Source organism: Myceligenerans cantabricum (assembly GCF_054777735.1).
Map to the genome: position 1 here is coordinate 1 of NZ_BAAHAJ010000002.1, position 57,671 is coordinate 57,671.

Below are 57,671 nucleotides of genomic sequence, written 5' to 3' on the forward strand. Positions count from 1 at the left end.
GAACCAGCACCATCCGACTCCGCGCCGCTACCACACGCCGCCAACATCAGACCCAGCACAGCGACCGAAGCCACCACGCCTGTCGACTTCCGATTCACTCGCATCATCGAGCCCTGAGCCTTCCTTGGGTCGTACAAGGGTGTGACGCCGGACGGCTGTGAGGCAAAGGTGCTTTCCGTCAGATGTCGCCCGGCGACCGGTCGGATCCCTGTGGACCCGTGACCTGCCTTACATGCAACGGCCCGGCAGGCAGGGTGTCAATCGGAGAACCTCTTTGACGCCGGACTGTGATCGGAAGGCGATTTCCTGCTCGCGTGCTCGCACCGCGGCTTCTTCTGCGAACCCTCGGGTGGGGCCGGTAGGTGGTTTCCACACCATCCACAGGCCGCTGTTCAGCGGGGATGACGCCGTCGCTAACATCGCCGGTGGCCCTCATGAGATGCGTGCAAAGGCGTGCGTATCGATGGTGCGCGGGCACCCCGACGTCGTCGTGTCCCCGTTCACCACAACCCCCACACCCATGGCCGTCCGCGGCCTCAGAACGAGGGAGCAGCAGATGCCCACATCGTCGAGCAGATCCGGTCGCAAGCTGATGACAGCGGTGACGTCGATCGCCCTGGCCGCGGGAACCGTGGTGGCCGGCGTCGCCTTCGTCGGAGTCCCGGCCACCGGTGCCGAGTCGCCCACACCCGAGCCGTCGGTGGCCGACGCGCTCGGCCTCCCGCCCGAGCAGGTCGAGGCGTTCGAGCGCGACCTCGACCTCGCACCCGAGGAGATCCCCGAGCGCCTCGCGCTCGACGCCCGGACCGCGGGCATGGAGGAGCAGTTCACCGCGGCTCTCGGCGACGACTACGCGGGAACGTGGGTGCCGGACAGCGCCGACGACGTCCGTGTGGCCGTCACGACGAAGGCCGCGGCCAAGCAGGTGCGCAAGGCTGGGGCGGACGCCGTCGTCGTCGAGCACGACCTCGACGAGCTCACGGCGTGGAAGGACGCGCTCGACGACGCCGTCGCTCCGGACTCGGTGCACGCCTGGTACGCCGACCCCGTGACGAACGCCGTGGTGATCGAGGCCGCGGACACCGCCGCGGCGAGGGAGCTCGCCTCCGAGGCGGGCGTGCCGGCCGACGTCCTGCGGGTGGAGAAGTCCGACGTCGCGCCCGAGCCCGCGCGTGACATCGTGGGCGGCAACGAGTTCCACCGCCCCACCGGTGACGGCTACGTCACGCTGTGCTCCGTGGGCTTCGCCGTCACGGGTGGGTTCGTGACGGCCGGGCACTGCGGCAGCACCGGGAACGCGGTCAACGCGCCGGACGGTGCGGCACTCGGCAGCTACGCGGGCTCGCAGTTCCCGGGGCACGACTGGGCCTGGGTCCGGACCAACGGCAACTGGACGCCGACCGCCGCCGTGAACAACTACTCGGGCGGCAGGGCTGCGGTCGCGGGGTCGAACGAGATGCCGATCGGCGCCGCGGTGTGCCGCTCGGGGCGGACGACGGGATGGCGCTGCGGCGTGATCCAGGAGAAGAACGTCACCATCAACTACGGGAACGGTGACATCCCCGGCATGGCCACGGGCTCGGCCTGTGCCGAGGGCGGCGACTCCGGCGGTTCCGTGATCTCCGGTGACCAGGCGCAGGGCGTGACGTCCGGGCGGATCGGCGACTGCTCGAGCAACGGCCGGTTCATCTACCAGCCGATCAACCCGATCCTGAACAACTACAACCTGAGCCTCACCACGACCGGCGGCGGGGGCGGCAGCGGGCGACCGATCGTCGGCTACCAGAACAAGTGCATCGACGTCCCGAACTCGAACTTCTCGGACGGCGTCCCGCTGCAGCTCTGGACCTGCAACGGCACCGCCGCGCAGCGCTGGACCTTCCACGGCGACGGCACCGTCCGTGCCGGCGGCCTGTGCATGGACCTCGCCTGGGGCGACCCGGCGAACGGCACACCGGTGCAGATCGTGAACTGCAGCGGCAACATCGCCCAGCAGTTCGTGCTCTCCGGGGCGGGCGACCTCGTGTCGGTGGCCGCGAACAAGTGCGTCGACGTCCAGGGCTGGAACGGCAACGACGGAACGCGGCTCGTGATCCACGAGTGCCACGGTGGCGCGAACCAGAAGTGGTGGCTCGGCTGACCACCTGTCCGGTTGCGCGGCACGGCCTCAGCCGGACCCGCCGGCCCGCATGACGGGCTTGGACCGGTTCGGCTGAGCCGGCCCCACGACCTGGCAGAGCACCGTCTCGGTCCGGCCGCACCACGCGGCACGCCCGGGGACGCCGCCGGATCCCGCGAGGGGTGCTGGGGCGCCCAGGGCGATGTCGTCGGCGCGGTCGCGGCTCAGCATGACGAGCCGTGGCCCGACGCCGCAGGCGTGCACGGCCGCCGGGTTGCGGGTGGCGACGGCGACCGGGACGCCGGGCGGAGGTTCCCAGCCGGGGCGGGCCGCGCGGACCGCGTCGAGGTCGTCGATCAGCAGGAGGTCCGGGCCGGCCGCCGGTGCGGGAGGTCGCGTACCGACGTCGGTCAGGACCAGGCCGCGGTCCTTCACGAGGGCGGTCAGCGGGCCGTCCTCGGAGCCGGTGGAGAGGGCTGCCTGGACGGTCATGCCGCGGGCCAGCGCGGCCTCGCCGAGAGCGGCGAGCGCGGTGGACCGGCCCGATCGCGCGCGGCCGACCACGGCCAGGTTTCCCTCCGCCGGATCCCAGTGGACCGCCGTGCGACGCTGCCGTTCGGGGAGGTCGCCGAGGGCGAGGGGGAGGCCCGGCTCGCCGGTGCCGGCGTGGCCGGCCACGCCGGCGTGCGACACGTGGTCCGGGAGCGGCGGCAGCCAGAGCGGGGCGTGCCGAGGCGGATCGGCCCAGGTACTCCGGACCGCCGCGACCAGGTCGGCCGCCGGCTCCGGGCCGGCCGTCGGCAGGGGGGTGCCCGCCGCCGGTTCAGGCGCGGGTACCGGCTCGGGTGCTGATACCGGGTGGACGGACCGGTCGGGTCGTGCCCGTCGGCCGAACGGGACGGCGCGGCGTACCGGTGTCGTCGCTCCGGACCTGCCGGTGTGGGCGCACTGGAGCACCACGGGCGCGTCCGAGCCGATGCGCAGCACCGCCCGGCCAGGCCGATCCACCGGCAGGGTCGCCGCATCAGCGCAGCCGACGACGTCGCGGGACTCCAGCGGGTCGGTGACCCGGAGCGCGAGCCGCGCGGTGACGTTCGCCCGGACGTCGGTGCTGACGGCACCGGCGGGCCGCTGGGTCGCGAGGACGAGATGCACACCCAGGGACCTGCCCTGGGCGGCGATCCGGACCAGTCCGGGCAGGAAGTCGGGCAGCTCGTCGGCGAGCGCGCGGAACTCGTCGACCACCACGACCAGCCGTGGCAGCACGCCGGGCGCGAGTGGTGCGATGTCCGCGACCCCGTGCTCGCCAAGGAGCACCTTGCGGCGCCGCAGCTCGGCCTGCAGGCCGGTCAGCGCCCGCGCGGCGAGCGCCGCGTCCAGGTCGGTGACCTGGCCGACGACGTGCGGGAGGCCCGTGAGCCTACCGAGGCCGGCACCGCCCTTGAAGTCGACGAGGCCGAGCGCCAGGCGGTCCGGCGGATGCTGGAGGGCGAGCCCGAGCACCAGGGCACGTAGTACCTCGGACTTGCCCGAGCCGGTGGTGCCGGCGACGAGCAGGTGCGGTCCGTCGGCAACGAGGTCCCAGGTGACGGTGCCGGTCGCGGTGCGGCCGAGCGGGACCGCCCAGCCGCCGGTGCGGGGCTCCGGACCACCGGTGAGCCGACCTCCGGCGTGTGGCGCACCTCCGGTGAGCGACGGACCACCCGTGTGCGGCTCGCGGAGGCCGTGCAGGGAGCCGAGCGGCACGTCGTCGGGCAGGTGCGCGCCGGTGGTCGCGCCCTCGCCGGTGGTGAGCGCGGGCACCGTGCGGCCGAGGTGCCGGGCGCCGGCCAGGCGCCGCGCGAACCGTTCGGCCCACTCGGTGGTGACGCCCACCAGCGGCCGGGTGTGGTCCCGTACCTCGGGGCCGGTGACGTGGAGCTGCCCGTCCCGGACGGCGACCACGGTGCGACAGCCGTCGGTGCTGCCGACGACGACGGCGGTCGCCCCCTGGGCGACGGCACGGCGCGCGGCGACGTGATCGGCGGGGGAGCCGTGGTCGACGACGAGGACCGCGGCGCCGCCGACGGCCGCATCGGCCCCGGGTGCGCTCGCCTCCTCTGCCGCGAGCCAGCGGCACCAGGTCCAGCTCCCGGTCGCGCCAAGGACCCGGACGGGCCGGCCGCCGGTGGCGAGGTCGGCCACGATCGCCCGGGCCACGGCCCGAGCAGGTTCGTCCGGGCCGACGACGGCGACCGACCCGTCGCCGAGCAGCCCGTCCCACAGCCCGCCCGGCCACCCGGTGGGAACGGTGCCGGTCTTCGCCCAGGCGGCGCGTGCCCCGCGCCAGGTCCCGGGCGCAGCCTGCTGTGCCGCGGTCGCGAAGGCGAGCAGCGCCGCGGGCCCGGCCCGGTGCGGTCGGGCGCGGCCCGGCGCCGCAGGGGTGGCGCGCCGGCGCAGCGCCTGGGGGAGCAGTGCGGCGATGCCCACCAGCGCGAACAGGGCGAGGGCGGGCTGCCGCAGCACGACGGCCAGGCTCACCGCGACGAGTGCGGGCAGCAGGCCGAGGGCCCAGGCCGGGTCGGCCGCCGTCCGTGGTGGAGCCAGGGTCCGCGCCACCCCTCCCCGCCGCAGACGCAGGCCGGTCCCGCGTCTCGAGGTTCCGGCGGTCAGCGACCGCACGCCGCGCAGGACGCCGCGCGGTCCGTCCACGGTGACGAGGTCACCCGCGCGCGGTCCTGTGGCCCGGGTGAGGACCCAGGGACCGCGGAGCACGGCCGCGTCGTCGTCCCCCGGGTCGGTGCGCCGGCGCGAGAGCGTCAGGGTGGCGCCCGGGAGCAGCGGTCGTTCTCCGGCGCGGCAGTCGTCGGGGACCGGCGCGCCGTCGGCGAGGAGGGCGCCACGGCGGAGCTCGGGGCGGCGCACGAGCGCGGCGAGCGGTTCTCGGAAGGCGGTGGGCGGGACGCCGTCGGACAGCTCGACGTCCTCCCCGGGGTGCACGGTCACGCGGACGGACATGCTGCCCACGCTGCCGCACGGTCGTGCGGGCCGCGCCGTGGAGCGCAGGGTCCTGTGCGCAACCCGGGACCTCCACAGGCGCGCGTCGGCGTCCGTGCCGCACGACGCGGTCGTCCCGGTAGCGCAAGGCTGTTCTCGGGGGGACCACTCAGGGCCAGGGGCCCACGAGATCAGGGTGGTGTACGACCCAGGTATGACAGAGCCGGCGCACAGGACCATCCCGTCGCCTGACGCGGCCTGACCTGCTGATCCGTAGATTCTTTGGTGTACCTGAATCATCCGTTCCTCCCAAGGAGATCCACTGTGGACACCACCGTGTACGTTCCCGTCGACGGCACCCGTGCCGTGCGGGCGCGCGACCTCACCAAGACCTATGGCTCGGGCGAGGCCGCCGTGCACGCGCTCGCCGGGGTGGACGTGGACTTCGCCGCCGGCGAGTTCACCGCGATCATGGGCCCGTCAGGCTCCGGCAAGTCGACCCTGATGCACCTACTCGCCGGGCTGGACACCGCGACGGAGGGACAGGCGTTCGTCGGGACCACCGATGTCACCGCACTGAACGACGCCGCCCTGACCACGCTGCGCCGCGAACGTGTCGGCTTCGTCTTCCAGCAGTTCAACCTGCTGCCGATGTTCACCGCCGAGCAGAACATCACGCTCCCCGTCGAGCTCGCCGGCGGGACCGTGGACCGGCAGTGGTTCGGGACGCTGGTCGAGACGCTCGGCCTGTCCGAGCGCCTGACGCACCGTCCGGCCGAGATGTCCGGCGGTCAGCAGCAGCGCGTCGCCATCGCCCGCGCGCTCATCGCGCAGCCCGACGTCGTCTTCGCCGACGAGCCCACCGGTAACCTCGACTCCCGCTCCGGTGCCGAGGTGCTGAGCTTCCTGCGCCGCTCCGTCCGCGAGCTGGGGCGCACCATCATCATGGTCACGCACGACCCGGCCGCCGCGGCCTACGCCGACCGCGTCGTCCTGCTCGCCGACGGCCGCATCGCCGGAGACATCACCGACCCGACGCCGGAGTCGGCGCTGGCCGGCCTGGACGCGCTGCGCACGCTGGAGCCGAACGTCTCGACGGGCACCATGCCGGTCGTCCCCGGGGCTGGTGCACGATGACCACCACCACGACAGCACGGTCCACCGGAGCGGCGGGCACCTCGTCCGCCGGCCCCGTGGTGGGGCCGCAGAAGCGCAACCACCTGCCCACGGCCCGCTACACGATGGCTCAGATGCGCCGCAACACCGGGCGCCTGACCGCCGCCGGCATAGCGATCGCGATCGGCACGGCGTTCGTCGCCGTGACGTTGCTGGCCGGCAACCTTGTCACCCGCATCAACCAGGACACCGTCGCCGCGAGGTACGCCGACGCGGACGTCGTCGTCACGACGAGCGGGGATGCGACGCGCCAGGACCTCGAAGCCGTGCGTGCCGCCGACGGCGTCGCCGCTGCCGACGCCGTCCAGAGCGCCTACGTCGACCTCGACAGCGGCGACGGGTTCGCCTTCAGCGAGGCGATCGCCCGGTCGCAGGACGACCGGCTCGTGCCGCTCGAGCTGGCCGAGGGCAAGTGGCCCTCGGAGAGCGGCGAGATCGCGGTGCCCGGCGAGCTGGCGGAACGCCTGGAGGTGAACGTCGGAGACGAGCTCGACGTCCAGTACTGGGTGACCACCGATCTTGAGACGGGTGAGGCCGAGGAGGCCGCCGACGCCGTCCGGGTCTCCGGCATCACCGACGATCCGTACAGCGCGTACGCGATGAGCGGCGGCGCGATCGTCGCCATGCCGCAGGACATCGAGGAGTGGACCGAGGAGTACCTGGCCGACGGCGAGCCGGTGGAGATCGCCGCGATCCTCGATCCGTCCGTCCTCTCCGGCGGGGAGCCGACGCAGGAGACGCGTGACGCGCTGGCGTCCGCCGTCGTGAGCGAGGGAGACACCGAGGTCCAGACCGTCGCGGAGCGCGCCGAGGAGATCTCGGCCGCCCAGATGGGCGGCACCAACCTCGTCAACCTGATCTTCGTCCTGGCCTTCGCGGTCGTGGCGCTCGTGGTGGCCGGGCTCGTCATCTCGAACACCTTCCAGGTGCTCGTCGCCCAGCGCACCCGGACGCTGGCTCTGCTGCGTGCCATCGGGGCACGCAAGGGCCAGCTCTACCGGTCCGTGCTGCTCGAGGCGGCAGTGCTCGGTGTGCTCGCCTCGCTGACCGGCCTCCTCTTCGGCCTGCTGCTGGTACAGGCAGCACTGTCCCTGCTGCCGCAGTTCGACGTCATCGACATCCCGCTGCCGACCACCGTGCCGGTCTCGCTCCCGGTGGTCCTCGTCCCGATCGCCGCGGGCACCCTCGTCACCCTCGTGGCGGCCCTCGCGCCCGCCCGCAACGCGACCCGTGTCGCACCGCTCGCGGCGCTGCGGCCCGCCGTCTCCGTGAGCCTGCGCAAGGGTGCCGGACGGGTTCGTGCGGTGTTCGCGGCGCTGTTCATGCTCGGCGGGTTCGGCGCCCTCGGTCTCGGCACCTGGCTCGGCATGAACGACCAGGTCGAGGCTGGGCTGCTGCTCGCGGTCGCGGGTGGTTCGCTGTCGCTGATCGGCGTGATCATGAGCGCCGTCTTCTGGCTGCCCAGGGTGGCGGCCTTCTTCGGCCGGCTCGTCGGCAGCACCGGGGCCTCGTCCCGCCTGGCCGCTGCGAACACGCTGCGCAACCCGCGCCGCACGTCCGCCACCGCCACGGCGCTGCTCATCGGCGTCACGCTGATCATGACGATGACGACCGGCGCGGCCGCGGCACGGAACACCGCCAACCAGTCGCTGGACGAGCAGTTCCCGATGGACATCCTGGTGATGGCCGGCGGCGCGGAGCTGTCGCAGGACACTCCCGCCCGGCTGGGTGAGATCGACGTCGTGGACGGCGTGGCGCCGATCAGCGCTGCCGACGTGACCCTGGAGGGGGCCCCTGGCGGCGACCTGCCCTGGTGGCTGAAGGGCGCCGAACCTGCGGAGCTGCGCGACGCGCTGCGTGACGAGAGCGTGGCCGACACGATCGCACCCGGAACGATCCTGCTCTCCGAGGGCACCATCGACGAGCTCGGCATCTCGGCGGGCGACACGATCGACGTCGCCGGGCAGGGCGAGACCGTGCAGCTCACGGTGGCCGTCGCGACCACCGGGTTCGACGGGTTCGTCTCCCTGGACGACCTGACCCGGATCGCTCCCGAGGCGCAGCTCGGCGAGGTGTGGGCGACGCTGGACCCGGAGGTCGACGGTACGACCGGCCTCGCCGACGTCCAGGACTCCCTGAACGACGAGAGCCTGTACGTCCAGGGCCCGGTGGCCCAGCGCGCGACGTTCGAGCAGGTCATCAACATCATGCTCGGCGTCATCGTGGGCCTTCTCGCGGTCGCCGTGGTCATCGCCGTCATCGGTGTCGCGAACACGTTGTCGCTGTCCGTGATCGAGCGGCGTCGCGAGTCCGCGACGCTGCGGGCCATCGGCCTGAGCAAGCCCCAGCTGCGGGGCATGCTCGCCGTCGAGGGCATGCTGATCGCCCTGGTCGGAGCGGCCGTCGGCATCGTGCTCGGCATGCTGTACGGCTGGGCCGGCGCCGCCAGCGCGCTCTCCATGATGGGCGAGGTCCAGTACACGGTCCCGTGGTTCGAGCTGACCGTGGTGCTGGTCGTCGCGCTCGTCGCGGGACTGGTCGCGTCGGTCGCCCCCGCCCGCACGGCTCTGAAGGCCTCTCCGGTCGAGGCTCTCGCCTCGGAGTAGCTGGTCCGGCGAGATCGGTCCGGCGAGATCGGCCGCCGGGGCACGGGTACCGACCCGCTGCCTCGGCGGTCTCGTCGGCTCAGGAGCGGTGCGCACCGGACGTCGTCCGGAGGCGGACCCGGTCGGCCCGATCCGTGCAGACCGGTGCGTGCGTTCGGGCCGGTGTGCTCAGGCCGGTGCGTTCAGGCTCGGCCCCAGCGGCGGCGCTTGCCGTTCTCCTGCGACGACACCGTCGACCCGACCGGGAGCACTGCCTGCGGGTCGTAGGTGCGTGGCACCCCTGCCAGGAACACGGAGAACACGGGCGGAGTGCGCTGGCTGAGCTCGAGCCGGCCGCCGTCGGCGGTGACGAGGTCGCGGGCGAGCGCGAGGCCGAGCCCCGTCCCGTTGCCGGACGTCACGCCGCGCTCGAAGATCTGGCCCACCATGTCCTCCGGGACGCCGTCGCCCTCGTCGGTGACCTCGACGGCGACCATCCCGCGCGTCCCGGACGGCCGGGCGCGCAGCGTCGTGGTGCCGGCCCCGTGCCGCAGCGAGTTCTCGAGCAGGGTGGACAGGGTCTGCGCGAGGGCGCCGGGGGTGGCGAGCACGCGTTCGTCCGGCGCCATCTCGACGACGAGGGTGCGGCCCTCGGCGTCGAACGTGTCGCGCCACTCCTCGTGCTGCTGCCGGAAGACGACGGCCAGGTCGACGGACTCCGTGGTGCCGCCCTGCGCCTTGCGGGACCGGGCGAGCAGGTCGTCGACGACGCCGACCAGCCGCTCCACCTGCTCCAGCGAGATCCGCGCCTCCTCCTGCACCTCCGGCTCCCCGGAGGTGATGGTGATCTCCTCCAGCCGCATCGTCAGTGCGGTCAGCGGCGTGCGGAGCTGGTGGGAGGCGTCGGAGGTGAACTGCCGCTCGACGGCGAGCCGGGCGGCCAGCCGGTCCGAGCTGCGTGCCAGCTCGGCGGCGACCAGGTCGATCTCCTCCACGCCGGACGGTTCGAGACGGGGCCGGACCTGCCCGGCGCCGAGCTGCTCGGCGGCTCCCGAGAGGTATACGAACGGTCGCGAGAGACGTTCCGCTTGCCAGGCCGCGGTCACCGACCCGGCGGTGAACGCCGCGGCGCTGCCGATCAGCATGAGGAAGACCAGCTGACCGGCCTTGATGTAGGCGGGCCAGGCCGGTACCTCGATGGTGACCGCCGTGAACGGCGAGGTCTGGGTGCTCCACGAGGCGTCGATCGTCGGACCGGTGGGCTGCTCGCCCTCTGCGAGGAGCGTGCCGTTGGGCAGGCTGACCGTCACATAGGCGGGGGTCTCGGTCTCCGCGGGCTGGACGCCCTCGGCGAGCAGCTTGTCGGAGAGCTCGCCCTGGAAACCCACGACGGACGCCTCACGGGCGACGTCCTCCGCGAAGGTGACGGCCCGCTGCTCGATGCGCTTCACCTCGGTGTCATAGACGAACCGGGCGCCGAAGATGGCGAAGGGCACACCGAGCAGCAGGACGGCGACCGCGACCGCGACCATCGTCGCTTGGACGATGCGGTGTCGCATGTGGCTAGCTCGCTCCGATCTCGAAGCGGAAACCGAGGCCGCGCACGGTGGAGACGTAGCGCGGGGCGTTCGCGTCGTCGCCGAGCTTGCGGCGCAGCCACGACACGTGCATGTCGAGCGTCTTGGTCGAGCCGACCGGGTCCGAGCCCCAGACGTCCCGCATCAACGTGTCGCGGACGACGACGGAGCCGGCGTTCTGCACGAGCACCCGGAGCAGGTCGAACTCCTTGGTGGTCAGGTGCAGCTCACGGTCCCCCTGGAACGCGCGGTGCGCGGAGACGTCCACCCGGACGTCCTGCGCGTGCAGCTCTTCCTCCTCGCCCGTCTCGCCGTGCGTCCTGCGCAGCAGGGCCCGGACACGGGCGAGCAGCTCGGCGAGCCGGAAGGGCTTGGTGACGTAGTCGTCGGCGCCGGCGTCCAGGCCGACGACGAGGTCGACCTCGTCGGCGCGAGCGGTGAGCACGAGGACCGGGACCGTCAGGCCGCTACCGCGAATCTCTCGCGCGACATCCAAACCGTCCATGTCCGGCAAACCCAGGTCCAGGACGACGATGTCCGCACCGCTCGCGTGCTCGATCGCACCTTTGCCGGTTCCTTGCGCGACGACGTCGTAACCTTCACGGGTGAGCGCACGCGCCAACGGCTCGGCAATGGCCGGGTCGTCCTCGGCTAGGAGTACGTGAGTCATTACGCCATGGTAGGGCATAACGCGCGTCCTGGCTGCAACGAACGAGGTACGGCGCGCGGTTTGACGAATCGGTTCGGTAACCCTTCACGAACCGCGCAAAATCTCCGCTGCCCAGGGCAAGTGCTACCACGGTATGACGCGCCGGTCAACGGCTACGCCTACGCTGGCGACCGTGGAGAGCCCAAGCCTGTACGAGCGCCTGTCGGGGTGGTTCGAGCGCCACCGGTTCGCGACCGACGCGGCCGTGGCGGTGGTTCTCGGTGGCTTCGTGCTCGTCACCGTGGTCAGCGCCGCCGAGGCGATGGTCTGGGCGTCCGGTCTACCGGGATGGTTCCCGGCCGTGTGGTCCGCACTCATGATGGTGCCGATGGCCTGGGTCCGGACCCGGCCGGTGGCCTCGACAGGGGCGATGCTGGTCCTCGCACTGACCCACATGGGGCTGGGGGTGCCGGTCATGATGCCGGTTGACCTGATCCTGCCCTACTCGCTCCACGGCTTGACCGCCTACGGCCCGCGCTGGGCGCCGCGGGCGGGAATCATCGCGGCGGCGAGCGGCTGCCTCCTGCTGTTCGTCCAGGTCAGGTTCTGGTTCGGCGCGGGCGACTCGGGCGCCGCCGAGGTGATCGCGATCGGTGCGTTCCTGATCTTCGTCGCTGCGTGGGCGCTGGGTCTGTTTCGTCGGTCGCGGCGGGCGATGCTGGATGCGTTGCGTGACCGTGCTGATCGGCTGCAGCTCGAGCGTGATCAGCAGGCGGAGATCGCTGCTGGTGCGGAGCGTGCTCGGATCGCTCGGGAGATGCATGACGTGGTGGCGCACTCCTTGTCGATCGTCATCGCGCAGGCCGACGGCGGCCGCTACGCCGCCCGGTCCGACGTGGACGCGGCCGGCCGCGCGCTGCACACCATCGCCGAGACGGGCCGCGCGGCCCTCGCCGACATGCGCAAGATCCTCGGGGTGCTGCGCGCCCCCGGGGAGACGGCCCCCGCGCGCGGGGTGTCCGGCGCGCGCCCCGGGGGTACCGCGGTGGACTCCGCCCCCTCGCCGATCGCGCCCCAGCCCGACGTCACGCAGATCGAGGCCCTGGTCGAGCAGACACGTTCCGACGGGCTGCGCGTCTCCTACGCCCGCGTCGGCGCGGAGCGCCAGCTTCCGCCCGGCATCGGGCTCAACGTCTTCCGGGTCGCCCAGGAGGCGCTCACGAACGTGCGCAAGCACGCCGGGCCCGACCCCCGCGTGACCGTCCTGGTCCGCTGGGGTGAGCGCGAGGTCGAGCTGGCGGTGTCCGACGACGGCCGCGGGCTCGCTTCGGGGACTGTTCCCAGCGCGCCCGGGTCCGGGTACGGTCTGGTCGGGATGCGGGAGCGGGCCGAGCTGTTCGGTGGCGAGCTCACCGCCGGCCCGAAGCCGGGTGGCGGGTTTCGCGTACGGCTCGTCGTCCCGGTCCCTGCCGCGCAGCCCGACACCGATGCCCTTCCCTCGCCCCTCACGTCCACGGACCAGGAGTCATGACCGAGACCGCAGCGGGTGGCATCGCCTCCGTCGAGTCCACTGGCGCGTCCGCCGCCCGCACCCCCGCCGGGCCGGTCGGCGGAGCGCTCGACGACATGACCCGGAGCACGCCGGCCCCCCGCGGGGAGGCGCGTGCGGAACGTCGCAGCCTGTACGAACGTGTCACCGGGTGGTTCGACCGGCACCGGTTCGGCACCGACGCGACCCTGGCGGCCTGCGCCGCGTTCTTCACGATCAGCGGCGGCGCCGCGAGCTCCGCGATGGTCCCCTACGGCCAGCAGGGCCTGCCCGCGTGGTTCCTCGCGGCGTGGGCAGGGCTCATGACGGTGCCGTTCGTCTGGCTCCGGACCAGGCCCGTGGCCTCTGCCGGCGCCCTGTTCGTGCTCACCCTCGTCCACGTCGCGATCGGCCATCCGCTGGTCCTGCCCATCGACCTCCTGCTGCCCTGCTCGCTCTACGCGCTGACGGCGTACGGGCCCCGCTGGGCGCCCGGTGCGGGCATCGCCGCGGCGGCGGCCGGGTGCACCGCGTTCTACGCGGGGATGCACCGGATCTACCCCGACGACCCCTACGGGAGCGCCGTGGCGGCAGCGGTCGCCGCGTTCCTGATCTTCGTCTCCGGGTGGGCGCTGGGTCTGTTTCGTCGGTCGCGGCGGGCGATGCTGGATGCGTTGCGTGACCGTGCTGATCGGCTGCAGCTCGAGCGTGATCAGCAGGCGGAGATCGCTGCTGGTGCGGAGCGTGCTCGGATCGCTCGGGAGATGCATGACGTGGTGGCGCACTCCTTGTCGATCGTCATCGCGCAGGCCGACGGCGGCCGCTACGCCGCCCGGTCCGACCCGCGGGCCGCCGAGCGCAGCCTCTCGACCATCGCCGAGACGGGTCGTGCGGCCCTCGCCGACATGCGCACGATCCTCGGCGTGCTGCGCACGAGCCCCGCACCGGGCGCACCCGGTGCCGGGACAGGGCGGCACCGTCCCGGAGAACCCGCCGCCGGGGCGCCGCCGGCGGGACGTCGCCAGATCCCCGGCTCGTCCGTGCCCGGCCCGGACGCCGCCGCACCGCCGCTCCTCGCGCCGCAGCCCGACGTCGCGCAGATCGAAGCACTCGCGGAGCAGTGCCGGGCCGAGGGGATGCACGTCTCCTACGCGCGGGTCGGCGAGGAGCGTCGTCTGCCGTCCGGTCTCGGGCTCAACGTCTTCCGGGTCGCCCAGGAGGCGCTCACGAACGTGCGCAAGCACGGCGGGCCGGACGCGCACGTGGCCGTCCAGGTCCGCTGGGGTGGGCGCGAGGTCGAGCTGACGGTGTCCGACGACGGCCGTGGCCTCGCCGGCGAGAGTGCTCCCAGTGCGCCCGGGTCCGGGTACGGTCTGGTCGGGATGCGGGAGCGGGCCGAGCTGTTCGGCGGCGAGCTCACCGCGGGGGCGAGGCCGGGTGGCGGGTTCCGCGTGCGGCTCGTCGTCCCGATCCCGCTCACGGACGCCGTCGGGCACTCCTGGCTCGCACCCGGCGACGTACCGGCACACGCACCGGCCGGAACGCCGGCCGGCACACCGAACGACGAGGATCCATGACCGAGACCGCCTCCACCCGCGTCGTCCTGGTCGACGACCAGCAGCTCGTCCGAGCCGGCCTGCGCATGGTGATCGACTCGCAGCCGGACCTGACCGTCGTCGGCGAGGCGGGCGACGGCGTCCAGGCGCTGCGCCTGCTCGCCGGCACGCCCGCCGACGTCGTCCTCATGGACGTGCGCATGCCCCACCTCGACGGCCTCCAAGCCACGGAACGCCTGCTCGGACCCGACGGCGGGAACGGTGCGGACGGCGCGCCGCGCGTCGTCGTGCTGACCACGTTCGACCTCGACGAGTATGTGCTCGAGGCGATCCGGGTCGGCGCGAGCGGGTTCCTGCTCAAGGACGCCCCGCCGGAGGAGCTGCTCGCCGCGGTACGCACGGTGCACCGGGGCGACGCGGTGATCGCGCCGTCGTCGACCCGGCGGCTGCTGGAGCACCTGGTGACCGCGCTGCCCGTGAACGACCCGCAGGGCGCGGAGGCGCACGCCGCGCTGGGTGCGCTCACCGAGCGGGAGCGCGAGGTGCTCGTGCTGATGGCGCGCGGACGGTCGAACCAGGAGATCGCGGCGGAGCTGTTCGTGGCCGAGGCGACGGTGAAGACGCACGTGGGAAGGGTCCTGGCGAAGCTGGGGGCGCGTGACCGGGTGCAGGCGGTGGTGACGGCGTACGAGACGGGACTGGTGCGGCCGGGGGTGTGAGGCGACCCTCGCCCGGGGAGAACCCGCGGCGTCGCAGGCCCCGTCCGAGGCCGGAGCCTGGATGTCGATGTTGACACTGTTTGCCCGTATGAGGGTAGGTTGTTGACCGGTCCGACGGCTCCGTGCCGTGTCACCCAGTTTGGGGTGGATGAGAGGGCGTCAGGCCATGTGCCTCTCTCGTTGGTTCGGCGCGAAGGGCGATCTGGCCGCAGAGCGTCCGTGCGTCCATGAGCTGGACCGCCTCTGTCTTTCGTGGCCTGCCATCGACTCTCCTGGAGGACCAGAAGTGCAACCACGTGTTTTCCGTCGTGGCGCGGGCAGTGACGACATGGGACGTGCGGCGTCGGTCGTGCTGGTCTCGCTCGCCCTGGTCGCCGGGCTGGCGTCGGCGCCGGCCGCTGCCGCCGAACTGCCCGCTCCACCGACGATCAGCAGCCCGACATGGCCAGAATCCGATCCGGCGGACCCCGAGGACCCCTGGCTGGACGGTGTGGGCGTCGAGGGCAGGTTCACCTTCTCCTCGACCGACCCCGACGTGGTCTCGTATCACTACGGCGTCAACGGGCCGCCGTCGGCGGAGAACGAGGCGGTGTCGGGTTTCTGGTTCGTTCCGCAAGAGCCCGGTGTCCACACGATCAGTGCTCGGGCCCTCAACGACTCGGGTGACAAGTCCAGCACGGCTACCTATCAGATCAGGATCGGATCTGGCCGTGCAGCCGTCAGCGACTGGACGTTCGGTGAGGACTCGACGCCCTACCAGCTTGAGGGGGATGCTCAGGCGGTCAGCCTGCCCGCCGGCGAAGGCCCGTCCGGCGCGGCGCTTGCCCTCGACGGTTACGGCGACGGTGCGACCTCGCAGGCGAGCGTGGACACGGAGGCCAGTTTCGCGGTGGAGGCGTGGGCCAGGTTGGATTCGCTTCCCGAGGGGCAAGGGGTGGTCGTCTCCCAGGGCTCATCGGACAGGCTCGCCTTCAAGCTCTACTACGAGCGGACTGCCGACGGTGGGCAGTGGGCGTTCGCTCGGTACGACGAAGAGTCCGACGGTGACGGGTACCGCGCCGTCGTCCATCCGAGCGCGGAGCCTGAGGTGGGCCGGTGGACACATCTCGTCGGGGTGTATGACCAGCTCGAATCGAGTCTTCGGATCTACGTCGACGGGATTCCCGGTGGTGAGGTCGCAATGCAGGATCCGGTGGGCGCCGAAGGTACCGTTTACCTCGGGCATGACCCGAGTGGTCACTGTCCGTCGGCGTTCGTGCACGGCCAGATCGACGGCGTGCGGCTCTACGACCGCCAGCTGACCAGCTCCGAGGTGGACCAGCACGTCTCGGACAGCCCAGAGCTGCGTCAGGCCGTCGCTTCGCGCTGGAGCTTCGAGGGCACCGCTCCAGGTGCGGCGTCAGTGACCAATGAGGTGTCCGGGGCACCGGACCTTGTCCTCGGCGGCGACGCGGTACCGGCGGAGGAGTGGTGGATCGGCATGCAGGCGCTCGACCTCGGGACGGCGGGCGGCTACGGCTCGTCGTCTCCGGCGCCGATTGACATGTCCGAGAACTTCACGGTCGCGACGTTCGCGAGGGCCGCGGGAGACGTCAACGTGCCGGCCACGTTGCTCAGTCTCACGGGCGCCGATGCCAGCGCTCTCGCGCTCCGGTACGTACCAGATCCGATGACACCGGAAGGTCAGGCAGCCGGCGCCTGGGAACTGCGCCTCCGGACTCCGGATGGATCGGTGCGGACGGCTTCCGCTGACGCCGGGTTCGTGGGCGCGTGGACACACCTTGCGATCAGCTACGACTACCGCACTCGTACGGCACGTCTCTACGTCGACGGCGTCAACGACGCGGGGACGGGCGTGGTCGAGGACGTGCGCTTGGCGGCCGACGTGCAGACGTTCGACCTCGGCCGCGGGAAGTTCGCCGGGGCGTGGGCGGAACCGTGGCACGGTCTGGCCGACGATGTCTGGTTGTTCGAAGGGACTCTGTCCGGCTCGCAGGTTGCTTCGCTGGCAAGCGGGTCCGATCTGCCCACGCAGGTGCCGGGCAGCCCGTGAGGGTGACGTCCGGGGGGCACCGGGAAGGACGTTCGCGGTGAGGCGCGGGGGCGGGCGCCTGACTCGCCACCGCGCCCGGTACCCTTGATCCACGTGACATCCCCCGTGATCGCCGTCGTCGGCGGCGGACAGCTCGCCCGGATGATGGCCCCCGCAGCCGCGGAACTCGGAGTGCATCTCCGCGTCCTCGTCGAGAGCCCCGGCACCTCCGCCGCTCAGGTCGTGACCGACGCGCCTGTCGGCGCCGCGTCGGACGAGGCCACGATCCGTGCCCTCATCGCCCCGCCCGGCGGCCAGGACCCGGCCGACGTCCTCACCTTCGAGCACGAGCACGTGCCGAACGCCCTGCTCACCGATCTGATCGAGCACGGGACGCCGGTGCGTCCCGGCCCGCACGCCCTCGTCGCCGCGCAGGACAAGATCGTCATGCGCACGCGCCTCGGTGAGCTCGGTGTGCCGTGCCCGCGCTGGCGCACGCTGCCGCCGTCGGTCGACGAGGGCAGGGCCGCACTCATGGAGTTCCTGGCCGACGTCGGCGGCGAGGCGGTCGTCAAGCTCGCCCGCGGTGGGTACGACGGCAAGGGCGTGCGTGTGGTCTCTGCCGCCGGCGAGGCGGACGACTGGCTCGTCGCCGCCACGGAGGGCGGGCCTCCGGTGCTCGTCGAGGAGAAGGTCCCGTTCCGGCGGGAGCTGTCGGCGCTCGTCGCGCGCCGTCCGTCCGGCGAGGTCCGCACGTGGCCCGTCGTCGAGTCGATCCAGCGCGACGGCGTGTGTTCGGAGGTGATCGCCCCCGCGCCGGGCCTGTCCGACGACGTCGCCGCCCAGGCCCGCGAGATCGCCGTCGCGGTCGCCGAGGGCCTCGATGTCACCGGCGTGCTCGCGGTGGAGCTGTTCGAGGTGCCGGTCGACCCGGCCGCCCCGGACGGCCCGACGACGGTCCTGGTGAACGAACTCGCGATGCGCCCGCACAACTCGGGCCACTGGACCATCGACGGGTCGGTGACGAGCCAGTTCGAGCAGCACCTGCGCGCGGTCCTGGACCTGCCGCTCGGTGCGACGGGCCCGGTCGCGCCGTGGACCGTCATGGTGAACGTGCTCGGTTCCGCCCGTGCGGAGTTGACCGACGTGCTTCCGGACCTGCTCGCGCGCTTCGACACCGCCCGGGTCAACCTGTACGGCAAGGGCATCCGCCCCGGCCGCAAGCTCGGCCACGTGAACGTGAGCGGCGCCGACCTGGACGAGGTGCGCGCCGCGGCCAGGGGAGCGGCGGCCCTGCTGATGGGGGACGACGACGGTGGCCGGGCGGACAGCACAGGTTCGAGGGCGGAGTCCCCCGCTCCTGTGGCCGGTCCCGTCGAGACGAAGGAGAACGCACTGTGAGCACCAACCCGCAGGTCGGAATCGTCATGGGGTCCGACTCGGACTGGCCCGTGATGCGGGCGGCGGCGGACGCCCTGGCCGAGTTCGACGTTCCGGTCGAGGTCGACGTCGTCTCCGCGCACCGCATGCCGACCGAGATGATCGACTACGGGCGTACCGCCGCCGGCCGTGGCCTGCGGACGATCATCGCGGGCGCGGGTGGCGCCGCGCACCTGCCCGGCATGCTCGCGGCCGTGACGCCGCTGCCCGTGATCGGCGTACCGGTCCCGCTCAAGCACCTGGACGGCATGGACTCGCTGCTGTCGATCGTGCAGATGCCGGCGGGGGTGCCGGTGGCGACCGTGTCGATCGGCGGGGCCCGCAACGCGGGCCTGCTGGCGGCGCGCATCCTCGCCGCCGGCGCGGACGAGGCCTCCGCGGCGCTCCGTGAGCGGATGCTGGTCTTCCAGGCGGACCTGCGTGACCTGGCGTACGGCAAGGGGGAGAAGCTCCGCGCCGAGGTCGCCGAAGGATAGCGCCGAACCGAAGCCTTAGCGATCGCGCGGGTAAGGGACCACGGCGAGGTAGGGGCGAGTGCTCACGTAGGGGCGTGGGGAGCGCCCCCTGGCGCCTACCTGAGCACTCGCCCCTACCTCGCGGTCGTCCCCCACCCGCGCGATCGCTTAGTCGGCCACCACGTCCCGGACGGTGACCGTGTTCTCCGTGGCCGCGGTCCGTGGCGGCGTGAGCGTCGCGATCAGGGCGTCGTCGGCCAGGCGGAGGGCCCAGGCCGTGGCGGCGTCGCCGGTGGCGGTCAGGCGGATCGCGGCCACGTTCCTGCCCAGGGGCTCCAGGTCGTCGCCGGACAGGTCGATGTCCTCCCCGGCCGGGATCTCGACGTCCAGGGTGCCCGTCTCGGTGGCGTCGGCCGCGTAGCCGGTGATCGTCACGTCGGCGGATCCTGTGAGGTCGTCGTCCTCGCCCCGTTCGGTCGGGATCGCGGCAGCGTTCAACGACCACGACAGCCCGTCGGGGACGGCGAGCAGGCCGGCGGAAGCCGACCGCGCGTCCTGACCCGTGTCGTCGCCGGTACCGCCACGGCCGCTGTCGTCCACCACCTGCCCGGCGATCCACGCCGTGTCGTACGGATCCTCGTCGACCTCCGCGTCCCGGTCGGCCCGGCCGCGCCGGTGCACCAGCCCGCTGCCGACCACCGGCACGGTCGCGTCCACCACCACGGTGTACCGTCCCGCGGGCAGCCCGCCGAGCGGGACGTCGGTCACCGTGCCCGCAGCGAGCTCCACGTCGTCGAGGCCGCGCAGCCACTCGCGACCGTCCTCCCCGTAGACGCTGACGCGCGCGGAGCCGTCGCGCTCGCCGGGGGCGAGCAGCCGCAGCGCCGGCGCGTACGGGTCCTCCACGGACTCGCCGCGGCTCACCATGCCGGCGACCGCCACGGCCGGCGCCGGCGCCGCCCCTCCCGTCACGAGGTCCGCGCCCTGGGGCACGAGCCCGTCGAGCCGGTGGTGCTGGACGGAGGCGTGCACGCGCGCACCCTGGCTCACCGCGTGCACCACGAGCCGCCGCTGTCCCGGCGCGATCGCCTCCAGCGTCGTGGACACCTGCTCGCCCGGCGGTACGACCACCACCGCCTGCCCGCCGAGGGTGACCGGTCCCGACGGCCCCCACGCCGCCAGCGACACCGACGCCGCGGTGCGGCCTGGGTTCTGCAGCACGAGGCGTGAGCTCGACCCCACGTCGGTCGACCCGCCCGCGAGCCAGTGCTCGATCGCCGGTGCCCGGCAGGCACCCGCCACGAGCCCGCGCAGGTCGCCGGCCGTCGTGACCGACGTCGCGGTCGCCGCCGCGACGGCGCCCGGCTCGGCCCGCAGCACGCTCGCCGCGTCGTCGGGCGCTTCCTGCCCGTCGAGGCCGGCGACGTCGGTTGCCTCGGCGGCGACCGTCACCGAGGACTCGGTGTCGACCGGGGTGGCGTCGAACTGGTCGTCGCCGACGTCCTCCTGGACGAGCGAGGCCGGCGCCGGGCAGACCAGCGTGGTCGGTCCCGGGGCGACGGTGACCGCGCGGGCGGGCGTCGTGTCCGCCGTGCCGCCGGGGGCGTGCTGGGCGAGCACCGCCACCACCGCGACGCACGCGACACCGAGGACGTGGGCGCTCACCCGGCGCGTCGTCGTCCAGGCCGTCATCGTGACCGCCGCGCTCGGACCGGGAGGGCGAGCAGGACGAACACCGCGCCCACGAGTCCCAGCGCCACCATCCAGGTGGTGCGGTGCGGTGTGTGGTAGCCGATGTCGAGGCGGCCGCCGTCGGCGCCCAGGGCGAAGCCCTGCAGGGTCGCGTCCGCCGCCGCCACCTCCACGGGCTCCAGGCGGCGGCCGTCGAGCGTGGCCGACCAGCCCGGCGCCGCGGACTCGGCGAGGACGACCCGCCGACCGGCGTCGCCCGCGCCCACCTCGGTGTGGACGCTCGGGCCGCCGGAGGCGACGGGGATCGCGGTGCTGCCGTTCTCGAGGTGTGCCCAGCCCGGGGCCGGGACCTCGGCGGTCCGCACGCGCCACAGGGTGGTGGGCTGTCCCTGGGTGATCCGCTCCACTCCCGGGGTCGTGTCGAGCGCGATCGTGAGGTCCGCGTTCCGCGCGGCCTCGCCGGTGCTGTCGGCCGCGGCGTCGTCCCCGGCCTCGGGCGTGCGGACCTGCACGGCGCCGATGCCGAGGGCGGCGAGCCGGTCGGCGACGTCCGGGTCGGTGCCGGCCGCGAGCCGTGCGGCGACGTCGTCGACGGCGGCCGCCGTGCCGGCCTGCTCGTCGTCCGGCCCGCCGACGCCGGTGGACACCGACGCGTCGACGAGCTGTGTCCCGTCGGCTCGGAGCAGGGCGTGCTCGACGGCGCCGTCCTCGGCGAGACCGATCTGCAGGACGCGCGCCTGCCGCGGCGCGGCCTGCATCTGCTGTCCGACGGCGGGGACGGCGGCCCGTGCGGTGGCGTGCACGCCACCGCCGGAGATCGGCCCGGCCAGGTACCAGGAGGCGAGGCCCGCGGCACTCACCAGACCGATCACCAGCGGCACCGCGATCCCCGCCGCCATGATCGGCCGCGCGGAGCGCCGGGCCCGCACCGAGCGCGTGGTCCCGAGGGCGGCGCCGCCGAGCCCGAGCAGGACGACCGAGGTGAGCGCAGTCCCCGAGCCGGTGCCGCCCGGCAGGTCGCCGAGCACGGGGCCGAGGAGGCCGCCCGCGCCGCCGTCGGCCGACACCGCGACGGTGAGGCCGCACGCGGCGACGAACCAGCCGACCCGCGCGCCGGCGGTGCGCGAGCCGACCAGCGCGGCGAGCGCGACCACGCACAGCAGACCGCCGAGCAGGTAGGGCCCGAGCCCCAGCCCCGGCCAGGCACCGCCGAACCACGGGGCGGGGGTGCCGGTCTGCCCGAGGAGCGTCTGCCATCCCGCGGCGGGGCCGTCCGCGGGGAGCGTGCCGGGCAGGACCAGGGGGTCGGCCGTGAGCAGGCCGACGTCGCGGGTCCGGACGACATGGACCAGCAGCGGGGCGCACGCGACCAGCGACGGCAGGAGCGCCAGCGCGAGATGGACGCGGCGCGACGGGGCCGCGAACGCCGCGGCGGCCAGCACCAGCACGGCGATCGGCAGCAGCACGGGGGCGCCGGACACCGCGACGGCGAGCGCGAGCCCGGCCGCGCCGGCCGCGCCGAGGCGCCGGCCGCGCCCCTCGGCGACGAACGTGCCGTCGAGCACGGGCCGGTCGGCGATGTCGTCGACGCTGGAGCGCGTCGGGAAGTCGATGCGCTGCGCGCCCACGGACCGCACGATCGCGAGCGCGGCGAACGGCAGGGCGAGGTGGGCGACGAGCGCCCCGAGCAGCCCGCCCGACAGCGCCCCGAGCAACGGGGGAGCGGCCGCCCAGGCGAACGCCGCGGCCACCCGCACCCCGACGGACCTGGTCACGGCCCCGGCCGCCGCCCACCCGCCGAGCGCGGCGAGCGGGACGGCCACGATGAACAGGATGGAGACCGCGGTCTGGAGCGAGCCGCCGGCCAGCAGGGCGAGCACCGTCAGCGTGAGCAGCAGCGGGTCGCCCGGCCCGGCCTCGCCGAGTCCCGAGCGCACCCAGCCGGAGGTGGCAGCCGTCCAGGTCTGGCCCGCGTCGGCCGACGCGGGCAGGAGCGCTCCACCGACGAGCCGGCCGCCGTCGGCCAGCGTGCCGAGCGCGGGGCCGAAGACCGCGGCGGCGAGCCCGGCCGTCGCGAGCAGGACGACCATGAGCACCGTGCGACGGCGCGTCGCCATCTGGCGCAGGTCCGCCCGGTCGAGGTCGTCGGGGCCGGTGTAGCGGGCGTCGGCGCGCGCGAGCCGCCGTTCGTGGAGCTCCCGGAACGCCTGCCGCCAGGTCCCGAGCAGGGGACGCAGCACGCGGTAGGGCTGCGTGGCGCTGTGCGCGGTGCGGCGCCGGGCGCGCAGCACGCCGCGCAGGCCCAGCAGCATCCACAGGGGCGCCATCAGCTCGTCGCGGGCGGCTGCCGGCTGCTTCACCGCGAGCCGGTAGGCAGCCAGGAACGGCGCGCCGACGACTGTCGCGAGCATCGCCCAGCCGAGCAGCCAGGGCGCGGCGGTCACGAGCCGGAACCTGAGCCGCGCACGCCGCAGCCGGCTCCGGTTCGCCGGGTCCGTCAGGGAGGCCTGCGCGTGCCGGACCACGGCGTCGGGCACGACCGTCACCCGGTGCCCCGCCAGCCGGACGCGGCGGCAGAGCTCGAGCGAGTCCCCGAACGGGCCGTACTCGGGGTCGGTCCCGCCCAGGTCGCGCCACACCGACGTCCGTACCAGCGCCCCGGCCAGGCCGACGGCGAGCACGTCCTGGCGGGAGTCGTGCTGGCCCTGGTCGATCTCTGTCTCGTCGAGCCCGGTCATGCGCCGCCCCAGCGGGGTGACCGTGTAGCCCACCTGGAGCAGGACCCCGCGGCCCGGGTCGTCCGGGTCGCGCGGCGTACCGTCGTCGTCCAGCTCCCAGGTGCGCTGCTTGCACCCGGCGATCGCGACCGTGCTGGTGTGCTCGACCGAGCGGACCAGCGCCGCCAGCGCGCCCCGCTCGGGGGCGGCGTCGTCGTGCAGGAGCCAGAGCCAGTCCGGCGTGCTCGCGTCGCTCCCGGTGCTGAAGTCGGCGACCGCCGCGTCGACGGCGTCGCCGAACGACCGGGAGCGGCTCGCCGCGACATAACGTGCGCCGTCGAGGCTGAGCCCCCGGTGCGCGGACGTGGAGTGAGCGGTGTCGACGTCGACGACGACGATCTGCTGCGGCGTGCGGGACTGGGCGCGGACCGCGGCGAGCGTGGCTTCGAGGTACGGGCTCCGGCCGCGTGTCACGACCACGGCCGTCACGGCGACGAGGGCGGGGACGGCTCCGGTGACCGACCGGACCGCGGCGAGAGCGGGGTCGGGGCTGGGGCGGGGTGGCAGGCCCGTGGGTGTCGACGTCATCTCGTCGCCCATCATGCGCACTGCGCGCCGGATCCGCAGAGGAAGGACGTGAATGCGGCGTGTCGCGCCGGACCAGATGTTCGGTGCTGCCCGCACGTCACCGGGGGATCGGGCAGAGGGGGATCGGACTGGGGAACCGAAGAGCGGGGGGTCGGACAGGGACGGATCAGACGGCGCGGCGCTTGAGCTTGCGGCGCTCACGCTCCGACAGGCCGCCCCAGATGCCGAACCGCTCGTCGTTCGCCAGGGCGTAGTCGAGGCACTCGGCCTTGACCTCGCAGCCCTGGCAGACCTTCTTCGCCTCGCGCGTGGAGCCGCCCTTCTCGGGGAAGAACGCCTCGGGGTCCGTCTGAGCGCAGAGGGCACGCTCCTGCCAGCCGAGCAGGGCCTCTTCCTGCGGGGCGTCGAAGAGCGACAGCACGTCCGCCATGTTCTCGCTCGGACGCTCGGCATCGGACGGGATATCGCCGCCCACCTCCAGCATGTTCCACATGATGTGCTCCTCCATGCCGTCTCTCTCAGTGATGTGTCGCGCGTGTCCGCGCTCTTGCTGCGCTACGAAAACTGCATACATGGAATTACACGCGTGTCGTGTGGAGTCGTCAAGCGGAAGTGTGCTATCGGAACAGGGCTTCACAAGAAAATCGCGCTCACCTCGGTGGACGCGCACGCCCCGAGGGCTCGCCAAATCCCCGTCCCCACGGCGGCGCGGGCCACCGCCCGCGGCGCATAGGCTCGGGCCATGCTCGTCTCCACTCTCCTCGACCGGCTCCAGTCCGACCCCGGCCGTCCCCGCCTGACCTGGTACGGCGAGGACGGCGAAAGGGTCGAGCTCTCCGGCGCGGTCCTCGCCAACTGGGTCGCGAAAACCACGAATCTGCTCGTCGAGGAGTACGACGTACAACCCGGGACAAAGGTTGGGGTCGATCTTCCGGTGCACTGGCGCACGGTGACCTGGGCGCTCGCGGTGTGGCGCGTGGGTGGGACCGTGGTGCTGCTCGACGACGGCGCGGGAGTCCCGGCGTCCCGCGACCTCGACGTCGTCGTCACCGCTGCGCCCGGACGCTGGGCCGGCTCGGCGGCGGACCTCGTCGTCGTCAGCCTGCCCGCGCTCGCCCGCCGGTACGACGGCGAGCTCCCGCCGGGCGCCATGGACGCGGCCTCCGCCGTGATGACCTACGCCGACCAGGTGATCTACGCCCCGGAACCCGAGCCGGGCCGCGCGGCCCTGACCGGCTCGGAGGCGGCCGCGGGCGGCCCGCGGGAGGGACGCACCGTCACGCACGCGGAGCTCGTCCCGGAGCCCGGGGGCGCGGCACGCATCCTCGTCGACGGCCGGGGCGGGATCGCCGAGGTGCTGCGCGAGCTCCTCGGGATCTGGGCGGGAGCGGGCTCCGTGGTGCTCACCAGCCCGGCCACCGCCGCCGCGCTCGAGGCCGACGGCGCGCGCCGCGACCGGCTCGTCGCCACGGAGAGAATCGGGTGAGACGCCCGTGGGGACCGACTGACCCGTTCTCCACGAACCCTCTACCGACCCTCTGTCCTGCCTCTGCGCCGGGTGCAAGGACGCTCGCCTATGCTCTGAAGTTGTGACCTTTCCCGACTTCAGCACACCCGGAGCGGGGCTGGACCATACCTCCGGTCCTGCTCACGCGCGTGTTCTGACCGGGCCGGGCTCCACCACGCGCGTCGTCGCGATGGTGCTGACGGGCGTCCTCGCGCTCGCCGTCTCAGGGGCGGCCGCGGCGCTGTGGCGGTGGTCCGGGAACATCGACACCGCGGGCACGGACCTGCTGACGAACCGTCCGGACAAGGTCACCCCCACCGACCCGAACGCGGGCGCCCCGGTGAACCTCCTGCTGATGGGGAGCGACTCGCGCGAGGGCGAGAACGGGAACATCGGGGGCACGGCGTCCGGGGGCGAGCGGGCGGACACGACGATCCTGCTGCACGTCTCGGGGGACCGGTCGCGGATCGAGGCGGTCTCGATCCCGCGCGACTCCACGGTGGAGATCCCGTCCTGCGTCACCACGACCGGGACCATCACGGCGCCGCAGTACGGCAAGTTCAACGGCGCCTTCGCGGCAGGGGCGGACGTCGGCGGCGACACGGCGTCGGGCGCGCTGTGCACGATGCAGACCGTCGAGACCTTGACCGGGGTCTTTCTCGACGGGTTCATGGTGATCGACTTCCAGGGGTTCCAGCGGATGATCGACGCCGTGGGCGGCGTCAAGCTCTGCATCGAGGAGACCATCGACGTCCCCCTGGCGAACAACCTGCACCTGGAGGCGGGCACGCAGACCCTCGACGGGCAGGTGGCGCTCGACTACGCGCGGGCGCGCAAGGGCATCTCCGACGGCAGCGACCTCAGCCGGATCGGCCGGCAGCAGGAGCTGCTCGCGTCGCTCGTGCGTACGGTCTTCAGCGCCGAGACGCTGTCCGACCCGGGCAAGACGCTGAGCTTCATCGACGCGGTCACCAGCTCGATGACCATGGACGACGCGACCGCGAGGCTCCAGAACCTCACCGGCCTCGCCTACAGCCTGCGCGGCGTGCAGCCCGAGGACGTCACCTTCCTGACGGTGCCGTACGCCACCGACCCGGCCGACATCAACAACGTGGTGTGGACCTCCGAGGCCGACCTGCTCTGGGACAACCTGAAGCACGACCGCCCCGCCAACCAGGACCCGGCAGCGGCAGCGGCGTCCGCGTCCCCCGGGACCTCGGACGCTCCCGGCGCGTCGGCCCCGCCCTCGCCGGTCGCGGGAGAGACGATCGAACCTGCGGCGTCCCCCAGCGCCGACGACGTCAAGGAAGCCGGTAGAGAAGCGTTCACCGGCGCCGACACGACTGCCGTCTGCGGCTGACGGAGAGAGACATGCCAGATCCCACGACCGACGACGATCCCACCCGGGTCGGAGACGACACCCGGGTCGCGGCGCCGATCCCGCCGAGCTTCACACCGCAGCAGTCGGGGGGCCGGCCGGTGGCCGACGGGGCGATCGCCGTCGGCGACGCGGCGCAGGAGGCTGCGCGACCAGGTGCGACGTCGGGCAGCAAGTCGGTCACGGGCGGCACGCCGCACCCCGCTCCGACCCCCGGTGCTGGTATTCCTGTGGGCGAACGAACCAGCGAACCACGCATCAAACGACAGTCCTCCCGGGAGGTCCCAGTGTCCGGTGGCAATCCACCGCCAGTCCCGCCGCGGTCCGTGCCGCCGCAGGGTGCTCAACCGCCTCAAGCCATCCCGCCGCGCCGTGCCACGGGACGGGCGTCGGGCCTGAACGCCGCGCCGGTCCCGCAGCAGCGACGCCCCGGAACCTCGCACGCCACGCAGCGCCCGCCCGCTCCGGCGCGGCCGGGCCCGCCCCGGCAGAACCCTCCGCCCGGGCCCGCGCAGGGCCGGCCGGCGCCGCGCCCGCGCCGCAAGGGCCGGGGAAAGCTCGTCGCGTTCCTCGTCGTGCTGGCGCTCGTCGCCTGGCCCGTGGGCCTGCTGATCTGGGCCAACGGCAAGATCACGCACGTCGACGCGCTGTCCGAGGCGTCCGGCACGACCGGAACCACGTACCTGATCGCAGGCTCCGACGCCCGCGGGTCCGGTGGCATCGACGACGCCACGACCGGCGCCCGCACCGACACGATCCTGCTGCTGCACCAGCCGTCCTCCGGCCCGACGGCGCTCATCTCGCTGCCCCGCGACACGCTCGCCGACATCCCCGGGGTCGGTCCGCAGAAGCTGAACGCCGCGTACGCGTTCGGCGGCCCGGAGCTGCTCGTGCAGACGGTCGAAGGGCTCAGCGGACTCACCGTCGACCACTACGCCGAGGTCGGCTTCGGCGGCGTGAGCGACATCGTCGACGCCGTCGGCGGCGTGGAGCTGTGCTACGACCGGGACGTCGACGACTGGCGCTCCAAGATGCAGTGGACGGCCGGCTGCCACGAGGTGACCGGGCAGGAGGCGCTCGCGTTCTCCCGCATGCGCTACTCCGACCCGGAGGGCGACATCGGCCGCGCGAAGCGGCAGCGCCAGGTGATCGGCAAGGTGGGGCAGGCGATCAAGGACCCCGCACTCCTGCTCAACCCCGCCCGGCAGATCTCGCTGGCCGACGCGGGCCTGGGCTCGCTCGCCGTCGACCAGGACACCGGCGTGATCGACCTGGCGTTCCTCGCGGTGCGCTTCCAGAGCGCCAACGGTGAGGAGGGCGTCACCGGCACGCCGCCGATCGCGAGCCTCGGCTACGACCCGGGCAACGGCGCGGGCTCCACGGTCCTGCTGGGCCCGGAGGAAGAGGTCACCAAGTTCTGGACCGACCTCCGCGACGGCAACCTGGAGCCGGGCGAGGTCAACTCCCTCACGGAGTGAGGACCAAGGACGACCCCCGCTTCAGCGCTCGCCGAAGTGGGGGTCGATCTCTTCCGGGGCGCGGGCCAGCAGGTGTGCCACCTGTTCGACGACGACGTCGCGGACCAGGTCGGCCGCGTCGTCCTCGTCCTGCGAGCGGAGCTCGATCGGACGGCGGTACACCACCACCCGCGCGGGCTGGCCCGCCTCGGCCGGGAAGTAGCGGCCCAGCGGCACGCCGCCGGCCTCCCAGGGCGCAGGGTCCGACGGCGGCACGTCCTCCACCGCGAACTGCGTCCCGTCCAGCGTCTTTCCCCAGCGCCGGTCGAGGGACTGCGCGACGTCGAGCACGAGGTCGTCGAACACCTCGGCCCGAGTGCGGTACGCGGGGGAGCCCGGCGGGAAGAGCGGTCCGCGCAGCCCCCGGCCGCGCCGGTCCCGTCGCCGGGGCGCGGGCCGGGACGCCTTGCGGAGAGGGCCGTCCCGGCCGTCCGATGCTGCGGGGAGGGAGAACGTCGAGGGCACAGGACGACGATACGGCCACGACGGAGATTGGCCGGCATCACGGCGTGTTGCCATACGCTGACCTCGTGCGTGACGACACCGCCCGGGCACGCTATCGGGTCGCCCTCGCCCTCATCACAGCTCTCGTTGCCGCCTCGGCCGCCTGCTGGGCGGTGCTGACCCCCGCGTTCCGTGCTCCCGACGAGGTCCAGCACCTCAACAGCGCCCTGCGCCTCGCGCACGGCGGCGGCTGGCCCGACCCCGGCGACGCGCTCGTCAGCCCGGGCGTCGACGCCGCCCGGGAGCAGTCCGCCGTCGCGACGGACGTCCCCGGCCGGTACCTGGACCGGGACGACCGGGAGCAGTACGTGGACGTGCCGCCGGTACCCGACGGCGACCGGGTCGTCATCGGCCCCGGCAACGCGCTCGCCGCGGACCTGCCACCCGGCACGGACACGAGCACCTGGAGCGTCGACTCGATCGACCAGATGACTCAGCACCCGCCGCTGTACTACGCGCTGGCGGCCGGCTGGCTCCGGCTGACCGGCACGTCCGAGGCGCGCTGGGACCATCAGCTCCTGGCGCTGCGCCTGTTCGACGTGCTGCTGTTCGCACCCGTGCCGCTGCTCGCGGCCGGCGCCGCGCGGCTCGTCACCGGGTCGCGCACGACGGCGCTGGTGGCGGCGTCGGTCCCGGTGTTCCTGCCCCAGCTGGGGCACATCATGGGGAGCGTCACGAACGACGCGCTGGTGGTGCTCACCGGGGCGGGGGCGGCATACCTGTGCGCGCGGGTGGCGTCCGGCGACCTGCGGTGGGTGACGGCGTGCGGGCTCGGGGCCGTGCTGGGGCTCGGGCTGCTGACCAAGGTGATGGCGGCGTTCACCGTGCCCGTCGTCGTGGTGGCATACCTGCTGGCGGCGTCCGGCGCGCGGGGGAGCGGCCCGCCGCAGGGCCGTGTCCCCGGGATCGTGCGGCGCCTCGCTCCGGCGGCGCTCGCCCTGGGGCTGGCGTTCGCCGTGGGCGGCTGGTGGTGGCTGCGCAACGTCGTCGAGTACGGGGCCGTGCAGCCCGTGGGGATCCCCGACCGGTTCGAGCCGGTCGAGGACCGGGGGCCCTGGTACTTCGTCAGCACGACCGTGCAGCACCTGACCTGGTCCTTCTTCGGAAGCTTCGGGCTGCTCGACGTCCGGGTGCCCGACGACGTGTACTGGACGGGCGCGATCGTCCTCGGGGTGCTGTGCGTGGTGGCGCTGGTCCGGGGGCCCGGCCGGAGGGTGCTCGGTGTCCTGCTGCTGCAGCCCGTGCTCCTGTGGGGCGCCGTCATCGCCAACGCCTGGTCCGGCTTCGCCGAGACGGGCTGGGTCGTCGCCGTCCAGGGCCGCTACATGTTCGGTGCCACGGTCGGCCTGGCCGTGGGGGCGGCCGCGGGCGTCCGGGCGCTCGCCACGCTCCGGCGGGGCGGACGCGTTCTCCGACCGGGCGACGACGCGGCCGCATCACCTCCCGCCGCGGTGGACGCCGGCGACGCGGCGGGACGAACCACCGCTGCCCTGGCCGCCGGTGGCCCGGGCGACGGGCCCGACACGGAACGTCCCGCCCCGGCGGGCGGAGCGTGGGTGGTGCCTCTGGTCCTCGCCGGCGGCGCCGTCGTGTCCGGGGCGGCGATGCGGTTCGCGTTCCTGGGCTTCTACCGGGGTCCCGGGGAGGGGCTCGACGCGGCGCTGGGACGCTGGGCCGGGTGGAGCCCGCTCGACGGGGCTCAGCTCGCCGTGTGGTTCGCCGGTGGCGTCGTGGCCGCCGTGGCGGCCGTCGTCGCCGGCGTCCGGTACGCGCGCAGCGTCAGCACCGTCGCCCCGACGGCGGCCGTCACCGCCGCGGCTCCCGCCACCGCCGCGGGCACCACGGGCTCGGAGTAGAGGCCCGGCCCGGCCGGCGTGGAGAGCTCGACGACCAGCCACCACACGAGGTCGGCGAGGGCCACGCCCACCCAGACCGGCACGAGCACCCGCGGCCGCGCGGCGAGCCCGGTCGCGACCGCCAGGAAGATCGGCAGGGCGACCGGCAGCATGTACCGGGGATAGACTCCGCCGCTGCTCGCCGCGTACAGCACCTGCATCACCACGGCGACCGCCACGGGCACCCACGGCAACGTCGCCAGCATCCGGCGGTCGGCGGGCGCCGGCGGCGACCCGCCGGCCCGGCGCTCGCGGAGACGCTGCAGTACCGCGAGGAAGACCGGGATCCACAGCAGGGCCACCGCGGTGACGATCAGCGTCGTCATCGAGTGCGTGGAGCGCGGCGGCAGGCGGCCCGCCCACCAGAACACGTCCGGCAGCCGTGCCCAGGTGATCGGGTCGAGCACGACCTCCCACACCGGGCGCTCCACCCGGTTCTGGTTCTTGAGCGCCCAGTCGAAGTGCGACCCCTGGACGTTGCCGGTGAGCGCCACGTTGCGGGCGTAGAACCAGCCGGCGGCCGCCAGCGCCGCCGTCGGCCCGCCGACCGCGAGCCACACCGCCGGCCTCCAGCGCCCCCGGCCCCGAGCGGCCCGTACGGCGGCGGCGAGCACCGCGAACGCGGCCACCACGACGGCGATGACCGCCGTCGACAGCCGCGTCAGGGCGCATCCCGCCGCGAGGAGGCTGAGGACGACCACCAGGCGGGCGTCGAGGCCGCGCCGGATCGCCGTCGCCGTCAGCCCGTACATCGTCGTGACCAGCAGTGCGGCCAGCAGGTCGTTGTAGCCGGACCCGCCCACGTGCGCGACGGCGGCCGCCAGCGCGGCCACGAGCGCGACGATCGGTGGCAGCGGGCTGCCCGGGCGGCAGATGCGGCGCGCGCTCCACCAGGAGGCCACCACGAACAGGCCTGCGAGCAGGGTGTTCACCGCGCGAGCCGCGTAGACGGCGGCGACGGGGTGCCCGGCGTCGGCCAGCGGGCCGACGAGCGGGGCGACCAGAAGGTAGTAGAGCGGCGGGTGCTGAGCCGTCCACTGCACGGGGGCGATCCACGCGCCGTCGGGCCGCAGCTCCAGACCTTCCTCGAAGACCGGGAGCTCGCCGTGCCACACCTGGTAGGCGTAGTCCATGTGGGGCGGCTCGTCGCCGGTGCCGTACGGCGGGTCCGCGAGGAGGACGGTCAGGGACAGGAGGATCGCGGTGAGGACTGCCGCGGCGACGCCCACCTGTTCGCGCCGCCGGGGGTCGGACAGGGTCCGGGCGAGGGTGCGGATCACGCGGCCAGCATACGGGCGCCGTCACGGCGCGGGACGCGGCTCGGGCCGGAGCTCCCGGTCCGCGGGTTCGACGGCGGGGCGGCGGACCGCGTGCCACGTCACGCCGGCCGCCGCGGCCAGGCCGCCCGCCACGATCACGACCAGGACCCACGGGGGCCACGGGTACCAGTAAGCCACGGCGGAGACCGCGCGGCCCAGGCCGTCCAGGCCGGTCCGGTGCTCCGGCATCCAGTACAGGACCCAGGTGTTGTACTGGAAGGCGGCGTGCAGGCCGAGCGCGAGCACGAGCATGCCGGCCGGCACCCAGCGGCGCCAGGCGGGCCGCAGCGCCGCCGCCCCGGCGAGCGCGACCAGCACCACCCCGGCGAAACCCGTGTACAGGTAGCGCCCCTGCTGGGCCGCGGTGATGTCCTGGAACGCCGCGAACTGCTCCCACGACCCCTTGGCCACGATCGCCCCGAGCATCGGCACCGCGGCCAGGAGGACGACGGCGGTCGCCCGCGGCACCGTGCGGCGCGCCAGCGCGACCACGATCCCGGCGAGGATCGCCACGAGCGCGACGCGCGCGGCCCACCACGAGGCGTCGTGCGCCTCGGTGACGGCGTGGTCCTGGACGAAGAACGTCGTCACGAAGCGCTCCAGCAGGCGTTCGAGCCAGCGGTCACCGCCGTCGGACCAGCCGTAGACGGGCGTGAGCTCGGGGACCTCCGTCTGCGCCCCGTGCGGCTGGATCGCCCCGTACAGCACGAGGTTGCGCACCCACCAGGCGATGCCGGGCAGGGTCGCCGCGGCGGCGACCGCCAGGGAGCCGACGGCTCGCCGTCGTCGCCCGCGCGACCGGTAGGCGGCCACGCCGTAGGCGAGTGCGATCCACGCGGGGAACATCAGCGCGAACCCCTTGGTGAGCAGCGCGGCGCTCGCCACGATCCCGACCGCCAGCGCCGTGCGGCGGGACAGGTCGCCCGTCATCACCCGGATCAGCAGGTAGGCGAGGGCGGTGCCGAGCAGCACGAGCAGGTTGTCGTTGTTGACCGACGAGTACAGGTGCTCCATCTCCGGCACGGCGATCGGGGCGAGCGCCGCGGCGACGGGCAGCGGCTCGGGCAGCGCGAGCCGGCGCGCCGCCGCCCAGAGCAGCAGCGGGACCGGGGCCGCGAGCAGGGCGTTCAGCCAGCGCAACCACATCCACACCTGGTCCATCGGCGCGTTCTCCCAGTCGGGGATCGCATGCAGCGCGGCGGCACCGGCCAGGTAGTACAGGGGCGGGTGCTGGACGAGCTGGTCGGGGATCGGCTCGATGGTCCCGTCGGAGCGTTCCGGCTCCCAGTAGGCGAGGCCGCCGCCGTCGGTGAAGGAGGGGCGCTCGCCGCGGGGCGGGGCGGACTCCTTGCCGTCGGTGTTGAGGCCGTCGACCCGGTCCGCGAGGTACTGGCGGCCCGCGTACAGCCGGTCGCCGAAGAGGAAGTGGCCGGCGTTGACGCCGTCGGCGACGAAGATCGTTCCAGGATCGGGCCACGGCCAGGCCGGGCCCTGCTCGACCTGGACGATCATGTCGACGTGCTTCAGCTCGTCGGGCGAGCGCACGTTGGCGAAGACGGCCGTCTGCGCGAGCATCACGGCGATGTGCAGCAGCGTGATCAGCCAGATGATGACGGGCACTGCCCGCGCCGGTGCCATGACGGTGGTCCAGGCACCTCGGAGTCGCTCGCGGTTCACGGCAGAAGGGTAACGGCAGGAGTCCGGGTGCCCGGGTGACGCATCGGGCCCGTGGTCAACCGACGCTCCTCGGGCTCGGCTCCGGCCGGGGCGGGTCCTGCAGGGGCAGGTCCGGCCGGCTCGGGCCGGGACGGGACCGGTCCCCTGCGGGGCGGTCCTCCTCGGCGTCCTCCCGGCGCTGCGCCGCGCGCCGGGCCAGCAGCAGCCCGGCGCCCGCCAGCACACCGTCGACCAGCGTCAGCACCACGCGGCTGACGAGCACCGCGAGCGGCGCCGCCGCGCCGGAGAGGGAGCCGGCCAGGACCCCGGCGAGCACGACCTCGCGCACGCCCGCACCGGCCGGTGCGAGCACCACGAGGAACCCCACGGTCCAGGCGAGCGCCCAGCCGCCCACGGCGAGCGCGAACGTCCGGGCCGACGGTGTCATGCCCAGCCCGGTGGCCAGCACCCACGTCTGACCTCCCGCGACGAGCCAGCCGGTCACCGACCACGCCGTCGTCCGGGCGAGGCCACCCCAGCTCAGCGGGCGGGCGAGCGGCTCGCGCCCACCGAGCCGCAGCGCGAGGCCGATCAGCCGGTTCAGCACGGGAGGCAGGAGGACGACGGCGATCACGGGCGTCACCCACACCACCCAGCCCCAGCTGCCGAGCGCACCGGCCGAGACGAACGGCAGCGCCACCGCCCCGACGGCCGCCCCCGACACCACCGACACCAGCACCGCCACGCCCATCGAGGCGACCGAGCGGTGCCGGGGGATCGAGTGGTCCGCCCCGATCTCCGCGGCCGCGACCACGTTCCACACCCCGCCGGGCAGGTACTTGCCGAGCTGGCTGAGGCCGAACACGCTCACGGCGTCGCGCAGCGGCAGGCGGGAGCCCAGGTCGGTCAGCACGGCCCGCCAGGCGATCAGCGTGCACCACACGTAGACGAACCCGAGGCCGACGACGGCGGCCAGCGTGCCCGCGGACAGCATCGCCGCGGCGTCGGCGAGGTCGGCGCGCGCATCGACGACGTACCAGACGGCCAGCCCGACGGCGACGACGAGGAACCCCCACCGCACGGCGGGCGCCCGCAGCACCCGGGTCGCGGCGCTCAGCACCCGCCTCATCGGTCCCCGCCCCGCTGCTGCCGGGTCTCACCGCTGGGATCCGGCACGCCGCCGGCGGCCGGCGTGGAGCGCAGCGCGGTGAGGAGCGGGGCCACGACCGCTTCCGGGCGGATCGCGTCGCGTCCCCGGGACGCGCGGGAGCGGGCTGCCGCGAGACGCGCCGGGTCCGTGAGGTCCGTGAGGGTCTTCGCGAGCGCCCGAGGGTCGGCGGGCGGGACGAGCTCGGCGAGCTCGCCGACGGCGCGCCGCTGGGGCGGTGTGTCGGAGGTGACGACCACGCAGCCGGCCGCCAGCCCCTGGTAGACCTTGTTGGGCACGACGCGCAGCCCCTTCGGGGTGTCGCTGAAGATGCCGAGGCAGACGTCGTGCGCGGCGACGAGCGCGGGCAGCTCGGCGGGCTCGACCCAGTCGTGCCAGGTGACGCCGGGTGTGCCGGCGAGGATCTCGCGCGCGGCCGCCAGGTCCTGCCCGGATCCGACCATGGTCACGTCGAGCCGCGCGCCGCCATCGACGGCATCCCGGATCCCCTCGGCGATCACCCGCGCCCCCTGCAACGGCGTGTAGAGCCCGAAGAACACGACCCGCAGCCCGTGCTCCCCGCCGCCGACCAGCCCATCGCGTGCTCCGGCGACCACGCCGGCTTGCGGGGTGGCAGGGCTCGCACCGCGCACGCCGGCGTGGTCGCCGGGCCGGCCGGTGGGGTGGGTGGCGTTGAACCAGGGGGTCGGGGCGCCTACCAGGGCCGTGACTCCCTTGGACGGGGCCGGGAGCATGGCGCGGTGCTCGTCCGTGTCGGTGACGACCACGTCCGCACAGCCCGTCGCGACGCGGTCCAGGGCGTTCAGCAGGCGCACGCGCAGCCCGGCGGCACCCCGGTCCGCGGCCGTGTCCCCGGCGAAGACCAGGTGGTCGAGCACGACGACGGAGCGGGGGAACAGCACCCGTGCCAGCACGACGTCGAAGTGTCCCAGGTAGCCCACGAGCACGGCGTCGGGCCGCCCGTGCGCGTGCCGCAGCCGGAACGCACCGGCCGTCAGACCTGCCCAGCACGCCAGCAGCCGGACCGCCAGGAGCGGCAGCCGCCACGGCTGCTGGAGCATCCGGACCCGTTCGGCGGTGGAGAACCCCAGCGGGCGGTTCAGCTCCGTGACCTCGGCCCCGTGGGCGCGGAGGCCCGCGACGAGGACGGCGACGCGCGGGTGGCGTTCGGCGTCGTACGTGCCGAACGAGAGGATCACGACAGTCCCGCCGGTTCCTCCGCGCGGCCGTCGGCAGGGTCGCCGAGCACCTCGGACTCCGCCACCGCGAGGGCGTGCTTCGCGTCGGCCACGGCGGCAGCGGCGGTCGTCGACTCCTCGCCCGCGACCGCCGTCCGGCCCGGGACCCGCCCGTACTGGACCTCCTTGAGGCGCTCCAGCGTCTCCTCCATCAGCGTGCGGTTCGTCTTCTGCAGGTCCGCGATCACCAGCAGCGCGAACGACAGCAGCGCCCCCACCAGCATGGACGAGCCGAGGATGAGGGACTGGATGTGTTGCCCCGCCTGGCCGAGGATCAGCAGCACCAGGTACCGCCCGAACGGGATCAGGCAGCCCAGGGAGAAGATGATCCCGAGCGTCACGAACACCGTGTGCGGCTTGTACATGAGGTACGAGCGCGTGATCGCCTGGCCGGACTTGCGGATGTGCTGTCCCATGCTGGAGAACAGGCGGGACTCGCGCGTCTTCGGGTTCGTGGTGACGGGGACGCTCGCGATGCGCAGGCGCTTGTTCCCCGCCTGGATGATCGTCTCCATGCAGTAGCTGAACTGCGTGACCACGTTCAGGCGCATCAGCGAGGCGCGGGAGTAGGCGCGGAAGCCGCTGGCGGCGTCGGGCAGGTCGGTCTCGGCGGCGAAGTTGACCACCTTGCTGCCGGCCTTCTGCAGGGCCTTCTTCAGCGGGGAGAAGTGCTCGATGGTGGCGGTCTGCCGGTCCGCGATGGCGATGTCGGCCTCACCGCTGACGACGGGCGCGACCAGGTCGTCGATGCGGTCCTGCGGGTACTGGTTGTCACCGTCGGTGTTGACGACGATGTCGGCGCCGTGGCGCAGCGCGTAGTCGACACCGTCGCGGAACGAGCGCGCCAGGCCCATCGTGCGGGCGTGGCGCACGAAGTGCCGCACGCCCAGACGGCGGGCGACCTCCACCGTGCCGTCGGTGGACCCGTCGTCGATGACGAGGATCTCGACCTCGTCGATCCCCGGGATCTCGCGGGGGATCGTGGCGAGCACGAGGGGGAGGGTCTCTGCCTCGTCGAGGCAGGGAATCTGCACGAACAGCTTCATGGGAGGTACTTCCGCCTCGGGACTGGGGCCGGTTCCATGGTACTGAGACCTGGCGGGAGAACGTGCGAGCGGTGCGGCGGAGGTGTGCGAGCTTCGACACGGGACGAACCCGCGGCGCGTTGTCGGCGTGTTCGTGACGTTGCTCCCGGTCAGCGGCGTACCCTCAGGCGGGTGAGATCGGTGAGACAGTGCTCGAGGTCCGCGTGTACCAGCGCCGCGGTCGCGACACTCACGTATGTGTACGCGGACTCGACGGCGGTCCTGGGGCCGCTGGCGCATCTCGCCGAGCCCCACAGCTACGACCTGTGCTCCGAGCACGCGGACGGGCTCACCGCTCCGCGCGGGTGGGAGGTGGTCCGGCTCGTGGCCGAGTTCCCGGCCGAACCCGCTCCGTCACCCGATGACCTCTCCGCCCTCGCCGATGCCGTCCGCGAGGCGGGCCGCAGCCGCAAGGGGCCGGACGGCGCCGCCGAGGCGTCCCCGACCGAGCCGGGAGTCACGGAGACGGCCCGCCGAGGCCACCTGCGGGTCCTGCGCGCGGAGGACTGAGCCCTACGGGACCCAGGCGCAGGCCACGTGGCCCGAACCCGAGACCGCGAGGGCGCCCGCGGCGTCCGGGACGAAGGCCGAGGCGCCGTGCTCCAGCCGCGTCGTGCCTCCGTCGCCACACGTCAGGGTCACCTCGCCGTCGAGGCACAGGACGATGCGCGGACCGTCGTCGGGCATCGTCGCCGCCTCGCTCTCGTCCACGTCCGCCAGGGTCAGCGCGAACTCGGTCACCGGCGCGCGGTACGTCTGCACCTGCCCGCGCCCGCCCGCTGTCGCCACCTCCGGCAGCACCGGCGGCCGCGCCGCGAACGACGCGCACTCCATCAGCGCGTCCCCGTCGACCAGCTTGCTCGTGAGCCCGGCACGGAGCACGTTGTCCGACGACGCCATGATCTCCGCCCCGACCCCTGACAGGTAGGCGTGCAGCTCCCCGGCCGGGGTGAACAGCGCCTCCCCGGGCTCGAGCGTGAACCTGTTCATCAGGAGCGACGCGATCGCGCCGGGATCGCCCGGGTGCTGCTCCGCCAGGTCGACGACGGTCCGGTCCGCCCGCTCGAACGGGGAACCGCCCGCCAGGCGCTCGCGGACCGAGTCGACCGTCCGGGCGATGTCCTCCCGGCAGCCCGCGTCCTGGCGGGCGGCGATGAGCACGTCGAACGCCGCGCGCATGCCGGTGGCCGACCGGTCGGCACGCAGCGCGCCCATCACGCCGCCGACCAGCCTTCCGTCGAGGCCGTCGAGCAGGCTGAGCGCGGCACGCGTGCTGCGCAGGCCGGCGAGGCCCTCGAACTGCGTGAGCGCGACGAGCATCTCCGGCTTGTGCTGGTCGTCGTGGAAGGAGCGCTTCGGCGAGCCCGCGGGGAGGCCGAGGCGGTTCTCCCGGTTGAAGCCCTCGCGCGCGGTGTGCGGCTTGGGGTGGACCTGCAGGGAGAGCGCGCGCCGCGCGGCCAGCACCTTGAGCAGGTACGGGAGGCGCGGGCCGAACTCGTCGGCAACGCGCTTGCCGAGCATGGCGTCGGGGGCCGAGCGGACGAGGGCGTGCAGGGTGACCTCGCCGTCGACCTCCGTGCGCGACGGTGCGCTCGGGTGGGCGCCCAGCCACAGCTCGGCGTTCGGTGTCCCGTCCGGCTCGGCGCCGAGGAGACGGGGGATGGCGTCGTAGGCGCCCCAGTCGTACGTCTGGACGGTGTTCCTCAGACGGAGGGGGACGTCGGTGGCTTGCACCCGGGCGATTCTAACGGCCGAGGCGCGAGACGGTGTGGAGGCGACGGGGACGCCGGGTGACAGTGCGTTCACCGGTGGGCCGGACCCCGAGGTCGGCGATCCGGTGCAGCAGCGCCGTCGGCCCGAACCACTCCGACGCTCGGCGGATCGCGCGCGCCGACTGCGCCCGGTAGGCGTCCGGGTCGGCCCACAAGCGGTCCACGAGGTCGAGGGCGTCCTGCGGCGAGGCGTACAGGGCGGCGTCGCCGAACGTCGCCTCCATGTAGGGCGGCAGGACCACGACGAGCCCGGCGTGCAGCGCCTCGACGGTGGCCATGCCGAACGACTCGACGAGCTCCGGCCCGTGGAAGTAGACCCAGAAGTCCAGCTCGTCCAGGAAGCTGCGCGGGGCGAGCGAGCCGAACGGATGGACCGTCCACGCGGTCGCGACGTCGAGACCCGCCCGCTGGCTCGCCTGCGCCGCTCCGCCCAGCACGCGTACGTCCCGTGACCCGTCGACGGGGTAGACCAGCCGGAGGATGTCGGCGTCGGGCCACTTGTCGTAGCCGTCGCGCGAGTGCCGCCCGATCACCGGCGGCCGGCCCGGACCGGCCTGACGCGGGCCGGGCGGTGCCTCCCAGCGCACGATGCCGTGCCAGTCGGTCCTCGTCAGGGCGTCCGGGTCGACCAGGCCGTCCAGCAGCCGGCGGATGGTGGCGGACTCCGGGGCCACCGCGGCCGCGACGCCGAACACGGCCCGCGCCGTGGCGAGGACCGTCGTCATGTCGTACATCGGGTGCGAACCGTCGCCGTCGTGCGGACGGTGGTTGACGATCTGCACGAGCCGCTCGGTCCGCACGCCGCTGCGGCGGGGCTCGGCGAACTGCAGGACCGTGGGGTGCCGGACGACGGTGAGCGTCGTGTCCAGCCGGTCGTCGAGCGTGAGGACCGGCAGGTCGAGCCGCGTGGCTGTCTCCAGCACCTGCGGATTCACGGGCAGGTCCCGGACCAGCGGCGACTCGAGCGCAAGGAGTGCGACGCGATGCCCGGCCTCGACGAGGGTCTCGATCTCGTTGCGGGTCAGGGTGGTGTTCCCGCCCGGGAACCGGAACTCGGTGGCGTAGACGACGTCGACCGGCCCCTGGCGTGGTGCTCCCGGCAGCATGCGCACGGGCGCCGAGACAGTACGGCCGGAGTCCGTGCGCGGCCCGCGGCGCAGCTCGTCCGGGGCGGCGCCGGCGTGCCAGTGCCGGAAGGCCGCGGTGTACCAGCGCAGTTCAGCGGCAGGACGTGGCGGGGTGCCGGGCGCGCGGGCGGTACGCCGGAGGCGGACGGGCGCACTCCCGACGACGGGCACCCGCGAACCGGTGATCGCCTCGACGCGCTCCAGGAGCTCCAGCTCGGCGAGCTCGCCGACGTCGTCCCAGCCCCCCTCGCGGGCCGGGTGCGCGGTACGCAGCAGGAGCGTCGCGGGATCCGGCCCGACGAACCCCGGACGTCCCGGCGGACGCAAGAAGACGAGGTCGTCGGTCACCTCCGCCGCCGGGACGACGCAACCGGCGTGCTCTGGATGCGCCTCGAGGAACGCGACCTGGCGCTCCAGGGTCCGGGGGTGCACCCAGACGTCCGGCAGATGGAGCGTCAGGTACGTGCCGTCGGCGTACCGCTCGACGGCGAGGTCGCGGGCGTGGGCCGGGCTCGTCGCGTCCTTGACCCGCACGCGCCGGACCCGCCGGTCCCTGACACGCCACGGGTGACTCGACGGCAGGCGCCGGCGGCGGGTGACGACCAGGATCTGCAGGTCCTGGTGCGTCTGGGCGAGGAGCGTGCCGACACCTTCGGCGGTCCACGCCACGTCCGCGCCGACCAGGACGGTGACGCGCGGACCGGGCGGGGCCGGCTTCGCCGCCGGGCACGAGAGACGCCCGAAGGGAGCCGCCGTCCCCTCGTGTGCCGTCAGCGCTTCGAGCCCGTCCCTCTCGTACAGGTGGGACATCGTCCGGGCCCAGCCGTCGAGCCCGTCCGTGGGGAGGCCGTTCCGGATGCGCCAGGCGTTGCGGATCAGGAGCCGCTTCTGGAAGGGAGCGGACTCGGGGACGCCGAGCTCGCGCGCGAGCCGCTCCACGTCCCTCGGCCGGCCGGCCAGGGCGAGCAGCTCGAGCAGGTCCAGGACCTCCTCGTCGTCCAGGGCGGACCGGCCACCGGCCGTGGCGATCAGCTCGAGGAGCGCGAGGGCGTCGTCGCGGTCGCGGTCGTGGCGGGCGGTGTGCGCGATGACGTGAGCGAGCAGGCCGGCGCGCCGGAGGTCGATGTCCGCGGCCAGCTCGGCACGCGCCTCCTGGGTCACCGCGTCGTGCGCGAGCCGCACCAGGCCGGTCGCGTCGTGGCGTCGGCCGGTGGCAGCCGAGGCGATCGCGTCGCGGGGGCGCGTCGAGCCGTTCGCGATCGCGAAGTCCGCGAGAGCTGCCGTCCGGCCAGCGTAGGAAGCGGCGACGCGGGTCCCGGTGGTGCTGCGCGTCCCTGGTGCGTCGGCATCGATGTCGCTCACTGCTGGCAGGATACAGGCGCCCTCCGCGGCTACTCTGGTCACCGTGACCATCGATCTGTCCACCATCATCAAGGCCTACGACGTCCGTGGCACGGTCCCGGACCAGCTCTCGCCCGACGTGGCGCGCGCGATCGGCGCGGCGTTCGCCCGGGTGGTGGTCCTGCCCGCGGCGGGCGACGGCGCGAAGCGCCCGGGCGTCGTCGTCGGGCACGACATGCGCGAGTCCGGGCCGGAGCTCGTCGACGCGTTCGCCGCCGGGATCACGGCCGCCGGAGCGGACGTCGTCCGTATCGGCCTGTGCTCGACCGACGGCCTCTACCACGCCTCGGGGGTGCTGGACCTGCCGGGCGCGATGTTCACCGCGAGCCACAACCCGGCCGAGTACAACGGGATCAAGCTGTGCCGCGCGGGCGCCGCGCCGGTGGGGCAGGAGACCGGCCTCGCCGAGGTCCGCGAGCTGGCCCAGGAGTACCTGGACGGCGGGCTGCCCGAGGCGGCTGCCACGCCCGGCACCGTGACGGACCGCGAGATGCTCGCCGACTACGCGTCGTTCCTGCGGGGCCTGGTCGACCTGGCCGGCGTCCGCCCGCTCAAGGTCGTGGTCGACGCCGGCAACGGCATGGGCGGGTACACCGTCCCGGCGGTGCTCGGCACCGGCGCGGGGCTCCCGGAGCTGCCGCTGGAGATCCTGCCGCTGTACTTCGAGCTGGACGGCTCGTTCCCGAACCACGAGGCGAACCCCCTGGAGCCGAAGAACCTGCTCGACCTGCAGGCGGCCGTCGTGGCGAACCAGGCGGACATCGGCCTGGCCTTCGACGGCGACGCCGACCGCTGCTTCGTCGTGGACGAGAAGGGCGCGGCGGTCTCACCGTCGGCCATCACGGCGCTGGTGGGCATGCGCGAGGTGGAGAAGGAGAAGGCGGCCGGGCGCGAGTCGATCGTCATCCACAACCTGATCACCTCCCGTGCCGTGCCGGACTTCCTGTCGGCCGCCGGGGCGACCACGGTGCGCACGCGCGTGGGCCACTCCTTCATCAAGGCCCAGATGGCCGAGCACACAGCCGTCTTCGGCGGCGAGCACAGCGCGCACTACTACTTCCGTGACTTCTTCTTCGCGGACACCGGCATGCTCGCCGCGATGCACGTGCTGGCGGCGCTGGGCACGCAGGAGCACCCGCTGTCGGCGCTCGGCGAGATGTACGAGCCGTACGCGGCCTCGGGCGAGATCAACTCGCGCGTCGCGGACGTGCCGGCCGCGCGGGCGCGCGTGCACGAGGCCTACGTCACGCAGGAGGGTGCGGGCTCCGTCGAGGTCGACGAGCTCGACGGCCTCACCGTGTCCCACTGGGACGCCCAGCCGCAGTGGTGGTTCAACCTGCGCGCGTCGAACACGGAGCCGCTGCTACGGCTCAACGTCGAGGCCGCGGACGAGGACATCATGGAGAAGGTGCGTGACGACGTGCTGTCGCTCGTGCGCGAGAACGACCCGGAGCAGGCCTCGTGAGCGCCGCCGAGGAGCCGGTGGCCGACGACGGACTCGGCTGGGTCCGCGAGATCCTGCGCTGCCCGGTCACGGGTGCGACGCTGACCGATGCGGTCGGACCGGCCGGCGAGCCGGAGCTGCGCTCGACCGACCCGGAGCGGCCGCTGGCCTATCCGGTGCGGGACGGGATCCCGGTGCTCCTGGAGTCGGATGCGCGTGAGATCTGATGTGGAGGACTCGTGCCTGTGTGCTGAACGCCGCGGGTGGCGTGCAAGTCGGCCGAACGGCGGGGGCTACGATATGGCAGCCCTGTCCGATTTGACCGAGAAGGCCCATGACCAGCACCTCTACGGTGAGTGAGCCCGGTTCCGCGCACGGCGCGACGGCATCATTCCCCGGCGGGTCCGGAGGGCTCGAGCCCCCGTCACCCGCTCCTGCTCCGCTCCCGCCGAGTGCCCTGGGCGTCGCCGAGCGGCCCCGGCGGAACGACGGCGGCGTCGTCCGCGGCGGCTTCCGGCCCGAGCTGCACGGCCTCCGTGCGGTCGCCGTCCTGCTCGTGGTCGCGTACCACGTCTGGTTCGGGCGCGTGTCCGGCGGCGTCGACGTCTTCCTGTTCGTCACCGGGTTCCTGATCACCGGGTCGCTCGTCCGGATGGTCGAGCAGACCGGGCGCATCCGGCCCGTCGCGTTCCTCTCCCGCCTCGCGTCCCGTCTGCTGCCGCCGGTGGTGGTGGTCGTCGTCGGAATCGTCGTGGCGGCGTTCTTCCTGATGCCGCGCGGGCGCCTGCTGGAGACCGTCAACCAGGGGATCGCCTCGCTCCTGTACTCGGAGAACTGGCACCTCGCGCTCCGGGCCGTGGACTACAACACCCGCGACGAGGGCGCCAGCCTGCTGCAGCACTTCTGGTCGCTCTCGATCCAGGGCCAGTTCTACCTGGTGTGGCTCGCGCTCGCCGCCGTCGCCCTGGTGATCGCCAGGCTCGGCGGGTTCCGGATCCGCGGCCCGGTCCTGGTGCTGATGTTCGCCGTCGGCGCGGCATCGCTCGCGTACTCCGTCCACCTGACGGCGACGAACCAGGTCTGGGCCTACTTCGACACCGGCGCACGGCTGTGGGAGTTCGCGGTCGGCGGGGTGCTCGCCCTGACGATCGACAAGCTCACGCTGCCGCGCCGGGTCCGGATCGTCCTGGGCTGGGTCGGACTGCTCGCCCTGGTCGCGTGCGGCGCCCTCTTGGACGTCTCCACGATGTTCCCCGGGTACATCGCGCTCTGGCCCGTGCTGGCGGCCGCGCTCGTGCTCGTCGCCGGGCACACCGGTGCACCGGGGGCCGTGGACGGGTTCCTGACCTGGCGGCCCATCGCCGTCCTGGCGGACTGGTCGTACGCCCTGTACCTGTGGCACTGGCCCGTGCTGCAGCTGTACCTGAACGTGTCGGGCGTGCGGTCGGCGGGGGTGCTCGGAGGGCTGTGCGTCGTCGGGGTCTCCCTGGTGCTCGCCTGGTTCACGACGTTCCTGCTCGGCCGCCGCCCTCTGCGGCTGCCGAAGACCTCCCGGCGGCCCGTCCCGCAGCTCGCCTACGCCGCGGTGTGGGTCGTCCCCGTCCTGGCGGTCGGCATGCTCCTGCAGCACCAGGTGGCGCTCGCCGACCAGCGTGCTGCCGAGCGGGAGGCGTTCCTCGCCTCGGACGAAGGGCGGTACCCCGGTGCCGGTGTGATCATCGACCCGGCGCTGCACCGGGACATGCCGGACCTGCCCTGGATCCCGTCCGTGCTCCCGCAGGACGACCTGCCCGCGGTGTCGAACGGGGAGTGTCTCGTGCGGCTGGCGGACTCGGGCCTGCAGGGTTGCGAGTCGGGCGACACGAGCGGGGGCAGGACCATCGCGCTGGTCGGGTCGTCGCGGATCGCGCACTACTACGACGCCTTCGACGCGGCGGCCGCGGGGAACGGCTGGCGGTTGGTCACCCTGACCCGGTCCGGGTGCCAGTACACGGCGGACCTCGGCAGCGACGCCCCCGGCCACTCCGACCGTCCCGAGTGCGCCAGGTGGAACACGGCCGTGCACGAGTACCTCATGGCCGACCCGCCCGACCTGGTCGTCACGCTCGGGTCGCGGAGGTTCGAGGCGACGGAGGTCTACCTGCCCGGCTACGTCGTCCGGTGGCGGGACCTGACCGGGGCGGGCTCCCGTGTCCTCGCGCTGGAGGACATCCCGCGCCAGTCGGAGGACATGCTGGAGTGCGTCGAGCTCCTGGGGGTGGACCCGTGCGCTCGGGAGGCACCGGGGCTGCGGGACGGCGCCACCCTGGCGAGCCGCTACCCGCACCACCCCGCCGGCGTGACCTTCCGGAGCTTCAGCCCGCTGATCTGCCCGGACAAGGTCTGCCTGCCGGTGCGCGGCAACGTGCTCGTGTACCGCGACAACTCGCATATCACGGCGACCTACTCGGCGACGCTGGCGCCGACCGCGGAACGGTTCGTCCGTGACGCGACCGGCTGGTAGGGCCCGGGTACGCGGACGTCCCGTTCGTCGATCACCTGCGATGACGAGAGGATGGAGACGGTGTGAAAGGGGTCGTGCCCAGCAAGTTGCAGAAGCCTGCGAACCTGTGGCCTAATGACTCGCCCCCTCATGAGTGGGAACACCGTGCGGACCGAGGATCGAAGCCGGTCCTGAACACGTCCAGAGAGCAGCCCAAGCGGTCTTCAAGGATCAACCTTCATGTCATCTCTCCTGCCTGACCTCACCTCCGGCGAGCCGAAGCACGGACGTCGACCTGAGAACCCGCACGCCGCGGGTGGTCACATCTCCGAGGTGCACGGTCTGCGCGGCCTGGCCCTGTTGCTGGTGGTGCTGTTCCACCTGTTCGGTGCGGGCCGGGTGTCGGGCGGGGTCGACGTCTTCCTGCTGGTCTCCGGTTTCGTGGTGACGCGCTCCCTGGCCCGCCGGGCCGTGGACGGGCGCCTCAACGTGATCGAGAACATCTCGCGGACGGCAGGGCGGCTCGTGCCGTCCGGCCTGATCGTGCTGGCCGCGATCGCGGCTGCGGCCTGGTGGCTGATGCCGTCCGGCCGAATCACCGAGGTCGGGCACGAGATCGTCGCCTCGGCGCTGTTCTACGAGAACTGGGAGCTGATCGGGTCCCAGCTCCAGTACGGGGCGGCCGGGCCGTCGGCGAGCCCGCTGCAGCACTTCTGGTCGCTCTCGGTCCAGGGACAGTTCCTGCTGGTCTGGCCGTTCGTCGTGCTGCTGCTGGTCGGGATGGCGCGGGGCTCGATCCGGCGGGGCGGGCAGGGGACCGGGCCGCTGATCGTCTTCCTCGTGCTGACCACCGCGGCGTCGCTGGCGTACGCGTGGTGGCTGGTGGGCGTCAACCAGCCGGTCGCCTACTTCCACTCGCTCTCCCGGTTCTGGGAGATCGGCCTGGGCGCGCTGTTCGCCCTGATGCTCCCGTGGATACCGGTGTGGGACTGGCTGCGGGCGGCGCTGGGGTGGCTCGGCCTCCTCCTGGTCGTGGCGTCGGGCTTCCTCTTCAACGGCGCCGCGCTGTACCCCGGCGTCGAGGCTCTGGTGCCGGTGAGCGGCGCCCTGCTCGTGCTCGTCGGAGCCAGGACCAGGGCCGGGTGGGGGCCGCGCGGGATGCTCGAGTGGCGGCCGCTGCGGTTCCTCGCGGACATCTCGTACGAGCTGTACCTGTGGCACTGGCCGATCCTCGTGTTCCTCCTCCTCTACACGGGGCAGGAGCGGATCACCCTGGTCCAGGCGGCCGCCATCCTCGCGGTGTCGGTGGTGCTGGCGTGGCTGACGAACCTCGCGGTCGCGGGACCGATCCGCAGGGTGGTGGGCGCGACACGGTTCCCGCTGATGGCGTTCGCGGGCCTCACCACGGCTGCCGCCCTGGTGGCGGTCCCCGTGACGATGTACGTCACCGAGCAGGAGAAGGTCCAGGCGGACGAGCTCGCCGCCCTGGAGGCGATGACCGAGGGGGCCGACCCGCTGGCGATGGAGCCGCAGCCGGACAACCCCGGGCCGTACGCGCTGCAGTCCGGATTCCAGGCGCCGGCGATGTGGACGACGGCGATGATCCCCGGCACGGACATCGCCAAGGCGGACAAGCCCCGCTCGCTCGCGCAGAACTGCACGCAGCAGTCCGGCGACGGTGAGGGGTACGAGGTGGTCAACGTGTGCCCGGTCGTGGAACCGGAGGACCCGGCGCGGACGATCGTCATCCTCGGGGCGTCGCACGCGTACCAGTGGGAGCCGACGCTGGACCTCATCGCGCAGTCGAACGACTGGCGGCTGCTCACGATCGGGAAGGGCGGCTGCCGGGTCGCGGTCTACGAGAGCATGGACACCGACTGCGCCCGCTGGGCGCGGGACGCGATCACGGAGGTCATCCGGTTGCAGCCGGACGCCGTGTTCGTCTCCGGCACCCGGACCGCCTACGACAAGTCGTACGAGCGGGTGCTCCCGGGCCAGGTGGACGCCTGGAAGGAGCTCGACGCCGCGGGCGTGCGCACCGTCGCGATCCGCGACTCGCCGCGATTCCCCGTCGACCCGGTGGTGTGCGTGGAGGAGTACGGGCCGACCGCTCCCGAGTGCAACAAGCCACGTACGCAGACGTTCACCACCCCGAACCCGCTGCGGGTCATGATGAAGAAGAAGCTGGGCAGCGTCCCCGCAGCCGGCATCGACATGTCGAACTGGCTGTGCACACCCACGATCTGCCCGGCCGTCGTGGGAAACATCATGGTGTACCGCGACAAGGGACACATCACCGCGACGTACTCCCGCGAGCTCGCGCCGATGTTCAACAACCAGCTGCGGCAGCAGGCCCGGTGGCTGTACGTCGACGTGCCGCCCGGGGCCGCGTCCGGCGAGCCGACGAGCGTGCCGAGCCCGCTCGGCTCGGCACAGCCGAAGCCGGCCGGTTCCGCGCAGCCGAAGCCGGCCGGTGCGGCGGAGCCGAGCCCGGACGCATCGGGCCACGGCGGACCGGTCGCGCCGAGCTCCGCCGCACCGGACCCCCTGGACCTCGAGGACGCCGTCGATGTCCGGGTGGGGAGCTAGCCGGTCCCGGCGGCTGACGCTCGTCGCTCGCGCGGTGAGGCCGAGGTTCGTGGTGCGCCGTCCGGGGCTCGAACCGGCCGAGCGCTACCTGGAGTGCGGGGTGCGGAGCAGCGTGCGGTAGAGCGGGCGCTTCTCCTTCTCGCGCAGGGCCTCGAGCTCGGCGGTCAGGCGCGTGATCTCCGCCTTGGCCTGTGTGAGCTCCTGCTCGGCCCGTTCTGCGGCCTGCGGCTCGGTGGTTGCCGGCGTCTTCTTCGCGTGCTGGGCGTCCCAGCCGGTCGACTTCGCGTACATGCCCAGCAGCGACTCGAGTGCGACGTCGAACGGCAGCTCCGCCGGCGGCTCGGAGGAGTCGCGGTCGGTGGACGGCACGGCGCGTTCCAGCTCGCCGAGGTCACCGATGACCCGCACTCCTGAGGAGCGCACGCTGTCCGCGAGGAGCGTGCCCGCCTCGACGCAGGCGTCCGCCGCCCAGTGCGGGATCTTCAGGCTTCCCTCGGCGTCGGTCGGCGTCCGCTTGGCGAGCAGCCGGTCGACCGCGCCCTTGAAGACCAGTGCGCGATGCTCCCGGCGCGGCGACTTCCACTTGCCCAGGATCTTGCGATTGAGCTGCAGGACGAGGGCGGCCTCGGCCGGAGACATCCCCCGGTTCGCCCCGGAGCCCTTGACCGGCTTCGAGTGGAGCAGGCCCGCACGCAGGTCGAGCAGCTCTTCGAAGGTGTCGAGCAGCCTGGCGGGGTGCTCCTTCTCGAGGACGACGACGGTGACGTTCTCCGGGCCGACGACGTCGGACCAGCGTTCGAGCAGCCCCATCCCGTCGCGCCGGTGGAAGGCGCCGGACGACGCCACCGCCGCGGGATCGGCGAGGGCCGCCCGCAGGTACGAGTCGAGCGTCCTGGTGTTGCCCCGCTTCAGGCTCTCCTGCCAGTACGACGGGACGAATCCGCCGAGGTTCCGCAGCACGAGGACGACGTGGACCGGCCGCTCACCCCCGGCGCCGACCTCGTCGACGGTGTGCCGGGCACCGTCGAGGTCGGTCGTGCAGATCATCTCGAACGAGATCAGTGCCCGGTGGTCGGGGAGGTCGACGAGGTCCTTCTCGAGGTTGCGCCACCATTCTTCCTGGGGCGTCGGGTCCGCCAGGTAGGTGACGTCCAGCCCGGCGAGCCACGACGTGCCCTTGTGGTGGTTGTCGCCCCGGCCGGGGTAGACGACGCCCTGCTCCAGCAGCTCCGGGCGCAGCCGCCGGGCGGCGTACTGCAACGCGGTCGATCCCGTCTTCGGAAGGCCGATATGCAGGAGTCGCGTCGCCGGGGGGAGAGCACCGATGGTCCGTGGCATGTGCACAGACTACGTGAATTCACCCCGGTCCGGACCGCGTGTTCTCAGGAGTTCTTGCCCCGCGACGCGCTCGGGTTCTGCCCGTCGAGCTTGCGCTGGATCCGCTCGACGAGGTAGGTCCCCAGCGTGCGTCCCCAGGTGGCCGTCACGTGTCCGCCGGCGTCGCGGTAGACGACGACGTTCCCGATGACCGACGGACAGTCCTTGGCGGTGCAGTAGAAATCGGTCAGGTTGATCGTGATGGCTCCGTCGACCTTCTTCGCGGCGAGGAAGGGCAGGTCGAGCGGAGCCAGCGCCGCACCGCGGGGCGTCGGGCAGGTGCCGTCGGAGACCTGGTAGGTGACTGCCTGGAGGCACTCGATGTGCTCGTCGGACGGAGACGGGTTGTCGGCCACGACGACCACCTGCGAACCGGCCGCGATCGCTTCCTCGTAGAGCGGGACGTACTGGTCGAGGGTGTTGAGGTCGCCGCCGCGCCGCGCCGTCGTGATGACGATGTCGAACTCGCCGGAGGCGATGCGCTCCGTGATCCCGGGCAGGTTGCGCGCGCAGTTGCCCTTGGTCGGGTCCGCCGGCGCGCGCCAGCGGCACCCGTTGCCGACGAGCGGGGTGACGTGCCAGTTCAGGTCCTTGAGATGTGGCTTCAGCATCGGGGTGAGGAGGGCGGCGTGGCTGTCGCCGACGACGGCCACCTGGGTGGCGTCGTCGGCGTTGCTGCCCATGGGGCACTTCTTGAGCAGGACGCCCGCGGCCGAGTAGCAGGAGAAGCCTCCCTGGGTGTCGGCCGAGGCGTTCTGGGGCAGCGGAACGATCTTGTTCCCGGTGTTCAGCTCCGGGCAGTCGTGCCGGGGGTCGAGGGCGGCCGCTCCGAAGCAGTCCGTCAGGTCCTGCGCGGACTGGCCGGCGGCGACCGGCTTCGAGGCCTGGAGCTTCTCCGGTGCGGAGCTCTCCAGCATCGCGTTGGTGCCAGCCGTCACCAGGGCGACGACCAGGACGACCGCACCGGCGACGTACCAGCCCTTCGCCGGCCCGTGGAACCGGCGGCGGCCGGAGTCCTCCGCGCCCCCTCCTGCTGTCGGGCTGCTCGGGGCGGGCTTCCACCGGAACCAGTCGGCCGACCGCGCAGTGGTCTCCACGAACCGGTAGGAGACGGCTGACAGCAGCAGGGTGAGTGCCAGCGCCGCACCGTAGTACGCCCCGTCCTCCTCGGGGAGGAGCGCCACGAGCAGGATCACGACGGGCCAGTGCCACAGGTACAGGCTGTAGGAGATCTCTCCCAGGTACTGGCTCATCCGGTTGGAGAGCACCGGGTTGTACAGGGGATCGCCCTCACCGGCGGCGATGACGGCGACCGTCGCGAGGGTCGGCAGCAGCGCCCAGGGCGCGGGGAAACCGGGCGACTCGGCCACCAGGAAGACGGACACGGCGATGCCCGCGATCCCGCACCAGGCAAGGAGTCTGCGCACGGTGTCCGACGGGATGCGCACCCATGGGGCGAGCACCGCGAGGAGCGCGCCGAGAGCGAGCTCCCAGGCGCGGGAGAGCGTCGAGAAGTAGGCGTAGGTCGGGTTCGCCGTCGTCTCCCACATGGCGAACGCGAAGGACGCGACGAAGATCACGCCGACGGCGGTGCCCGCGACGGCGCGGGCGTGCTCGCGGCGCCACCGCAGGAATCGCACGCCGAACAGCAGGAGGCCGAGCAGCAGCCACGGCCAGACCATGTAGTACTGCTCCTCGACCGCGAGCGACCAGTAGTGCTGGAGCGGGGACGGCGGAAGGTCCTGCTGGAAGTAGTCGGTCCCGGCCGCGGCGAAGCGCCAGTTACCCACGAAGAACGCGGACGCGATCGCGTCACCGACCACGGACGTGAACCGTGCCCGGCCCATCACCAGGTAGGACGCGCAGGCCGTGACGAGCAGGACGAGGAGGGCGACGGGCATGATCCGCTTGACCCGCCGCATGTAGAACCTCGTGAACGAGACGGTGCCCGTTCGCTCGTACTCGCGCAGCAGCAGTCCCGTGATCAGGTAGCCCGAGATGACGAAGAAGACGTCGACGCCCACGAACCCGCCGTGGGGCCACCCGAGAAGGTGGTCGGCGATGACGATGCCCACCGCGATCGCGCGCAGCCCTTGGATGTCGGTGCGGAACGCGGCTCGCTTGACGGAGGACTTCGCGTGGCTGTCGGCCGGGGGCGCAGGGGTCACTGTGGCGGTCAAGGTGGTGCTCTCTCGGATGGGGGGTGCAGAGGGCAGGCTCGGGTGCGCTGCCCGGCGGTCGCGGGGGAGGAACCGCACGGGAGAACCGGGGTCAGCGCTTGTCCGGCCGGCGGGTGAGCCGTCCGAACAGAGCGGATACCAGGTCCTTGGCCGAAGCCTCCGCGAGGACCTGTTCCACGGCGGGGGCCTTGGCGCGGCGGGTCCCCGGCCGGTGCCACGGCTGCTTCACCGTGTGGGAGGCGTCCCAGCCGGTGGCGGAGGCGAACATCCCGGCGAGCGCCTCGAGGGCGATGTCCGTGGGGATGGTCTCGGGGAGGACGGCGGGCTCGTCCTCGACGCCGGTGCCGACGCGGCTGAGCTCGTCGAGGTCGCCGATGACTCGGACGCCGGAGGCACGGACGTCGTCGGCGAGCAGCTTGCCGACGTCGGCTGCCGCCTCGAGGGCCCAGCGGGGCGTGCCGATGCGGTGCTCGTCCGGTCCGGGGACGCGCGCGTTGACCAGGCGCGGGACCGCGCCGTTGAAGACGAGCCTGCGGTGGTCGGGTCGTGCTGCGTTCCACTCGCCCAGGACACGGCGGTTGAGCTCGACGATGAGTGCGGACTCGGTCGCGGTCAGGCCCCGGTTCGCCCCGGCGCCCTTGGGGACGTCGAGCAGGAGCCGCTCGGGCAGGCCGAGCATCTGCTCGACGGTGCTCAGCAGGCGGTCGGGGTGGGACTTCTCCAGCACGACGACGGTCAGGTTCTCCGGGCCGAGGACCTCGGCCCAGCGGGCCGGCAGCGAGTAGCCGTCGCTGCGGTGCAGTCCGGGGCTCACGCCCTCGGCGGGGTCCGCGCTGGAGAAGGCCTCCCGCAGGAACTCGTGGTAGCCCTGGACCCGCCCGGACTTGATGATCTGCTGCCACCGCGAGGGGGCGAACGATCCCAGGTTGCGCAGGACGAGAAGCCCGTGAAGGGGTCCGTCCATGTTCTCCACGGTGTGGCGTGCGCCGTCGATGTCGGCCCAGCAGATGCCCTCGTAGGAGAACAGCACGCGCTTGTCACCGGCGGCGTCGATGTCCTGCTTGATCCGGTCCCACCACTGCCGGCGCGGCCCCGGGTCGGGCAGGTGCTTGATCGGGATGTCGGTCAGCCAGGAGGCAGCCTTGATGTGGTTGACGTCCTCGCCGGGGTAGAGCGCGCCGTGCTCCTGGAGCGCCGCGCGCGCTCCGCGCGCCGCCTCCTGGATCGCGGTGGACCCGGACTTCGGCATGCCGATGTGGATCAGCCTGCTCCGCTCGGGGAGGAGCAGGCTCGACGAGACGGTGTCCGGGGAGTACGTCATCACACTTCCTCAGGCTCTTGTGGCAGAGCATCAACCAGGTTTTCCGGCGGGGTCATAGTAACGGGACGGCGGTCATCGCCCGCGCATCGCGCGGACGGTGCTGCGGATCCTGCGGGCGGCGCGCCGTGGTGCCGCACGCATCTGCGGCAGCAGACCGGGACTCACGTGCACCTGACGGTTCGTCCCCGCCCGGAACACCCGCGCGGAGCCCGCGTCGTTGCCGACCTCGGGTGAGACGACCACGTCGACGCGTCCCAGGGGAAGCTCGAAGCGCAGCCGCAGGAACGCGGGTCCCACGGGGAGGGCGGGTACCGGCACCGAGGCCGTCAGCGCGCCGGTGTGCGGGTCCACCTCCACCGCGTGGCAGGCATACCAGCTCCGGCCCCGGGCGAAACCGGCCTCGACGGCGGTGACCGGCTCGGCGGCACGGATCGTGGCGCTGAGCTCGGCCGCCCGGCCCCGCACCGTGAGCCGGGCGTCGGTCACGGCGAGGGCCGGCGTCGCGAGGACGGCGCCCACCGTCGTGGCGTCACCCGTGCGGGCCGCGAGCAGCAGCTCCTGGACGGCGGCCGGCTGCCAGTGCCAGATCCCCTCGGGATACACCGTGCGGATCATCCCGGCGTGGGCGGCGAGCAGCTCGGCCGTGGCCGGGTCGGTCGCGTCGGCCGTGGCGAGCCGGAGCAGGACCGAGGTCAGCGCTCGCCGGCGGTCCGTGTCGTCGGCGAGCTTCTCGGCGCCGCCCGGACCCGTCGGGAAGGTCGGGGCGTCGTCACTGATCAGCACGGTTTCGGGGGCGTTGACCAGGCGTACCGCGTCGTTCCACCGGCCGGCACGTGCCAGCGACCACGCCCATCGGGACAGGGCTTCGAGCCGGTCCAGCGCCTCGGCGGGGAACCGGCCGAGAAGGCGGTCGATCAGCTCGGTGAGCTCCGGCAGGTCCTCGCCCAGCGGGCCGTCGACGTCGGACGTCGTCAGACCCTTCAGGAAGTTCTGCAGGTGGACCCAGCCGTCGCGGACCAGGACGAGCCGCTCGTACTCGCGGTCGAGCCGCTCGTCGCCGACGGCCCCGACGACGTCGCCCGAGGCGAGCTCCTGGCGCAGGTACGACGCGAACCCGGTGGTCCCGGCGGCCCGGGCGCTCATGGAGCTGCCGCCGGGACGGTTCCGGTACAGGTACACGGTGTCGGGCAGGACGGAGATGCTCCGCGCGGCGGCCAGCGCCTGGGTCATGGGGACGATGTCGTTGGAGCGCGGCACCGTGGGGAACTGGATCTTCTGCCCGGTCCAGAAGTCCTTCCGGAACAGCCGGTTCCAGCAGGCGCGGTTGCGCACCAGCGACGGCTGCTCGGCCAGCGTGGTGGCGTGGCGGCGTTCGTCCCAGGCGGGCCAGCTCGCCGTCGGGTGCCAGGTGCGTGTCGTGTAGAACTTCAGGAACCCGGCCACGACCATGTCGGCGTGGTCCTCGTGCGCGGCGGTCAGCATCGCGCCGTACGAGTTGCGGGGGACCAGGTCGTCGCCGTCGGCGAACGCGATATAGGCGCCGCGGGCCAGCTCGACGCCGTGGTTGCGTGCCTGCGCACCGCCGGTCCCGGGATTGCGGACCGCGCGGACGCGCGGGTCCCGTTCGGCGACGGCTTCGACGATCTCCCAGGTCCCGTCCGCGGAGGCGTCGTCGATGACGATGACCTCGTGATCGACGTGCTGGTCCGAGAGGATCGAGGTCAGGCAGTCCTCGACCCAGGGCGCCACGTCGTGCACGGGGACGATCACCGAGAGGTCGGGTGTCGCGTTCGTGGCCGTCGTCATCGTGCGCCTCCGCTCGTGGCCGTGGCCGCTGCCGGAGCCGCGGCGGGCAGGTTGTCGACGACTCCCAGGAAGTCACGCGACATGGCCCACGGGGTGTACGACCGGGCGAAACGCTCGGCGGACGCGGCCGCGGCGCCGGCCTCTTCCCGCGCGGCGACCAGCGCGTCCGCGAGGCGGGCGACCTGGTCGCCGTCGGAACGGTAGGTCCGGACCCACTCCTCGCCGGCGTAGACCTCCGAGAGCGTGGACGGGCCTGGAATCATCACCGGCGTTCCGAAGGACGCCGCGAGCAGGGCACTGCCGGAGTTCAGGATCCGCTGGTAGGGGAGCGCCATGATGTCGGTCGCCCGGAGCCAGAGCCCGAGCTCCTCGTCCGGGACGAAGGACAGGTGGTCGACCACCGGAACCGAGGTGGGCAGCATCTGCTGCAGGAGCTCGACGTCCTCGGTGCCCGCCTTCCCGGCGAGCAGCAGCGTGAGGCCCGGGATGCGGTCGGCGGCCGCCTCGATCGCCGCGCAGAGCACGTCGACTCCTTTGTACGGCCGGATCTGGCCGATGAACCCGACGGCGTACGCGTCCTCGGCCACGCCGAGCTCGGCACGGGCCTGCGCCCTCGACCAGCCGTCGGGGTAGATGCCCGCGTAGCTCGAGTGGCGGAGCGTGACGAGCTTGTCCGGGGGGATGCGGTAGGACTCGCCGACCGCCTCGACCGTGTGCTCGTGGAGCTGGACGACGACGGTGGCATGGTCGGCCAGGTCCTGGCCGATCTGCTTCTCGAGGTCCGGGAACCGGGCGTCATGAGCCAGCTCGTTGTGCACCGTCCACAGGACGTGGACGCCCCGGGATCGCAGGGCGGCCAGCGTGGCTCGGAAGCGCGCGGCGTGCTCTCCGGCCTCGGCGTCCGTCTCGCACCCGGCGAGGACGGGGCTCGTCCAGTGCACGTGGGCGACGTCGCCGGGCAGCAGGTTCTCCGCGTGGTGCACGAAGCCGTCGAGCGACGTCGTCCCGCGCAGGTCCCAGCCGTCGGCCTCGGTCGCGAGGTAGAGCATGGTCAGATACGGGTTGGCCACCCAGCGCGGGAAGACCAGGAAGGTGCGGCGGTCGGTCCTCATGAACGTCGCAGCACCTGCCGGCCTGCGCCGCGTGCGGCCCGGATCATCCGGCGTGCCCCGTGCCGGACGTCCACCTGCCCGTTGTCGAGGACGCGCAGCACTCGTCGGGTGACGGGACCTTCGGAGAGCAGCGGAGGCACGTTGGCTTCCAGCGTCCCGAGGGAGTCCTCCAGGCGCATCCGGAGCGAGACCGGGCCGGAGGTGAGTGCGTGGAGGCCCGTCGTGGCGACGAGCTCACCCGTCTCGGCGTCGAACGAGGCGGTCTCGAACGCGTGGCGCTTCTTGCCTCGGACGAAGGTGGCGGCGGGCGGCCCGAGCTCGGGCCGGGAGGTGCGCGTGGTCAGGACGACCCGGCTCCCGCGCACCGTCAGCTCCGGATCCTGGAACCGGAGCAAGGGCTTGCGGATCTCGGTCTCGATCGTCTCGACGTCGCCGGACTTCACGGCGAGCGTGAGGCGCTGGGCGGGTTCGGAGCTCCAGTGCCGGGACTCCGCGGGGAAGAGCCGGCGGAAGGTGTCGGCATGCCGGGCGAGGACCGGGGCGCTCTCCCGCTCCAGCCGGCGTCGGCCGGCCAGGATCGGGGCGAACATCTCCTCGTTCACCGCCTTGCGCAGCTCGACGTCGGACAGGGAGAGCCTGCTCATGGCGGTCAGGTCGGCACGGAACAGCCAGATCGGGTCGAGCTGGTCCAGGTCCCCTGCCCAGGTCGCGAGCGCAGTCGCCGCGTGCCACTGGCCGGAGACGGCGAGGCCGTAGGTCCAGCGCTGCACGGTGCTGAGCTCCCCGATCACCGCGTCGGGGAAGGCCTCGACCTGGGTGGTCAGGAGCACGCGTGCCGTCTCGAGATCGGTGCTGTCGGCGGTCGCGGTGTCGAGCCCGGCGAGGAACTTGACCACGTGGACCCAGCCGTCCGCCAGCGCGAACAGCCGGGCGTACTCGAGGTCCAGAGCGCGGTCGCCGACCGAGGACACCAGCTCACGGCACTCGATCTCCTGCGAGAGGTAGCTGATGACGCTGTCCAGGCCGGCCGCCTGAGAGCTCATCGAGGTCCCGCCGGGCCGGTCACGGTAGAGGTACACGGTGTCGGGGACGACGGAGATGCGCTTGGCGGCGACGAGCGCCTTGGTCATGGGAACGATGTCGTTGGAGCGGGGCACGGTCGGGAAGTAGATCCCCTCGCCGAACCAGAACTCCCGGCGGAAGATGCGGTTCCAGCACGCACGGTTGTTGATGAGCGACGGCTGCTCGGCGAGGGCCACGCCGGAACGCGGCGCGTGGAAGGCCGGCCAGCGCCACGTCGGACACCAGGTGCGGGTCGTGAAGAACTTCAGGAAGCTGCCCGCCACGAGGTCGGCGTTCGCGGCGTGTGCCTCGTCCAGCATGCGGGGGTACGCGCCCCGCGGGACGAGGTCGTCGGCGTCGGCGAAGGCGAGGTACTCCCCGCGGGCCAGCTCGGCGCCGTAGTTGCGCGCCTGAGCCCCGCCGACGCCGGGAGAGCGGACGGCGCGGACGAACGCGTGCCTCGTGGCGAACTCCGAGACGACCTCCCAGGTGTCGTCGCTCGAACCATCGTCGACGACGATGACCTCGAGATCGCAGTCCTGGTCGTCGACGATCGAGGACAGGCACTCGCGCACCCATGTGCCGACGTTGTAGGCCGGGACGACGACGGAGAGCGCCGGGGCACCGGTGGTGGTCGCGGTCATGCTGCCTCCTGGCCGATGGGGAGCCCGTCGACGAGGCGGAGGTAGTCGCGCGACATGTCGTAGGGCGTGTAGGAACGGGCGAAGGTGTTCGCCGTGGCCGAGGCCCAGCTTCCGGACCGGACCGTCCGGACGATGGCCTGGGCGAGCGCCTCCGTGCGGTCCCCCTCGGTGGCGAACGTCCGGAGCCAGGGCTGGTCCGAGTAGACCTCGGCCAGCGGTGTGTCGTCCGGCATGATCACGGAACGCCCGAAGCTCGCGGCCAGCAGCGCGCTGCCGGA

The 57,671-nt window shown here is 73.2% G+C and carries 38 protein-coding genes (1 of these 38 running past the window's edge); 18 read left to right on the forward strand and 20 right to left on the reverse strand.

From position 1 onward, the window contains the following. The first annotated feature begins 556 nt into the window (after positions 1-556). Entirely contained in the window at positions 557-2,140 is a 1,584-nt protein-coding gene (locus ACYU96_RS01560) for a ricin-type beta-trefoil lectin domain protein (RefSeq protein ID WP_460748443.1), read from the forward strand. Positions 2,141-2,167: 27 nt separating this feature from the next. Here the strand turns inward: ACYU96_RS01560 and ACYU96_RS01565 are convergent, their stop codons facing one another. Next, a complete protein-coding gene (locus tag ACYU96_RS01565; RefSeq protein WP_460748446.1) occupies positions 2,168-5,116 on the reverse strand; it encodes an FtsK/SpoIIIE domain-containing protein in 2,949 nt (982 codons plus the stop codon). Positions 5,117-5,419: 303 nt separating this feature from the next. Here ACYU96_RS01565 and ACYU96_RS01570 point away from each other — a divergent pair, with 303 nt between their 5' ends. Both ACYU96_RS01570 and ACYU96_RS01575 read left to right on the forward strand, forming a co-directional pair. Beyond that, positions 5,420-6,232 (forward strand): ABC transporter ATP-binding protein, encoded by an 813-nt coding sequence (locus tag ACYU96_RS01570; protein WP_460748449.1) that lies wholly within the window; start codon positions 5,420-5,422, stop codon positions 6,230-6,232. Next, positions 6,229-8,877, forward strand: a complete 2,649-nt coding sequence (locus tag ACYU96_RS01575) for an ABC transporter permease (RefSeq protein ID WP_460748452.1) — start codon at positions 6,229-6,231, stop codon at positions 8,875-8,877. Before ACYU96_RS01570 ends, ACYU96_RS01575 begins: the two co-directional genes overlap by 4 nt. Before the next feature lie 182 nt (positions 8,878-9,059). Here ACYU96_RS01575 and ACYU96_RS01580 read toward each other — a convergent pair whose 3' ends face one another. Further along, positions 9,060-10,415 carry a sensor histidine kinase gene (locus ACYU96_RS01580; RefSeq protein ID WP_460748454.1) on the reverse strand — a complete coding sequence of 452 codons (1,356 nt, stop codon included), beginning with the start codon at positions 10,413-10,415 and terminating at the stop codon, positions 9,060-9,062. Positions 10,416-10,419: 4 nt separating this feature from the next. Further along, a complete protein-coding gene (locus tag ACYU96_RS01585; RefSeq protein WP_192862964.1) occupies positions 10,420-11,103 on the reverse strand; it encodes a response regulator transcription factor in 684 nt (227 codons plus the stop codon). Between the two features lie 172 nt (positions 11,104-11,275). On the opposite strand from ACYU96_RS01585, the gene ACYU96_RS01590 reads away from it, so the two are divergent. The 6 genes from ACYU96_RS01590 to purE all read left to right on the forward strand — a co-directional run bounded on the left by ACYU96_RS01590 (position 11,276) and on the right by purE (position 18,833). Beyond that, positions 11,276-12,613, forward strand: a complete 1,338-nt coding sequence (locus tag ACYU96_RS01590; protein WP_460748458.1) for a sensor histidine kinase — start codon at positions 11,276-11,278, stop codon at positions 12,611-12,613. Beyond that, complete coding sequence (locus ACYU96_RS01595; protein ID WP_460748461.1) at positions 12,610-14,187, forward strand: sensor histidine kinase; 1,578 nt, start codon at positions 12,610-12,612, stop codon at positions 14,185-14,187. The genes ACYU96_RS01590 and ACYU96_RS01595 overlap by 4 nt, the downstream gene beginning before the upstream one ends. Further along, the gene (locus ACYU96_RS01600; RefSeq protein ID WP_460748464.1) at positions 14,184-14,885 is read left to right on the forward strand and encodes a response regulator; all 702 of its coding nucleotides are present in this window, start codon (positions 14,184-14,186) and stop codon (positions 14,883-14,885) included. Before ACYU96_RS01595 ends, ACYU96_RS01600 begins: the two co-directional genes overlap by 4 nt. Before the next feature lie 349 nt (positions 14,886-15,234). Continuing rightward, complete coding sequence (locus ACYU96_RS01605) at positions 15,235-16,938, forward strand: LamG domain-containing protein (protein ID WP_460748467.1); 1,704 nt, start codon at positions 15,235-15,237, stop codon at positions 16,936-16,938. A 93-nt stretch (positions 16,939-17,031) separates the two neighbouring features. After that, entirely contained in the window at positions 17,032-18,318 is a 1,287-nt protein-coding gene (locus ACYU96_RS01610; protein WP_460748470.1) for a 5-(carboxyamino)imidazole ribonucleotide synthase, read from the forward strand. A gap of 26 nt (positions 18,319-18,344) precedes the next feature. Then, complete coding sequence (gene purE / locus ACYU96_RS01615) at positions 18,345-18,833, forward strand: 5-(carboxyamino)imidazole ribonucleotide mutase (RefSeq protein WP_460748702.1); 489 nt, start codon at positions 18,345-18,347, stop codon at positions 18,831-18,833. Between the two features lie 147 nt (positions 18,834-18,980). Here the strand turns inward: purE and ACYU96_RS01620 are convergent, their stop codons facing one another. The 3 genes from ACYU96_RS01620 to ACYU96_RS01630 all read right to left on the reverse strand — a co-directional run bounded on the left by ACYU96_RS01620 (position 18,981) and on the right by ACYU96_RS01630 (position 24,302). Next, positions 18,981-20,504: a DUF5719 family protein gene (locus tag ACYU96_RS01620; RefSeq protein WP_460748472.1), complete on the reverse strand. Its 1,524-nt coding sequence runs from the start codon at positions 20,502-20,504 to the stop codon at positions 18,981-18,983. Then, entirely contained in the window at positions 20,501-23,809 is a 3,309-nt protein-coding gene (locus ACYU96_RS01625; RefSeq protein ID WP_460748475.1) for a glycosyltransferase, read from the reverse strand. Before ACYU96_RS01625 ends, ACYU96_RS01620 begins: the two co-directional genes overlap by 4 nt. A gap of 166 nt (positions 23,810-23,975) precedes the next feature. Then, complete coding sequence (locus tag ACYU96_RS01630; RefSeq protein WP_460748704.1) at positions 23,976-24,302, reverse strand: WhiB family transcriptional regulator; 327 nt, start codon at positions 24,300-24,302, stop codon at positions 23,976-23,978. Between the two features lie 249 nt (positions 24,303-24,551). Between ACYU96_RS01630 and ACYU96_RS01635 the strand changes: the two genes are divergently transcribed. From ACYU96_RS01635 to ACYU96_RS01645, 3 genes are all read left to right on the forward strand, one after another. After that, a complete protein-coding gene (locus tag ACYU96_RS01635) occupies positions 24,552-25,295 on the forward strand; it encodes a TIGR03089 family protein (RefSeq protein ID WP_460748478.1) in 744 nt (247 codons plus the stop codon). A gap of 103 nt (positions 25,296-25,398) precedes the next feature. Then, a complete protein-coding gene (locus tag ACYU96_RS01640; RefSeq protein WP_460748480.1) occupies positions 25,399-26,676 on the forward strand; it encodes an LCP family protein in 1,278 nt (425 codons plus the stop codon). A gap of 11 nt (positions 26,677-26,687) precedes the next feature. After that, positions 26,688-28,172: an LCP family protein gene (locus ACYU96_RS01645; RefSeq protein ID WP_460748483.1), complete on the forward strand. Its 1,485-nt coding sequence runs from the start codon at positions 26,688-26,690 to the stop codon at positions 28,170-28,172. 21 nt (positions 28,173-28,193) lie between these two features. Here the strand turns inward: ACYU96_RS01645 and ACYU96_RS01650 are convergent, their stop codons facing one another. Further along, positions 28,194-28,676, reverse strand: coding sequence for a metallopeptidase family protein (locus tag ACYU96_RS01650; RefSeq protein WP_460748486.1), 483 nt, complete (start codon positions 28,674-28,676; stop codon positions 28,194-28,196). A gap of 65 nt (positions 28,677-28,741) precedes the next feature. Here ACYU96_RS01650 and ACYU96_RS01655 point away from each other — a divergent pair, with 65 nt between their 5' ends. After that, positions 28,742-30,571, forward strand: coding sequence for a glycosyltransferase family 39 protein (locus ACYU96_RS01655; RefSeq protein ID WP_460748489.1), 1,830 nt, complete (start codon positions 28,742-28,744; stop codon positions 30,569-30,571). A 1,340-nt stretch (positions 30,572-31,911) separates the two neighbouring features. On the opposite strand, the gene ACYU96_RS01660 is transcribed toward ACYU96_RS01655, so the two are convergent. Genes ACYU96_RS01660 through ACYU96_RS01675 form a run of 4 tightly spaced genes read right to left on the reverse strand, consistent with a single transcriptional unit; the run spans position 31,912 to position 37,037 of the window. Then, entirely contained in the window at positions 31,912-33,606 is a 1,695-nt protein-coding gene (locus tag ACYU96_RS01660) for a hypothetical protein (protein ID WP_460748492.1), read from the reverse strand. Positions 33,607-33,661: 55 nt separating this feature from the next. After that, positions 33,662-34,714 carry a lysylphosphatidylglycerol synthase domain-containing protein gene (locus ACYU96_RS01665; RefSeq protein WP_460748494.1) on the reverse strand — a complete coding sequence of 351 codons (1,053 nt, stop codon included), beginning with the start codon at positions 34,712-34,714 and terminating at the stop codon, positions 33,662-33,664. Beyond that, entirely contained in the window at positions 34,711-35,952 is a 1,242-nt protein-coding gene (locus tag ACYU96_RS01670) for a glycosyltransferase (protein ID WP_460748497.1), read from the reverse strand. Before ACYU96_RS01670 ends, ACYU96_RS01665 begins: the two co-directional genes overlap by 4 nt. After that, a complete protein-coding gene (locus tag ACYU96_RS01675) occupies positions 35,949-37,037 on the reverse strand; it encodes a glycosyltransferase family 2 protein (RefSeq protein WP_460748500.1) in 1,089 nt (362 codons plus the stop codon). The genes ACYU96_RS01670 and ACYU96_RS01675 overlap by 4 nt, the downstream gene beginning before the upstream one ends. A 171-nt stretch (positions 37,038-37,208) precedes the next feature. On the opposite strand from ACYU96_RS01675, the gene ACYU96_RS01680 reads away from it, so the two are divergent. Next, positions 37,209-37,586 carry a DUF3499 domain-containing protein gene (locus ACYU96_RS01680; RefSeq protein WP_460748503.1) on the forward strand — a complete coding sequence of 126 codons (378 nt, stop codon included), beginning with the start codon at positions 37,209-37,211 and terminating at the stop codon, positions 37,584-37,586. Positions 37,587-37,589: 3 nt separating this feature from the next. Here the strand turns inward: ACYU96_RS01680 and manA are convergent, their stop codons facing one another. Both manA and ACYU96_RS01690 read right to left on the reverse strand, forming a co-directional pair. After that, positions 37,590-38,810 (reverse strand): mannose-6-phosphate isomerase, class I, encoded by a 1,221-nt coding sequence (gene manA / locus ACYU96_RS01685; RefSeq protein ID WP_460748506.1) that lies wholly within the window; start codon positions 38,808-38,810, stop codon positions 37,590-37,592. 10 nt (positions 38,811-38,820) lie between these two features. Continuing rightward, positions 38,821-41,337 carry a hypothetical protein gene (locus ACYU96_RS01690; RefSeq protein WP_460748508.1) on the reverse strand — a complete coding sequence of 839 codons (2,517 nt, stop codon included), beginning with the start codon at positions 41,335-41,337 and terminating at the stop codon, positions 38,821-38,823. 43 nt (positions 41,338-41,380) lie between these two features. Between ACYU96_RS01690 and ACYU96_RS01695 the strand changes: the two genes are divergently transcribed. The 4 genes from ACYU96_RS01695 to ACYU96_RS01710 all read left to right on the forward strand — a co-directional run bounded on the left by ACYU96_RS01695 (position 41,381) and on the right by ACYU96_RS01710 (position 47,891). Further along, entirely contained in the window at positions 41,381-42,841 is a 1,461-nt protein-coding gene (locus tag ACYU96_RS01695) for a phosphomannomutase/phosphoglucomutase (protein WP_460748511.1), read from the forward strand. Beyond that, positions 42,838-43,047 carry a Trm112 family protein gene (locus tag ACYU96_RS01700; protein WP_460748513.1) on the forward strand — a complete coding sequence of 70 codons (210 nt, stop codon included), beginning with the start codon at positions 42,838-42,840 and terminating at the stop codon, positions 43,045-43,047. Before ACYU96_RS01695 ends, ACYU96_RS01700 begins: the two co-directional genes overlap by 4 nt. Positions 43,048-43,154: 107 nt before the next feature. Then, on the forward strand, positions 43,155-45,323 hold the full coding sequence (locus ACYU96_RS01705) for an acyltransferase family protein (RefSeq protein WP_460748516.1): 2,169 nt from the start codon (positions 43,155-43,157) through the stop codon (positions 45,321-45,323). A gap of 219 nt (positions 45,324-45,542) precedes the next feature. Further along, positions 45,543-47,891, forward strand: coding sequence for an acyltransferase family protein (locus ACYU96_RS01710; RefSeq protein ID WP_460748519.1), 2,349 nt, complete (start codon positions 45,543-45,545; stop codon positions 47,889-47,891). A gap of 84 nt (positions 47,892-47,975) precedes the next feature. Here ACYU96_RS01710 and ACYU96_RS01715 read toward each other — a convergent pair whose 3' ends face one another. The 7 genes from ACYU96_RS01715 to ACYU96_RS01745 form a co-directional block, all read right to left on the reverse strand. Further along, complete coding sequence (locus ACYU96_RS01715; RefSeq protein WP_460748522.1) at positions 47,976-49,229, reverse strand: hypothetical protein; 1,254 nt, start codon at positions 49,227-49,229, stop codon at positions 47,976-47,978. A 44-nt stretch (positions 49,230-49,273) separates the two neighbouring features. Continuing rightward, the gene (locus ACYU96_RS01720; RefSeq protein WP_460748524.1) at positions 49,274-51,448 is read right to left on the reverse strand and encodes an acyltransferase family protein; all 2,175 of its coding nucleotides are present in this window, start codon (positions 51,446-51,448) and stop codon (positions 49,274-49,276) included. Between the two features lie 91 nt (positions 51,449-51,539). Beyond that, entirely contained in the window at positions 51,540-52,769 is a 1,230-nt protein-coding gene (locus tag ACYU96_RS01725) for a hypothetical protein (RefSeq protein WP_460748527.1), read from the reverse strand. Positions 52,770-52,841: 72 nt separating this feature from the next. Continuing rightward, positions 52,842-54,575 (reverse strand): glycosyltransferase family 2 protein, encoded by a 1,734-nt coding sequence (locus ACYU96_RS01730; protein ID WP_460748530.1) that lies wholly within the window; start codon positions 54,573-54,575, stop codon positions 52,842-52,844. Beyond that, complete coding sequence (locus ACYU96_RS01735; RefSeq protein ID WP_460748532.1) at positions 54,572-55,687, reverse strand: glycosyltransferase; 1,116 nt, start codon at positions 55,685-55,687, stop codon at positions 54,572-54,574. The genes ACYU96_RS01730 and ACYU96_RS01735 overlap by 4 nt, the downstream gene beginning before the upstream one ends. After that, positions 55,684-57,393: a glycosyltransferase family 2 protein gene (locus ACYU96_RS01740; RefSeq protein WP_460748535.1), complete on the reverse strand. Its 1,710-nt coding sequence runs from the start codon at positions 57,391-57,393 to the stop codon at positions 55,684-55,686. The genes ACYU96_RS01735 and ACYU96_RS01740 overlap by 4 nt, the downstream gene beginning before the upstream one ends. Next, positions 57,390-57,671 carry the 3' end of a glycosyltransferase gene (locus ACYU96_RS01745; RefSeq protein WP_460748538.1) on the reverse strand. 798 nt of this gene lie beyond the right edge of the window, so 282 of the gene's 1,080 nt are visible here — the last part of the coding sequence; its start codon lies beyond the right edge, outside the window — the gene reads right to left on this strand; the stop codon is at positions 57,390-57,392. The genes ACYU96_RS01740 and ACYU96_RS01745 overlap by 4 nt, the downstream gene beginning before the upstream one ends.

What these genes read in the sequence shown, in the direction of transcription:
- ACYU96_RS01560 (WP_460748443.1), top strand. Translation starts at nt 557, where the DNA reads ATGCCCACATCGTCGAGCAGATCCGGTCGCAAGCTGATGACAGCGGTG.
- ACYU96_RS01565 (WP_460748446.1), bottom strand. Translation starts at nt 5,116, where the DNA reads ATGTCCGTCCGCGTGACCGTGCACCCCGGGGAGGACGTCGAGCTGTCC.
- ACYU96_RS01575 (WP_460748452.1), top strand. Translation starts at nt 6,229, where the DNA reads ATGACCACCACCACGACAGCACGGTCCACCGGAGCGGCGGGCACCTCG.
- ACYU96_RS01580 (WP_460748454.1), bottom strand. Translation starts at nt 10,415, where the DNA reads ATGCGACACCGCATCGTCCAAGCGACGATGGTCGCGGTCGCGGTCGCC.
- ACYU96_RS01585 (WP_192862964.1), bottom strand. Translation starts at nt 11,103, where the DNA reads ATGACTCACGTACTCCTAGCCGAGGACGACCCGGCCATTGCCGAGCCG.
- ACYU96_RS01595 (WP_460748461.1), top strand. Translation starts at nt 12,610, where the DNA reads ATGACCGAGACCGCAGCGGGTGGCATCGCCTCCGTCGAGTCCACTGGC.
- ACYU96_RS01600 (WP_460748464.1), top strand. Translation starts at nt 14,184, where the DNA reads ATGACCGAGACCGCCTCCACCCGCGTCGTCCTGGTCGACGACCAGCAG.
- purE (WP_460748702.1), top strand. Translation starts at nt 18,345, where the DNA reads ATGGGGTCCGACTCGGACTGGCCCGTGATGCGGGCGGCGGCGGACGCC.
- ACYU96_RS01620 (WP_460748472.1), bottom strand. Translation starts at nt 20,504, where the DNA reads ATGACGGCCTGGACGACGACGCGCCGGGTGAGCGCCCACGTCCTCGGT.
- ACYU96_RS01625 (WP_460748475.1), bottom strand. Translation starts at nt 23,809, where the DNA reads ATGACGTCGACACCCACGGGCCTGCCACCCCGCCCCAGCCCCGACCCC.
- ACYU96_RS01630 (WP_460748704.1), bottom strand. Translation starts at nt 24,302, where the DNA reads ATGTGGAACATGCTGGAGGTGGGCGGCGATATCCCGTCCGATGCCGAG.
- ACYU96_RS01635 (WP_460748478.1), top strand. Translation starts at nt 24,552, where the DNA reads ATGCTCGTCTCCACTCTCCTCGACCGGCTCCAGTCCGACCCCGGCCGT.
- ACYU96_RS01645 (WP_460748483.1), top strand. Translation starts at nt 26,688, where the DNA reads ATGCCAGATCCCACGACCGACGACGATCCCACCCGGGTCGGAGACGAC.
- ACYU96_RS01665 (WP_460748494.1), bottom strand. Translation starts at nt 34,714, where the DNA reads ATGAGGCGGGTGCTGAGCGCCGCGACCCGGGTGCTGCGGGCGCCCGCC.
- ACYU96_RS01675 (WP_460748500.1), bottom strand. Translation starts at nt 37,037, where the DNA reads ATGAAGCTGTTCGTGCAGATTCCCTGCCTCGACGAGGCAGAGACCCTC.
- ACYU96_RS01705 (WP_460748516.1), top strand. Translation starts at nt 43,155, where the DNA reads ATGACCAGCACCTCTACGGTGAGTGAGCCCGGTTCCGCGCACGGCGCG.
- ACYU96_RS01710 (WP_460748519.1), top strand. Translation starts at nt 45,543, where the DNA reads ATGTCATCTCTCCTGCCTGACCTCACCTCCGGCGAGCCGAAGCACGGA.
- ACYU96_RS01715 (WP_460748522.1), bottom strand. Translation starts at nt 49,229, where the DNA reads ATGCCACGGACCATCGGTGCTCTCCCCCCGGCGACGCGACTCCTGCAT.
- ACYU96_RS01725 (WP_460748527.1), bottom strand. Translation starts at nt 52,769, where the DNA reads ATGACGTACTCCCCGGACACCGTCTCGTCGAGCCTGCTCCTCCCCGAG.
- ACYU96_RS01730 (WP_460748530.1), bottom strand. Translation starts at nt 54,575, where the DNA reads ATGACGACGGCCACGAACGCGACACCCGACCTCTCGGTGATCGTCCCC.
- ACYU96_RS01735 (WP_460748532.1), bottom strand. Translation starts at nt 55,687, where the DNA reads ATGAGGACCGACCGCCGCACCTTCCTGGTCTTCCCGCGCTGGGTGGCC.
- ACYU96_RS01740 (WP_460748535.1), bottom strand. Translation starts at nt 57,393, where the DNA reads ATGACCGCGACCACCACCGGTGCCCCGGCGCTCTCCGTCGTCGTCCCG.